Annotated in this window: 52 protein-coding genes and 2 pseudogenes (2 of these 54 running past the window's edge); 18 read left to right on the top strand and 36 right to left on the bottom strand. The window is 45.5% G+C overall.

The window, feature by feature from the left end; all coding sequences use genetic code 11:
* The 4 genes from ACJJIQ_RS16800 to ACJJIQ_RS16785 all read right to left on the bottom strand — a co-directional run.
* On the bottom strand, positions 1 to 783 hold the 5' portion of the coding sequence (locus tag ACJJIQ_RS16800) for a LysR family transcriptional regulator (RefSeq protein ID WP_445362506.1). It extends 120 nt beyond the left edge of the window; the window shows 783 of its 903 coding nt (coding positions 1–783); its start codon is at positions 781 to 783; its stop codon lies beyond the left edge, outside the window.
* 105 nt (positions 784 to 888) lie between these two features.
* On the bottom strand, positions 889 to 1,860 hold the full coding sequence (locus ACJJIQ_RS16795; RefSeq protein WP_445362505.1) for a glutathione S-transferase family protein: 972 nt from the start codon (positions 1,858 to 1,860) through the stop codon (positions 889 to 891).
* A gap of 47 nt (positions 1,861 to 1,907) precedes the next feature.
* Complete coding sequence (locus tag ACJJIQ_RS16790; protein ID WP_445362504.1) at positions 1,908 to 2,339, bottom strand: DoxX family protein; 432 nt, start codon at positions 2,337 to 2,339, stop codon at positions 1,908 to 1,910.
* A 170-nt stretch (positions 2,340 to 2,509) separates the two neighbouring features.
* On the bottom strand, positions 2,510 to 3,247 hold the full coding sequence (locus ACJJIQ_RS16785; protein ID WP_413663308.1) for an OmpW/AlkL family protein: 738 nt from the start codon (positions 3,245 to 3,247) through the stop codon (positions 2,510 to 2,512).
* A 396-nt stretch (positions 3,248 to 3,643) separates the two neighbouring features.
* Here ACJJIQ_RS16785 and ACJJIQ_RS16780 point away from each other — a divergent pair, with 396 nt between their 5' ends.
* Positions 3,644 to 4,513 carry an alpha/beta hydrolase gene (locus tag ACJJIQ_RS16780; protein WP_445362503.1) on the top strand — a complete coding sequence of 290 codons (870 nt, stop codon included), beginning with the start codon at positions 3,644 to 3,646 and terminating at the stop codon, positions 4,511 to 4,513.
* A 74-nt stretch (positions 4,514 to 4,587) separates the two neighbouring features.
* Here ACJJIQ_RS16780 and ACJJIQ_RS16775 read toward each other — a convergent pair whose 3' ends face one another.
* Positions 4,588 to 7,605: a DUF2339 domain-containing protein gene (locus ACJJIQ_RS16775; protein WP_445362502.1), complete on the bottom strand. Its 3,018-nt coding sequence runs from the start codon at positions 7,603 to 7,605 to the stop codon at positions 4,588 to 4,590.
* Between the two features lie 598 nt (positions 7,606 to 8,203).
* Between ACJJIQ_RS16775 and ACJJIQ_RS16770 the strand changes: the two genes are divergently transcribed.
* Positions 8,204 to 8,926, top strand: coding sequence for an AzlC family ABC transporter permease (locus ACJJIQ_RS16770; protein ID WP_445362501.1), 723 nt, complete (start codon positions 8,204 to 8,206; stop codon positions 8,924 to 8,926).
* Entirely contained in the window at positions 8,923 to 9,237 is a 315-nt protein-coding gene (locus ACJJIQ_RS16765; RefSeq protein WP_444934161.1) for a branched-chain amino acid transport AzlD family protein, read from the top strand. The genes ACJJIQ_RS16770 and ACJJIQ_RS16765 overlap by 4 nt, the downstream gene beginning before the upstream one ends.
* A 131-nt stretch (positions 9,238 to 9,368) precedes the next feature.
* On the opposite strand, the gene ACJJIQ_RS16760 is transcribed toward ACJJIQ_RS16765, so the two are convergent.
* Entirely contained in the window at positions 9,369 to 9,749 is a 381-nt protein-coding gene (locus ACJJIQ_RS16760) for a DUF5329 family protein (RefSeq protein ID WP_444934160.1), read from the bottom strand.
* 116 nt (positions 9,750 to 9,865) lie between these two features.
* Positions 9,866 to 10,174 (bottom strand): hypothetical protein, encoded by a 309-nt coding sequence (locus ACJJIQ_RS16755; RefSeq protein WP_445362500.1) that lies wholly within the window; start codon positions 10,172 to 10,174, stop codon positions 9,866 to 9,868.
* A gap of 523 nt (positions 10,175 to 10,697) precedes the next feature.
* On the opposite strand from ACJJIQ_RS16755, the gene ACJJIQ_RS16750 reads away from it, so the two are divergent.
* Positions 10,698 to 11,609 carry a hypothetical protein gene (locus ACJJIQ_RS16750; RefSeq protein ID WP_445362499.1) on the top strand — a complete coding sequence of 304 codons (912 nt, stop codon included), beginning with the start codon at positions 10,698 to 10,700 and terminating at the stop codon, positions 11,607 to 11,609.
* 387 nt (positions 11,610 to 11,996) lie between these two features.
* Here the strand turns inward: ACJJIQ_RS16750 and ACJJIQ_RS16745 are convergent, their stop codons facing one another.
* Positions 11,997 to 13,121 carry an alkene reductase gene (locus tag ACJJIQ_RS16745; protein WP_445362498.1) on the bottom strand — a complete coding sequence of 375 codons (1,125 nt, stop codon included), beginning with the start codon at positions 13,119 to 13,121 and terminating at the stop codon, positions 11,997 to 11,999.
* A gap of 179 nt (positions 13,122 to 13,300) precedes the next feature.
* On the opposite strand from ACJJIQ_RS16745, the gene ACJJIQ_RS16740 reads away from it, so the two are divergent.
* Positions 13,301 to 14,191, top strand: coding sequence for a LysR family transcriptional regulator (locus tag ACJJIQ_RS16740; protein ID WP_444946159.1), 891 nt, complete (start codon positions 13,301 to 13,303; stop codon positions 14,189 to 14,191).
* Positions 14,192 to 14,307: 116 nt separating this feature from the next.
* Here ACJJIQ_RS16740 and ACJJIQ_RS16735 read toward each other — a convergent pair whose 3' ends face one another.
* Complete coding sequence (locus tag ACJJIQ_RS16735; protein ID WP_445362497.1) at positions 14,308 to 16,473, bottom strand: winged helix-turn-helix domain-containing protein; 2,166 nt, start codon at positions 16,471 to 16,473, stop codon at positions 14,308 to 14,310.
* 220 nt (positions 16,474 to 16,693) lie between these two features.
* On the opposite strand from ACJJIQ_RS16735, the gene ACJJIQ_RS16730 reads away from it, so the two are divergent.
* The 3 genes from ACJJIQ_RS16730 to ACJJIQ_RS16720 all read left to right on the top strand — a co-directional run bounded on the left by ACJJIQ_RS16730 (position 16,694) and on the right by ACJJIQ_RS16720 (position 19,815).
* Entirely contained in the window at positions 16,694 to 17,545 is an 852-nt protein-coding gene (locus ACJJIQ_RS16730) for an alpha/beta hydrolase (RefSeq protein WP_445362496.1), read from the top strand.
* A 57-nt stretch (positions 17,546 to 17,602) separates the two neighbouring features.
* Positions 17,603 to 18,787 (top strand): serine hydrolase domain-containing protein, encoded by a 1,185-nt coding sequence (locus ACJJIQ_RS16725; RefSeq protein ID WP_445362495.1) that lies wholly within the window; start codon positions 17,603 to 17,605, stop codon positions 18,785 to 18,787.
* 272 nt (positions 18,788 to 19,059) lie between these two features.
* On the top strand, positions 19,060 to 19,815 hold the full coding sequence (locus tag ACJJIQ_RS16720) for a hypothetical protein (RefSeq protein ID WP_445361146.1): 756 nt from the start codon (positions 19,060 to 19,062) through the stop codon (positions 19,813 to 19,815).
* 23 nt (positions 19,816 to 19,838) lie between these two features.
* Here ACJJIQ_RS16720 and csrA read toward each other — a convergent pair whose 3' ends face one another.
* Entirely contained in the window at positions 19,839 to 20,027 is a 189-nt protein-coding gene (gene csrA / locus ACJJIQ_RS16715) for a carbon storage regulator CsrA (RefSeq protein WP_445362494.1), read from the bottom strand.
* A 651-nt stretch (positions 20,028 to 20,678) separates the two neighbouring features.
* Between csrA and ACJJIQ_RS16710 the strand changes: the two genes are divergently transcribed.
* On the top strand, positions 20,679 to 21,143 hold the full coding sequence (locus ACJJIQ_RS16710; RefSeq protein ID WP_444940775.1) for a hypothetical protein: 465 nt from the start codon (positions 20,679 to 20,681) through the stop codon (positions 21,141 to 21,143).
* A gap of 69 nt (positions 21,144 to 21,212) precedes the next feature.
* Here ACJJIQ_RS16710 and ACJJIQ_RS16705 read toward each other — a convergent pair whose 3' ends face one another.
* The 4 genes from ACJJIQ_RS16705 to ACJJIQ_RS16690 form a co-directional block, all read right to left on the bottom strand.
* Complete coding sequence (locus ACJJIQ_RS16705) at positions 21,213 to 21,533, bottom strand: hypothetical protein (protein ID WP_445362493.1); 321 nt, start codon at positions 21,531 to 21,533, stop codon at positions 21,213 to 21,215.
* Between the two features lie 180 nt (positions 21,534 to 21,713).
* Positions 21,714 to 22,007 (bottom strand): hypothetical protein, encoded by a 294-nt coding sequence (locus tag ACJJIQ_RS16700; RefSeq protein ID WP_445362492.1) that lies wholly within the window; start codon positions 22,005 to 22,007, stop codon positions 21,714 to 21,716.
* Between the two features lie 18 nt (positions 22,008 to 22,025).
* Positions 22,026 to 22,340 (bottom strand): restriction endonuclease, encoded by a 315-nt coding sequence (locus tag ACJJIQ_RS16695; protein ID WP_445362491.1) that lies wholly within the window; start codon positions 22,338 to 22,340, stop codon positions 22,026 to 22,028.
* Positions 22,337 to 23,014 (bottom strand): restriction endonuclease, encoded by a 678-nt coding sequence (locus ACJJIQ_RS16690; protein WP_445362490.1) that lies wholly within the window; start codon positions 23,012 to 23,014, stop codon positions 22,337 to 22,339. Before ACJJIQ_RS16690 ends, ACJJIQ_RS16695 begins: the two co-directional genes overlap by 4 nt.
* Before the next feature lie 488 nt (positions 23,015 to 23,502).
* Between ACJJIQ_RS16690 and ACJJIQ_RS16685 the strand changes: the two genes are divergently transcribed.
* The 6 genes from ACJJIQ_RS16685 to ACJJIQ_RS16660 all read left to right on the top strand — a co-directional run bounded on the left by ACJJIQ_RS16685 (position 23,503) and on the right by ACJJIQ_RS16660 (position 30,908).
* Positions 23,503 to 25,074 carry a class I SAM-dependent DNA methyltransferase gene (locus tag ACJJIQ_RS16685; RefSeq protein ID WP_445362489.1) on the top strand — a complete coding sequence of 524 codons (1,572 nt, stop codon included), beginning with the start codon at positions 23,503 to 23,505 and terminating at the stop codon, positions 25,072 to 25,074.
* Positions 25,064 to 26,395, top strand: a complete 1,332-nt coding sequence (locus tag ACJJIQ_RS16680) for a restriction endonuclease subunit S (protein WP_445362488.1) — start codon at positions 25,064 to 25,066, stop codon at positions 26,393 to 26,395. The genes ACJJIQ_RS16685 and ACJJIQ_RS16680 overlap by 11 nt, the downstream gene beginning before the upstream one ends.
* Before the next feature lie 24 nt (positions 26,396 to 26,419).
* On the top strand, positions 26,420 to 29,734 hold the full coding sequence (locus ACJJIQ_RS16675; protein ID WP_445362487.1) for a type I restriction endonuclease subunit R: 3,315 nt from the start codon (positions 26,420 to 26,422) through the stop codon (positions 29,732 to 29,734).
* A 136-nt stretch (positions 29,735 to 29,870) separates the two neighbouring features.
* Entirely contained in the window at positions 29,871 to 30,395 is a 525-nt protein-coding gene (locus ACJJIQ_RS16670) for a hypothetical protein (protein ID WP_445362486.1), read from the top strand.
* Positions 30,392 to 30,589: a hypothetical protein gene (locus ACJJIQ_RS16665; protein WP_445362485.1), complete on the top strand. Its 198-nt coding sequence runs from the start codon at positions 30,392 to 30,394 to the stop codon at positions 30,587 to 30,589. Before ACJJIQ_RS16670 ends, ACJJIQ_RS16665 begins: the two co-directional genes overlap by 4 nt.
* Before the next feature lies 1 nt (position 30,590).
* Positions 30,591 to 30,908 carry a hypothetical protein gene (locus ACJJIQ_RS16660; protein WP_445362484.1) on the top strand — a complete coding sequence of 106 codons (318 nt, stop codon included), beginning with the start codon at positions 30,591 to 30,593 and terminating at the stop codon, positions 30,906 to 30,908.
* A gap of 623 nt (positions 30,909 to 31,531) precedes the next feature.
* Here ACJJIQ_RS16660 and ACJJIQ_RS16655 read toward each other — a convergent pair.
* The 5 genes from ACJJIQ_RS16655 to ACJJIQ_RS16635 form a co-directional block, all read right to left on the bottom strand.
* Positions 31,532 to 31,837: a hypothetical protein gene (locus tag ACJJIQ_RS16655; RefSeq protein WP_444907298.1), complete on the bottom strand. Its 306-nt coding sequence runs from the start codon at positions 31,835 to 31,837 to the stop codon at positions 31,532 to 31,534.
* 650 nt (positions 31,838 to 32,487) lie between these two features.
* Positions 32,488 to 33,333 (bottom strand): pirin family protein, encoded by an 846-nt coding sequence (locus ACJJIQ_RS16650; protein ID WP_445362483.1) that lies wholly within the window; start codon positions 33,331 to 33,333, stop codon positions 32,488 to 32,490.
* Between the two features lie 711 nt (positions 33,334 to 34,044).
* Positions 34,045 to 35,268 carry an MFS transporter gene (locus ACJJIQ_RS16645; RefSeq protein ID WP_445362482.1) on the bottom strand — a complete coding sequence of 408 codons (1,224 nt, stop codon included), beginning with the start codon at positions 35,266 to 35,268 and terminating at the stop codon, positions 34,045 to 34,047.
* A gap of 56 nt (positions 35,269 to 35,324) precedes the next feature.
* Positions 35,325 to 37,157, bottom strand: a complete 1,833-nt coding sequence (locus ACJJIQ_RS16640) for an amidohydrolase (RefSeq protein ID WP_445362481.1) — start codon at positions 37,155 to 37,157, stop codon at positions 35,325 to 35,327.
* An 82-nt stretch (positions 37,158 to 37,239) separates the two neighbouring features.
* A complete protein-coding gene (locus tag ACJJIQ_RS16635; RefSeq protein ID WP_445362480.1) occupies positions 37,240 to 38,214 on the bottom strand; it encodes an MBL fold metallo-hydrolase in 975 nt (324 codons plus the stop codon).
* 110 nt (positions 38,215 to 38,324) lie between these two features.
* Here ACJJIQ_RS16635 and ACJJIQ_RS16630 point away from each other — a divergent pair, with 110 nt between their 5' ends.
* Positions 38,325 to 39,212: a LysR family transcriptional regulator gene (locus tag ACJJIQ_RS16630; protein ID WP_445362479.1), complete on the top strand. Its 888-nt coding sequence runs from the start codon at positions 38,325 to 38,327 to the stop codon at positions 39,210 to 39,212.
* 753 nt (positions 39,213 to 39,965) lie between these two features.
* Here the strand turns inward: ACJJIQ_RS16630 and ACJJIQ_RS16625 are convergent.
* The 7 genes and pseudogenes from ACJJIQ_RS16625 to ACJJIQ_RS16595 all read right to left on the bottom strand — a co-directional run bounded on the left by ACJJIQ_RS16625 (position 39,966) and on the right by ACJJIQ_RS16595 (position 48,738).
* On the bottom strand, positions 39,966 to 42,527 hold the full coding sequence (locus ACJJIQ_RS16625) for a hypothetical protein (protein WP_445362478.1): 2,562 nt from the start codon (positions 42,525 to 42,527) through the stop codon (positions 39,966 to 39,968).
* A 740-nt stretch (positions 42,528 to 43,267) separates the two neighbouring features.
* Positions 43,268 to 43,720, bottom strand: coding sequence for a nucleoside deaminase (locus ACJJIQ_RS16620; protein ID WP_445362477.1), 453 nt, complete (start codon positions 43,718 to 43,720; stop codon positions 43,268 to 43,270).
* A gap of 459 nt (positions 43,721 to 44,179) precedes the next feature.
* Positions 44,180 to 44,767, bottom strand: a complete 588-nt coding sequence (locus ACJJIQ_RS16615; RefSeq protein WP_445362476.1) for a hypothetical protein — start codon at positions 44,765 to 44,767, stop codon at positions 44,180 to 44,182.
* A gap of 870 nt (positions 44,768 to 45,637) precedes the next feature.
* Positions 45,638 to 46,918 (bottom strand): DEAD/DEAH box helicase family protein, encoded by a 1,281-nt coding sequence (locus ACJJIQ_RS16610; RefSeq protein WP_445362475.1) that lies wholly within the window; start codon positions 46,916 to 46,918, stop codon positions 45,638 to 45,640.
* Between the two features lie 97 nt (positions 46,919 to 47,015).
* Positions 47,016 to 48,057: pseudogene (locus ACJJIQ_RS16605) on the bottom strand (TOTE conflict system archaeo-eukaryotic primase domain-containing protein).
* Positions 48,050 to 48,418, bottom strand: a complete 369-nt coding sequence (locus ACJJIQ_RS16600; protein WP_445362474.1) for a helix-turn-helix domain-containing protein — start codon at positions 48,416 to 48,418, stop codon at positions 48,050 to 48,052. The pseudogene ACJJIQ_RS16605 and the gene ACJJIQ_RS16600 overlap by 8 nt, the downstream one beginning before the upstream one ends.
* Before the next feature lie 17 nt (positions 48,419 to 48,435).
* Positions 48,436 to 48,738, bottom strand: coding sequence for a type II toxin-antitoxin system HigB family toxin (locus ACJJIQ_RS16595; protein ID WP_445362473.1), 303 nt, complete (start codon positions 48,736 to 48,738; stop codon positions 48,436 to 48,438).
* Positions 48,739 to 49,583: 845 nt separating this feature from the next.
* On the opposite strand from ACJJIQ_RS16595, the pseudogene ACJJIQ_RS16590 reads away from it, so the two are divergent.
* Together ACJJIQ_RS16590 and ACJJIQ_RS16585 are read left to right on the top strand one after the other, a co-directional pair.
* Positions 49,584 to 49,727, top strand: a pseudogene (locus tag ACJJIQ_RS16590) (hypothetical protein); the annotation flags it as partial.
* A 9-nt stretch (positions 49,728 to 49,736) separates the two neighbouring features.
* Entirely contained in the window at positions 49,737 to 50,660 is a 924-nt protein-coding gene (locus ACJJIQ_RS16585) for a hypothetical protein (RefSeq protein ID WP_445364857.1), read from the top strand.
* 64 nt (positions 50,661 to 50,724) lie between these two features.
* Here ACJJIQ_RS16585 and ACJJIQ_RS16580 read toward each other — a convergent pair whose 3' ends face one another.
* The 10 genes from ACJJIQ_RS16580 to ACJJIQ_RS16535 all read right to left on the bottom strand — a co-directional run.
* A complete protein-coding gene (locus ACJJIQ_RS16580; RefSeq protein ID WP_445362472.1) occupies positions 50,725 to 51,267 on the bottom strand; it encodes a hypothetical protein in 543 nt (180 codons plus the stop codon).
* A 73-nt stretch (positions 51,268 to 51,340) separates the two neighbouring features.
* Positions 51,341 to 52,015 (bottom strand): hypothetical protein, encoded by a 675-nt coding sequence (locus tag ACJJIQ_RS16575; RefSeq protein ID WP_445362471.1) that lies wholly within the window; start codon positions 52,013 to 52,015, stop codon positions 51,341 to 51,343.
* Between the two features lie 21 nt (positions 52,016 to 52,036).
* Positions 52,037 to 52,171 carry a hypothetical protein gene (locus ACJJIQ_RS16570; RefSeq protein WP_445362470.1) on the bottom strand — a complete coding sequence of 45 codons (135 nt, stop codon included), beginning with the start codon at positions 52,169 to 52,171 and terminating at the stop codon, positions 52,037 to 52,039.
* A complete protein-coding gene (locus tag ACJJIQ_RS16565; RefSeq protein ID WP_445362469.1) occupies positions 52,150 to 52,305 on the bottom strand; it encodes a hypothetical protein in 156 nt (51 codons plus the stop codon). Before ACJJIQ_RS16565 ends, ACJJIQ_RS16570 begins: the two co-directional genes overlap by 22 nt.
* A gap of 35 nt (positions 52,306 to 52,340) precedes the next feature.
* Positions 52,341 to 52,880: a hypothetical protein gene (locus tag ACJJIQ_RS16560; RefSeq protein WP_445362468.1), complete on the bottom strand. Its 540-nt coding sequence runs from the start codon at positions 52,878 to 52,880 to the stop codon at positions 52,341 to 52,343.
* A 2,071-nt stretch (positions 52,881 to 54,951) separates the two neighbouring features.
* Complete coding sequence (locus ACJJIQ_RS16555; protein ID WP_445362467.1) at positions 54,952 to 55,203, bottom strand: hypothetical protein; 252 nt, start codon at positions 55,201 to 55,203, stop codon at positions 54,952 to 54,954.
* A gap of 585 nt (positions 55,204 to 55,788) precedes the next feature.
* A complete protein-coding gene (locus ACJJIQ_RS16550) occupies positions 55,789 to 56,259 on the bottom strand; it encodes a hypothetical protein (protein WP_445362466.1) in 471 nt (156 codons plus the stop codon).
* Positions 56,234 to 56,422 (bottom strand): hypothetical protein, encoded by a 189-nt coding sequence (locus ACJJIQ_RS16545; RefSeq protein WP_445362465.1) that lies wholly within the window; start codon positions 56,420 to 56,422, stop codon positions 56,234 to 56,236. Before ACJJIQ_RS16545 ends, ACJJIQ_RS16550 begins: the two co-directional genes overlap by 26 nt.
* A 454-nt stretch (positions 56,423 to 56,876) precedes the next feature.
* Positions 56,877 to 57,425: a hypothetical protein gene (locus ACJJIQ_RS16540; RefSeq protein ID WP_445362464.1), complete on the bottom strand. Its 549-nt coding sequence runs from the start codon at positions 57,423 to 57,425 to the stop codon at positions 56,877 to 56,879.
* A 39-nt stretch (positions 57,426 to 57,464) separates the two neighbouring features.
* A protein-coding gene (locus ACJJIQ_RS16535) for a tyrosine-type recombinase/integrase (protein WP_445362463.1) crosses the window boundary here: on the bottom strand, positions 57,465 to 57,671 show its 3' end. The gene runs 1,023 nt beyond the window's last position; the window shows 207 of its 1,230 coding nt (coding positions 1,024–1,230); its start codon lies off the right edge, out of view; the stop codon is at positions 57,465 to 57,467.

Here is a 57,671-nt window from a genome sequence, read left to right as displayed (position 1 = left end):
CAGGCTGCCGTTTTTTAACTTAAGCTTTTTAAGCGTCCCAGCATTGAGTAACTTAGAAATTAGGGGGATGGGTAGCCAGGCGAATCCGAGGCCCTGTTCAATAAGATCCAAGGAGGCCCGTAAACTACCTACCTTCCAGCGCTGTTCGGCTCCCAGCCAGCCTGAATCCCTGTTTGTCTGCATAGCTGAGTCCCGCACAATGATCTGTCGATATAATTTCAGATTCTCGTACGTCAGTTCGAAATTTAATTGATGTAGCGGATGATCTCTATGAGCGACAGCGACAAATTCTATACGGCAAATTTCATCGTTGAGAGCATTTTTCATACGAAAGACAGAAAGGCCTAAATCCACAAGCCCTTCTTGGATCAACTCATTGGTACCGGACAATACGGTATCGACAATATCGATATTCACCTGGGGATATCTCGCCGAAACTTTCTCCAGTGCCTGAAAAACCACACTTTGGGGGAAGGCGCCATCTACAGCGATACGCAGTTCTGATTCCACGCCTTCACCAAGGGTTTTGGCAATATCCTCGATACGGGAGACTTCATCCAGCAGGTATTGGCCACGGCGCAACATGAGGTTGCCAACTTCCGTGAGTATCACTTTGCGGCCAGATACCTCAAAAAGCTTGACTCCGAGAGCAGTTTCCAGGTTGCTAACCGCATTGTGAATACTGGATTGGCTTTTATGGACTCGCGCAGAAGCCTGATTAAAACCACCGGCATCTACTACAGCTTTAAACATGCGCCATTGTTCTAAGGTGGTTTTTTGCATTATGTAAACCCTGATTCTTATACCGGTAGTTGTGGATAAACATCAAGGGTAAAGCTGTACGGCCTAGAACCCCAAATACTTGCCCCAAGCGAGGGGCAAGGGCATTTATACCCGATCGTGGGGGCTGTTGTAATCGATCATCGGACCCACTGGTACCACCTGGCTGGGGTTGATGGATTTATGGCTAAAATAGTAGTGGCGTTTAATATGGTGGAAATTCACTGTCTCTGAGACCTGGGGCCATTGGTATAGCTCCCGGACATAATTATGCAGGTTGGAGAAGTCTTCCAGACGCTGCCGGTTACACTTGAAATGGCCGTGATAAACGGAATCAAAGCGAATTAAAGTTGTGAATAGTCGCCAATCTGCCTCAGTGATCTTATCGCCTACCAGATACCGCTGCTTACCTAATATTGCTTCTACCTTATCCATGGCATCAAATAAGTCTCGGTAGGCCTCTTCATAAGCGGATTGAGTCGTCGCGAAACCACAGCGATAAACCCCGTTATTGATATTTTCATAGACCAACTGATTGATGGATTCGATATCTTTCTGTTTGTCTTTGGGATAAAAGTCCTGTGTATCACCGGTAATTTCATTAAATGCACTATTAAACATGCGAATTATTTCGGATGACTCATTGCTGACAATGCAGTTTTGCTGTTTGTCCCAAAGTACTGGGACCGTAACGCGACCGGAGTAGTCCGATTTATTGCGAGTGTAAACTTGATGCATAAAGTCATAAGCAAATAGTGCATCACCGCTACTACCCTCATCGGTATTGAAGCTCCATCCCTGCTCAAGCATATCCGGGCTTACAACGGAAGTGCTGATATGTTCTTCCAGCTTTTTCAATTTGCGGAAAATCAAGGTGCGATGAGCCCAGGGGCAGGCCAGGGATACATATAGATGGTAGCGTCCAGACTCAGCTTTAAAACCACCTATGCCACTGGGCCCTGCACTGCCATCGACAGTAATCCAGTTGCGTAACTGTGCAGCCTCTCGCTTAAATGCGCCACCTGAATTCTTGGTGTCATACCACTGGTCGTGCCACTGGCCATTAATTAACAATCCCATGTCTTACTCCTAAATAGCGGTTGTTTTGTGACTGGTTTCAGATGGAATCAATGTGCTTTCTTTCTGTTGTCCAAGCTGAAACGCCCAGCGCCATGGGCTGCTATCACCAGAAAACCACCGGCTATAGCTAGGTTCTTAAAGAACATTAGAAACTGCATTTGATCTTCCAGGTTGTTATGGAACAGGAGCGCAGTGAGTAAGCTAAATCCGGCGAATGCCAGAGCAGTTAATCGAGTTTGAAAACCCGCAATCAGAGCTAAGGCACCGGCTATCTCAAATAGTATTACCAATGGGAGCAGAAACTCGGGTAGACCACCGTAGGTCAGGTACTGAGCGCTACCCTCATAGTTTTGGATCTTGTTAACGCCTGCCAGTAAAAAGATTGCTGCCAAGCCAATACGTCCGGAAAGGTCTGCGACGGCTGGAAACAAGGAACCACTGGGGGCATTCGATGCTGTGGATAAAGTGGAAGTATTCATTGTGTCGGTCCTTAAACTGTAAATTGAGCGCCACCGCGGAGTAGCTGCTGTGGATAAAGGGCAGTTTATAGAGGACGAGTAGAATGAAAATTGGTTAAATTCGACCATATCATTCGAATAAATCGAACATCAGATTGGCCGGGTTCATTGAGAAGTGGACAAAAGGCCGCTCAAAAGTGATAGCCGATACCTATTGAGTAGACCCAGGGGTCAATATCTACATTCACATTGATGCGGTCGTAGTCGTTATCTTCTGTGCGGAAGCGAATTTTTGCCTTGGTATCGATACTTAAGTACCAGATAGCCGCATTAAACAGCCAGTTGCTCTCTCGTCCAAAGGCAATGTCTATGCCCACTTCCCCTGCCAGGCCCCAGGAATTGCTCAGGCTCAGGGATGCTCTTGAGTCTGCACCCAGGGCCGTATCGAAGTAGTTTTGTGCCGTGCGGCTGATATCTTCATCGAAGAAATGGGTGTAGTTAATTCCCACACCAATATAGGGCTGCACCCAGGACTCGGTGCATACCGGATACCATTGTACGCTGAGGGTTGGGGGAAGGTGCTTGATGTCACCCAGGGATACCCGACCCAGTGGATCACCGGTATCCGGGTCCGGTAAACCGCGCACATCAAGATCGTGCCGGAAAGGTACAGCTGCCAGTAATTCCAGTCCCCAATGGTCTGCAAATAACCAGGTACCAGTGATGCTAGCGGAGTATCCTGTATCCACGTAGACCCGGGTGTAGTCCAAGGGGGTGCCATTTAGGCGGAGTCTGCCAGAGTCGTCGTTTGGATCGACCGCAGCAGCGCCAACGCGAACGATAAAATCTCCCTTTTTATAGTCCGCAACCGACTGACCGGTAAGCAATAGTACCGTGCAAAAAACTAGTGTCAGATTGATTCTTTTCATGCCCAACTTTCCAGAAGTACGACTGAAAATATGTAGGAGGGTTGATAGCTACAGGAATACTGTAATCTATCGCTAGATTATTAGTGTAGATGTCTTCGAGGTCTGGGTTTATAGATAGCAAGAGCTGAGGCGCAGTAATTTATTGGTATAACTTTGTAAGCTTCTGCTGGGAATAAATTCCTATTTTCTGAGAAAGATTGCCCAGAAAAGGGTTTGGTTTCCTATTGCGCGGATAATTGTAGAATCGGTTAATTTATTGAGTGAAATTGCCCTGTATTATTTTGTGTTTTTACGTTGATATGTATTTAGCGATTCCTGATCAGTGTATTTTGCTTGATGTGCAGTAAAACTCACTATCAATGATCATATAAGACACCAGGCTAGAGATTTAATAACATGCTTAAGATAATACAGGGAGCAATGCAGCTCACAGGGCGACTATCCCCAAAGTTATCGGCAAATATTGCAATGTATCTGTCTTCACGACCCAGACGCTATGCTGACTCCGAGCGTGAGAGATCGCAGCTGGCCCAAGCCAAGAAGATTACTTACCGGGGTGCTTTAGGTACAGAAAACACAGCCTGGTCCTGGGGTGAGGGCCCCGTAGTGATTCTATGCCATGGCTGGGAGGCCAAAGCCGCAAAAATGGCAACCTTGGCAATGGCAATTGCCGATCAGGGTTTCCAAGCGGTAGCCATCGATGCTACCGCTCATGGCCACTCTGAGGGCAAGGTTTGTAATTTCGATATTATGGCGAAAGATATCTGCTCTCTAGCCAGCCAGTTTTCGGAAATATTTGCCATCGTCGGTCACTCGATGGGCGGAATGATGACAATGCGTGCGCGGGAGTTTGGGCTTAAAGCCCATTGCTACGCAATTCTCGGCTCACCGAGTGCTCCCTTGCTCATCATAGAAATTATGAAAAAAATGCTGAAGGTGAGCCCTGGAACAGCAGAGCTATGCCAAGACAAGATAGCCAATCAAATAGGGTACTCTTGGCAGGAGTTGTTGCAGTGCAAAATGTATGCCCCAGAAGATACCCCGCTCTTAATGATTTACGATACTGAAGACGATGAAGTGCCGATTTTTCATGGAGAGAGAATTTATAAAACTTGGCCCGCAGCGGAGATGATTAAAATTAGCGGCGTCGGGCATAGGAAAATAGTTTGGGATGTTGAAGTGATAGAGCTTGTAAATAACTTCCTTCAGCAGCAGAAGAAGAATAAAAAAATAGTAGTCAAAGGTACTTTAAATAAAATAGCTTGAATATTGATAAAGTCTTCATCTTATAAAAATGGGCCTGAAAGGCCCATTTTTATTTGTGTGAAAGTGAGCTACGTTTAGGAGTTATTATTTTGGGCTGCCAGAAATTTTTGATATTGATAGGCTGCCCCCAGCATACATAATCCCACTAACATACAAACGACTATCTTCTGTATTAGTGAGAAGTCCTGCATGTCCCAGAGCACAATCTTCAGTGCAGCTATGCCGTAGATAATTAGTGACAACTTAAGTAACTTCTGGGTTTCGGGCTTTAATGTCTGGAACAATAGTAGGGTTGCATGGACAACGAGAGCGAAAGAAACTGCCGGTAGCCACATGGCATCAAATAGCTGTGCTAATAGAGCTACGTAAATAATAATCGCGGTAACATGCACCAGCCACATATTTGCCATTCGATGACCAGACCAAACGGCTCTTGTAGGCAGGGTTTTGTGGTAAACCAGCAGGACAGCGATGCCAAGAGAGACTAGGTTATAGGCTCCAATCCACTCTGCATTGTGCGATTTCACAATGACAGCTCCGACTTGAATCAGTGAGATTAATTCAAAAATACCCAGTGTCAGCATGTAGAAGGGCGTAAGCTGGTTGCGTACTGGTGCCAGCTTGGGTTGGCTGAAAAAGAGGCTTCCAAAATAGAGCTGGGTGAGTAGTAATGACAGGACAAAGTCATGAGTTAAAGTGTAACTGACAGCTATCAGCACTGCCGCAAAATAGTAGAAGGCCATCGGGAATACAGGCTTCAGCGCCCAGTGAATAGCTTGCTGCCACTCCCTACCTGCGGGATATCGCTTTAAGCCCTGGCCAAGCCATATGAGCCCTATGAAGCTGGCGACTCCCAGCAATAGCCCCTCCATCGCCTTGCCCTGCCAGCCGACAAACTCCTGTAGGAGACAGCCGCCGATAGTGATAAGGCTTGCAGCAGAAATCAAAATGCGAACTTCTTGTTTTAGATGTTCCATCCGCAGCCATGTGTAGAGGAATAGGGCAATACCACACGAGAACCACATAGCAACAGTGAAGTAGTCACTGGCCTTATACAGTATGGTAGGTAAGGCAATAATGGGCAGTAAAGCGTAAAAGAGTTTACGCAGTGCCAATGCCAGCTTCTGCCCTGGTGATTGTATATTCAGCTGGTGATAAAGCTCCGCAAGCAACCAAAGTCCCAGGAAAGCTTCAATACTGGCGATTTTTCCGTAGGGGATTTGATCGTAGAAATGAAGGTTGCCTACAACCGATGCACTGGCTAACAGTGGGACAAACAACAGAAGGTAATGCCAGAGACCGAGCCACTCGCTAAATGCTGAATTCATGCGCTGGCTACGCCAGATCAGGAAAGTCATTGGCAGTGGTGCCAGCAACCACATCCCTTGCGGCCAGATAATACCCACCGATAGCAGGAAGCTCGCAGATAAAAGCAGTCCGAAAGCATTATCTGCGATATAAGTGAAACGTTGTTCTGCGGGAGTGATTTTACCGGCACTACGGCGTAATAACTGGGTGATCGCAAAGGCCCCAGCACTGAGGGTTAGCCAGTTAGTCCAGCCTGCACTCACCTCTAAGGATAATAGTAGTGGAGCAGGAACCAGGCTCTCAGCCACCCATACGACAGCTTGCAAGAATAAGGTTACGCCGGCGAGGGCTAGAGCGATATAGCCCTCACTTCGCACGCTGACAAAACCAAAATGTATTCCAAGGTAAATCAGCAGGAGGCCCTCCAGGCACCACACAATGCCCAAAAATCCAGGGCTGCAAAGTGCCAGAATTGCCAGGCCTGTTAACAAGCCGCCATGGAGTAAAGCCATTGCGAGGATACTGCGGGCCGAGGCACTATTAACATCGTAGCCGAACAGGTGGCGTGAGTAGATGGCGAGCGCGGCCCAGGGTATTAGGTTGAGTAACCAAACCACACCTAGTGCATTAGCAGTGGGTGCTAGAGACCAGCTAATATGAATAAATAGCACCAGGTTTGCTACCAGCAAACCGAGGCGCCTCCTATCCATTTCCTTGCCACTAAGCCCACCCAGTATGTAATGGGCAAACCCGTAGAAGAAACCATGCAGTATCAGTAACAGACCCCAGTTTGAGCTAGACTCGCCCAAGTTTGCGACTGAAAACTCGAACATCCCTGCGCTGAGCACCATGGTGACCACTGCCAGCTGAGGCCATTGAATCAACTTGGACAAACGCAGCATTGCGAGCGCGAGTACCAACAAGTAGCTGAGATAAATAACTGCGGATGGATCAAAATGATTGGCCACCAAGGGCATCGTGGCTCCACCCAGCAGAGTCACCATGGAAACAACCCGGGTCTCGAATAGTAGGGCGAGTAAATAAGCAACTCCGGTAGTTACTACAAGCAGCCCTACGCCGATGGGAATCGGAACCAACTGATAGTAAGGCCCAGCAAAGTAACCACATAAGTAAAGCAGTATGACCCCAAGAGCGATCAGTCCTGAGCCGTAGTCCGCCATGTTGGGCATGCGCCGCCTGAACATTACCCCACCAGTAGTAGTCGCCGCTGCTACCAGGAAGCCCAAAGTCACTTTACCTACAGGCCCCAAATAGGCATTGAAGGAAAACTGCAGCAGGTAAGCAAAGCCAAACACCAGCGCCAGGATACCGGCGGCGGTCATAAAGAAGACAGGAGCCTTCCCTTGGCTTTGATAGTGCCGGTAGAAACTCATTAGGGAGCCCCATACTCGGCTAATGGGTTCCAGAGCAGGTTCCAATAGACTCGGTAGCTCCTCAGATAGCCATTTAGCCTGTCTACTAGGCTTCCTGGCTGTGTCAGGAGCAGTGGTAATAGTACTTGCTGGCTGGGTTGGAGTTTCAGGAGGAGGGGGAGTAGGTTGCTCCATCGACGGGGATCTGGAGGGATGAGTACCCATCAATTGGGATAGCTCATCTTCTGGCTCATCCACTGTCGGGAGCTGACTTGCTAACTGATCCCCAGTATCTTGCTGTATCTGCGCTTCTAGAGTCGATAACCGTTGTTCGAATATCTCAATGCGACGGCGATTGTCTCGCTCCAGCAGGGCTAGTTCCGCGCGAAGTGATTGCAGTTCACTTTCCATAACTTGCTCTAAATGCTTTTTTCCGAGGCTACCTGGGCCTGACTGAGGGAACAAGTATTTATAGGTTTGTGGCTATCTATTCAATTAGTTTTGATAAATGTATCACTGTTTTTCAGGTAAGTGTTCGCTAACTGCCTTATTGGCAACTAGTAAAATCGTAGGAAGATTAAGTACAGTGAAGATTGCTATTTTTGTTCTGTCTGTTTTACGGTGATTGGGGCAGGGGAGATCGTTTGTTGTCACTCAACCAAGAAACTTGATAGGTCTCGATAAGATAGTTCTTTCACTGTATAGCGCTTACCAAAACTACTTTTTCTATATTTTTACTTTTTTGCACTTAATATTTCAATGTGGAAAAATCATTTGACCCCCTGTAATTCAAAATATATAAGTTCCACCAGATAAAAGATTAAACATCTTTAAATATTTCACGGAAAATATGAAAGCTAGGTTTCAAAGATCTAAATATCGCATGTTGTTAATCATTTGTTGTTGTCAATTTCATATGCTCGATTGTGTATCCCTCAAGTAACTTTGTGATTTTGTATCAGGTAGAACAGTAGATATTCCCAAATTGTAAAAGTTGTCAGTAATTATTATGGATGTTCAAAGAGCCATTCCCACAGAAAGACCGCATTCACTTGTAATGGCAGCAATACTTGATACTTTGCCATTAGCAATAGCTGTAATTCCCTGGGGGATTCTTTGTGGCTCTCTAGGGATTAAAATGGGTTTGAGTCCACTAGAATCACAGCTAATGTCCTTGCTAGTATTTGCCGGGGCAGCCCAGTTATCGGCTCTTTCCATTATTGGTGTGGGCGGTGGACTTTCGTCTATTCTTGGTAGTACAGCAGTTGTAAGTTCTCGCCATTTACTCTACTCAGCAACTTTTAGAAGTGAAGCTTTAAAGCTGCCAATATACAAGCGAATTGTATTTGCCTTTCTTCTTACAGACGAAATGTTTGCAGTTGCAGAGAATAAAAATAGAGTACTTGGATATTTTTCGTTTGAATATGCGCTAATGTCCGGATTTACCTTCTACTTAATATGGAATTTATCCACCTTTGTAGGCGTTGTTGCAGGAAAGAGTATTCCAAATTTAGAAGCGCTTGGATTGGAATTTGCAATTGCTGCAACTTTTATTGCTATGGTAGTTCCAAATATTAAATCTAGGACTACTCTTATAGCTGTTTTGATTTCGGCAGTAAGTTCTGTAATGTTTCATATTTTTGCAGTACCCAATGGGTTACTCTTTTCAGGATTGATGGGTATGTGCACAGGTTATCTATTGGAAGACAAGGCCGAGGAGGAAGAGGTATGAGTATTTATACAATCTTAGCAATGTCTACCATTACTTTTTACATGCGTTATGCTTTTTTTGTAAAGAATCTTCCAATAAAGCTAAACAATAATACTCAACGTTTTTTAAGATTTACTGCACCCTGTATATTGACCTCAATGGCTGCTCCAATCGTATTTGGAGAGGTTGAGCTTTCCAATTCCGATCTGGCTAACCCCTTCCTTGTTGCAGGTCTCTTTACTATTTTAGTAAGCTGCGTGATTAAGAATACCCTTGCCGTTGTCCTTCTTAGCATATTTGCATTTTCATTGATGAAGTTCTTTTTTAGCTGAAAGAGCTTTAACTGTTTAGAGCGAAAGCTACTCGGCAGCAAGTTTAGTAGGCTGAAGTTAGGTTAAGCCAAATTTTGATGGTAAATTAAGCTGTCAGTTTAAATTAATTTGCTCTTCTTGCTATTAATGGTCTAAGTGTTATCAGGAGTTAACTTAACTGAGTCACGATAGCGTGCCAGCTCATCTAAAAGCCACTGCTGGGATGCTTCTTTAGGCTTATCGGTACACTGAATATGATATGGCTTGCCACTAAAGGTGCTCTTGGTTGCACTTAGCTTAATAAAATCTTCCGCGCTATCAATTTTGTTGGAGAAATACTTATATTTTTTCTCCATATGCTCCACTGCTTCCTGGCTGGTGTGCTCACTATCATTGCGGATAAAGGTACACTCTGAGGTAGAGACAAACTCTATTAGGTGATTTATTTCCTTGATAGGTGTATCTGCTTGAGCCAGGGTGGAGGGCATACTTAGTGAGATAGTTGTTAGTAAAGTTGAGAAACTTTTAACCATTTTTCCATTCCTTGGCTATGGAGTATCAGGGGAGTTCATTAGCGGGCCAAGAACTGGCATAGGGTCAAGAGGGGCTCTATGCCAGAACTATATATCAAGGCCAGCAGCTCGGCGCTTTAAGCGTTCTTAGTGACTACCACTTTTGCAGCGCACTGTACGCTCTTGCTATCTTCCTCTCCAACAACTTCAGAAGATTCAGTCAAAATTTGTGAGACGGTAAGTTCAGAGGCAGAAATCACCTCCATCATTTCCTTCTTACAGTTGGTGATGTTGAAGGCATTAGAAACAGCTGGGTCATAGCTGATTTTGTGAGAGAAGTCTCTCTCTTCTTCACCATTACGGCTTCTTTTGATGCTTTGGAACGCCTCTTTACCCGCATCTACAGTGTCCCCGATAACGTTGCCGGGTTGTACCTCGAGTTTCATACAAGAAGCAGTAGCAAGGGCTAGTGTAATAATGCTCAAGAGGTTCTTCATTTCTTTTTGGGCTCTGGAAATTGTAGTTTTCTTTAAAACAGTACAGTGTACTGGGTTAAGGTATTTTACATGAAGAATAACAACGAGTCCTACAAGTGGCCTTTATAATAATAAGAGTAAGCGATTGCTTGGCTATTTAGCGGACTTTTTGGCTAAAAACTAGCCTGCCAATTAAAGTATTACTTGTGAAAGTATCCCTCTGGCTGAGATAGATAGTTTTGAAAAGTGTTAACTGCAGGATATAAGCTATTTTTTATAAGCTGCTTTTGAGTATCCACACAGGTTAAGTTAGCGTGTTTATAAATGGGCTAATATTTTGAACTATGTGTTTTTATTAGTATCTGATGATCTTTGAAATATAAATATACTAAAAATAAATGGTACCATTGTTATGTTTCGACTTTTATTCTTAGCTCTAGTAATTTCCGCTCTGTCTTGTTCTGTTCTTGCTTAGAGCCCAGTTGTCAATGGAGTGAAAAATTGGCATTCGGTTAAATTTAAAAATGAGCTTTTGCTAAATTTACACCTCTATTTATATGAATTAGCGAGAGATAAAGATTTACATAATGATTTAAAAGAGGGGGGTACGCTTTCTGTTGAGGAGCAAGAGATTTTTGATCTTGTAATTAGCGAGTATAGGAAATATGGTGCTGACAAAAACATACATATCATCAGGTCTAATTCTGAGATTTCAGATTTAACTGCACTCTTAATATCACATCACGCCCTTAAGCAAGGTTCTGTGGAAAATGTTCTATATGCACATATAAATAACCTATCAACCATTTATAAAGCTAAGTTGTGGCCGGTTCATGAAGCGAGAAATCTTAATTGGTACCAGAATTTGAAAAGTAAACTTGATGTTTATGGAGATAGGGTTTCTAGCAGCTTGGAAAAGTTATTTGATGAAAAGCTGGTTCTTGATGAGCATACGGTAAATATTGTTTACAAACCTGGAATGCGCCAGGGCGCTACCACTTCTGGGAGAAGCTTTCAAACGATTATTAATAGTACCTATTCAGATTATACTGACTGGTATGCGTTTGAGATGTTTTTCCATGAAATCTCTCATGCTAATGGAGTAGGTCGAAATAGTAAGTTGCAGCGGGTCATTAATACAGAATTTAGTCGGTTGGGGCTGGACAATCATAAAGGAATTTGGCATCCGATACAGTTCTATACCGTTGGAGAAATGGTTAAGAAAGTGATATTCGAGGATGACTCAGAGTATGTACCTTATGCCGAAATACGTGGCCTGTATAGCGGGCATTGGGACTACAAAGTACTTCTTGATAAGTATTGGAAGCCTTACTTGGATGGAAAAGTTTCTATGGAGGTTGCGATAAGTAATATTGCGGTAGCTTTATCAAAGAAGGCTCCTTGATCTTATACTAATATAAATAAGTAGTAATATTGATGGTTTCACGGTACCTCAAGATACTTGTAAACTTGAGGCTTATTAAATTCTCGGGTTTTACATTTTACCTAAGTCTAGTTCGGTCTACTCATCGACCTGATGATATAAATCTATTTTTTTCCAGGGTAATGAGTGTTTGCATAAGATAAAGGTATAGCTTTAAGGCTTAAAAATATTATCTCTTATGAGTAGTCTGGAAAAAGAAGCCCCGGAAAATAGAATTCTCTGAGGCTATCTATTTCTAATCAATAAGCTCTTATGCCTTTTGGCTAGCGCTGATAGACTTTAGAAGTATTTATAGAAATGCAACTTACAGTTAACAATTCATAATGAACGAGCCCAACCTACACCAGATCATGGCTGGTAGAGGGGGTAGTCCGTATATCCTACTTCTGTGCCACCATACATAGTTTCTGGATCAACCTGATTGAGTGGCCATTCATTGCGAATACGCGTGGGAAGATCCGGGTTGGCAATAAAAGGTCGGCCAAAGCCAAAGATATCTCCATGACCTGCGTCAAGCACCCGCAAAGCTTTTTCGGGGGAATACTTTCCTGCATACATGATGCTTCCGCCAAAGATTTCACGTACTTCTCGATAGAAATTCTCAGGTAAATCCGGTGCGTTATCCCAATCCGCCTCGGCCAGTGACAGATAGGCAATTCCAGCTTCATTTAGCAGCTTAATAGCTTCGATATAGGTCTTGTGGGGGTCACTCTCTACCAGCCCAAGGTAGACTCTGTCCTCATCGGTACTTTCAAATAGCGGAGCAAAACGAACACCCAGTCGATCGCTACCGACTTCCCTTGATACCGCTGCGACAATTTCTTTAAGAAAACGCAGACGGTTTTCCAGGCTACCACCATACTCATCGTCGCGATGATTGGTATGTTCTGAAATAAACTGGTTCACCAGATAGCCGTTAGCACAGTGCAACTCAACGCCGTCGAAGCCTGCTTCCATAGCATTGCGTGCAGCTTGAGCATACATCTGGACCAGTTCTTTAACTTCTTCTGTTGTCAGCGCGCGGGGTTCACTGGGGTCCGCCAATGCGCCGGCCCCAGGCCCCGTTTCGATAAATACCTTAACTGCATCTGCGCGGATAGCTGATGGCGCAACGGGCGCTGCATTGCCAGGCTGTAGTGAAGTGTGAGATACACGTCCAACATGCCATAGCTGGGCAAAGATGATACCGCCTTGATCGTGCACGGCTTTGGTCACTTTTTTCCAGCCTTCGATCTGTTCCTTTGAATAGATTCCAGGTGTCCAAGCGTAGCCTTGGCCCCTGGGTTCGATTTGTGTGCCCTCTGTAACCATAAACCCAGCACCAGCACGCTGTGAGTAATAGTTAGCCATCAAGTCATTGGCAATATTGCCAGGCTGGCTACTGCGTGATCGGGTCAGTGGCGGTAGAACAATACGGTTTTTTAGGGTGTAAGGGCCGAGGTTGATCTCACTGAATAGTGACTCGTTTTTCATAATGACCTTCCTGTTAAAAACTGACTGCAGTGAGTGTTTGAAAAGACACAAGTAAAAAGCAGCGGTGATAAGGGCAACTGAATAGCCCCAGCGAGTTTTGGCTGTGCCTTGTGATGGTGGGAATACTAGAGGTGCAAGGATACAATTTGAAACAACTACTCTTTGTCTTGGTTACAAATATGAATGGTATAAGCCGCTTGGACCTAAAACAGCTACGTATACTGGAAGCACTGCTTCAAGAGAGAAACCTATCCCGGGTAGCTGAAAAGGTGGGGTTAACCCAGCAAGCGATAAGCGAACAGTTGCGTAAGCTGAGAGAAGTGTTTGATGACCGGCTGTTTATCCGGCAAGGCAACGGTATGGTGCCTACCCCTGTTGCTGAGCAGCTGGGAGGCAGGATCAGTAGTATTTTGAAGGATGTAGAGTCACTGCTAACCCCAATAGCGTTTGATCCGGCAACTTATAGAGGGATTTTTAGTATTAGTGCCACGGATTACGCGATTCAATCGGTACTGCCCCAGCTATTAGAGGTTGTCCGTAAATCTGCCCCGGAACTTAAAGTTATCGTCAGGGACTTTGAAACAGATAATCTCAATCAGTTAATGGTTGCTGGTGAGATCGACTTAGCGCTTACCTTTCCTGATTTCATCCCGGATGACCTGCCATACAAATTGCTATTTGAGGAGCAACATGTCTGTATCGCGGGAAAAAAGTCTCCACTGAAGAGTAAGTCATTAACATTGGCAGATGTAGCAGAGCTTCCGCAACTGATCATTTCACCGTCACGGGCAAACCTCAAAGGATCACACGATGAGTGGTTTGCGATGCAGGGGCTAAAACGCAATATTGTTATGTCGATACCCAGCTTTTCCGCCGCTCCAGATATTATTGCTGCGACAGACACAATTGCGTTTTACCCCTCAAGACTTCTACCCAATAAAAAAGTTATTCCCCTTAAGTTGGACACGCAAACACCAAAATTTGAGGTTATAGCAGCATGGCATAGTCGATCTAACCATAGCCAGCTTCATATGTGGATGGTTGAACAGCTTATGAAACTTTTTAAGTAACCATGCAATTTAGTTGATAGAAAATAAGAGTAATATCTTGAATTAAATCGCGGTTGGGAAATAAGATGGTTTATAGCTAGCCATCTTATTTTTGAAAACTAAAATAGGCTATATTTCTATTCCCGTAAGAATAACTCTGCCACTTCCTTTTTAGCGGCAACAACATAGGTAATCATTAGGTTTTCCTGATTAATATCAGTTAGATAATCGATATCTCTATGCACTGCTCTCAAGATAGAAAAGTCACCAGTGCTGAGATCGTATGACCACAGTTGATCATCTCGATTGATTGAGTAAATCACATTCTCTTTGATCACAAACCTTTTTTCACTGCCCTGATAAATCAGCTCTTCAATAAGCTGGTCTTCCGCAGGGCCGGGCTGCCAGAAGCGGTTCATATGATCCATATAGATTAGCCGGCCATCCTCGGTTCGCTGGGCCCAGTTAACTTGTGCATCGTTGATACTACTCACTTCAAGATTATCCAGGTTTACTTCTGCAAACTTTGTAACACCTTTCACCGTTAGAGTTAACAGTGCGAGGTTACTCACACTATCCCACTGGAATAGTCGGTCAACTGGATGGGCTAGTGAGAAGGCTTCTCTGCTACCGTCCAAGGAGATTTTAGTCAGTATCTGATTGGCACTCGCCAGTATGCTTTGGCCGTCGGCAGACCAGCTAATACCGTAGATATTGGTATCCATAGGAAACTGGCTGACTTGCCGTAAATCGCTGCCATCAGTTATCCACACCTGGTCTTCACCAGAGCGCCTGGAAGTAAACGCAATCAAGTTGCCACTGGGTTGGAAAATGCCATCATCCTCTCCCAAAATCGACCGTGTTGTGCTTGGGTAGAGTTCGCTGACATCTTCGTCCGAAGGTGTATCGATTGACTCAGGTTGGTTAAGCGGTATTGATGCAATGTCACTATCGTATCGGCCCTTAATCAGAAGTGCCCTCTGCCCATTTGGGTGGAATTCCGGCGAGCTGGCAGACTGATCCAGGGGTAAATCAAGCTTACTGACCTTTCCATCATAAGTGAGAGAGAAGAGTCGCCGCCCTGTGCTAAAGATTAACTCATCTGTAAGCGGCGAAAAGTTAGGGGATATGGTCCTGCGCTGGGGGATTTCATCCGGATAGTCTATCTGGTGGCTGGATAAAAGCGCCCCCTTGGAATCCAGCATATCTATATAAAGCTGGCCATCTTGATGATGGCTGGTTACGGCTATTAACCCTTCACTTATTGAGTAATCAAAATAGGCCAGGTTTCCATTCTCCAGGTCATAAAGGACTCGACTGGCATTATCCCTGACTGAATAGTTGATCAACCGCCAACGGTCAGTCTCTTTGTGCAAAATAGCGAGATCATTATTATTTAGCCATACCGGGTTCTTAATCGCGGAATTTCTACAGCGCATTAATACATTTGGCTGCTGTGGGCTGGCTAATGCCTTTTGAAAATCCAGGCTTACCAGGTTGTAACAGGTATTCTGGGTTAGCGGTATGGTGCAGTCTTCTTCAGAAATAAATACCAGCTTTTTGCCATCCGGTGATAATGTATGGCGGCCATAAGTACCCCATTCTGGGGTTAACTCCGTTTCCTTCTGGGTATGTATATTCCTGGCCCAGATTTTATTAACGCAGAGCTTATCTAAGTAACGATTAAATATAATATATTCACCGTCAGGCGAATAAGAGGGGCTAAACTCTTTACGGTCAGTTGCAGTTACCGCCTGTAATCGATCAAATACAAGCTGAGAGCTTTGCTCGGGCGGAGAGTGTTTAAATATAACAAATACTAATAATACCAACCCGACAAGTGCAAAGATTGGAAATCGATTTGGTTTGATCGTCTGGGTTTGGTGGTTTGGATTAACCGGTGTTATATCTATTTCATGCTCAGGGGGAGTAGGGGAGGGAGCTTCCTCTTCCGGTGCTGTCTTACCCTGTGGAATAGAATCACCATCTTGCCAAACAATATCGCATTCGAGGCTATAACCCTGTTTCGCATGGGTCCTAATATAAGACTGCTGCTTCCGATCTTCCCCAAAGGCTTTTCTAAGTTGCGCAATACTTCTTTGCAGCGTATTGGGTGTGACTATCGTATCCGGCCAGACCTCAGACAGTAGCTCATCCTGGCTCACGACTTTTCGCTGATGTCTTGCTAAGTGGGTTAAGACAGCAAGGGCTTTAGGGGGGACAGTTTGCGAGTGCTCATGTCGGGTGATCTGGTTTCTGGATAAATCAACAAAGAAGTCACCCACCCAATATTGTGAAGTCATTGATGTATCTACCTGAACAAAATATGAGCTAAATTTTGGCAATGGATACTAGCATAAACCCTGATTACAGCTAAAGTAGACTTTGTAACTTGTTGATAAATAAGCACTTTATAGTAACAGAACAAAGTCATTCAAAAGTCAGGGGCACTTCAGGTGTTTCATAGGCTCCTTGTTTAGATTGAACGCTTCTCCGATCACATATAACGGTATAAATACTGATATGAAAAAGCGTTTACTAGTCGCCTTTCTCCTGTTGCTACCTATCGCTGCCCTTGAAGCAGGTGAGCATAAAGCCCTTGAGTTATCCACAATCCAAGTGATACCTATTCAGGACTCCGGCAATAACAGGGAATACGAGCTGTATATCAAGCTGCCTGAGAAATATGAGGAGAGTGACACCAAAAAGCATCCGGTCATTTATTATACAGATGCTTTGTGGGCAGTTGAAATACTGTCGGCCACCACAGAGTATGCACTGGAAGATGCAATTTTGGTGGGCATTGGCTGGCGGAAAGGTATGCCAGCTGATGAAAATGAATGGTCGAGTCGATATCGGGACTTTAAACCAGCACTACCCTCAGATGATAAAGCTAACGATAAAGAATCCTTTAAAGGAGAGGCCCATCAGCATCTCGCCTTTATCAGAAATGACGTTATAAAGTATATCGAAAGCAATTACCGCGCGAATCCAGATAATCGGACATATTTCGGTTACTCATTTGGTGGTCTCTTTGGAGTCTATGCCTTAATAAGCCAACCGGATACTTTTCAGAACTACATTATCGGTAGTCCATCAAGATTGATAGGCACTTATATGGATTCTCGTCTTGAATTAGAGCCTAACAAACCATTGATGGAACTACCAAAACAAACCAATGTATTTATTGCCTACGGCGCTTTAGAAAAGGAGCTGGGTGCAACGGTAGAAAGGTTTGTTAGTGAGTTAAAGAGCCAAAAGTTGGCTAACTTATCCATAGAACCGGTGGTTATTGAATCGGCTAATCACACAACGGCGTTTCCAAAGACTTCAGTACGCAGTATTTATTGGCTTGCGGATAAAGTGAAACACTAATCAATAGTATATCGAGCCATATTAATAAACCGTTAAAAATTAAATGCAGGATATAAAATGCTTATCAAGAAGCTAATCACAATCGGGCTAACGTACGGGATATTTACTACTGTAAGCGCAGGAGACCTACAGGCACCAGAAGTCAATATGGCCGACTATAGTAGCGACCTCACAGGCCTGGAGAGATCAATACCAAAGCTTAAAAAAGCATTTATAGATACAGCCCCAGCGGATAGAAAAGACGGTATTCCTGTTGGTGAAATCGATACCATCAAGGAGAGCTTGGAAAAACTGGCACGGGAAATAGCAGACAACCAACATACACCTTACGATAGCCTACTAATTGCTCAAAATAACAAACTGGTATTTGAATCCTACTACTCCCTTGGTCGTGTTAATTTTCCTCACCCACAAGCCTCTGCCAGCAAGGCCTATACAGCCCTGGCGATTGGGCGGGCGATACAGTTGGGCTATTTAACCATGGAAGACTTAGACAAGCCTGTCACTTCCCTCCTGAAAGGGCTGGATAGGACGAAGCTTGTTAAAGGCGCAGATCTTGTGACATTGAACCATGCCATGAGTATGCAATCTGGAATTCGTATTGATGAAAAAAAACGGGATGCCTTACTGGAAAATCCAGAGCATTTGACAGGAAAAAAGCTGGCCCAAATCTATTTAAGCCATAGCAAACCGATAACCTCAGAATCACAAACCTACTTATACCAAGGCTCAGACCCAATGATTGCAATGTTGGTGCTGGATGCAGTGGTTCCCGGTTCCGCGAGTGACTTTATTAAAGAAGAGCTGCTAGAGAAGATGGGGATCGACAACTATCACTGGAAGGAGGCCGTCAGCGGCGTGCCCCAGGCAGGGTCAAGGGCCATGATGACATCTCGCAGTATGGTTAAGTGGGGTACTTTAGTGCTCAATAAAGGTAAATGGAATGGTCAGCAATTAATTCCGGAAGCGTATATTGCCAAGGCCACTGGAAAGGTAGCTGTTCCTACAGATGATGAGTTCGATTATACCAACTTCTCATACGGCTATTTCTTCTGGCGAACCCCCCTGAAGGTTGGTGACAAGAAATATATCGCGAAGTTTGGCTGGGGCGGTGGTGGCCAGTATGTCATGGCTATTGAAGATCTTGATTTAGTAATTGCCGTCACCGGCCACAGAGATGATGACAAAACCCTGGGCTTGATAGAGCAACGTATTTTGCCGGCTTTTGCTTTATCAATTTAACCTCAAGCGGCTTAAGAAAATGACTTACCGAGGATAGTCGAAAAGCAGTTGTGGGCTCACTGCCTGGTTTTTATAGCCACTTCCTTGAGGTGGCTTTATTTCAGATCGATGATCCTGCCCACCAACAACGGACACACCACTAAGCGACTGCTTGTTGGTATATAGGTACTTCTTAGATTGCCAAGATAAGTTTCTAGAATCCTCAATTACGGCCTTGTAATATTGCTAACCACTGCCTTTAAAGCCACATTCTAGTTTTACTAGGTTAACTTATGAAGTCACTGTCTCCAGAGTTACAGGCCGCTATTGAGAATGCCTACGATACCTTCGCTCGGTACCCGCGTTCCGTACATGTCAGTGGTTGTCCATGCTGTATCTCAGAGGAAGACCATAAAGCGCTAAATAGTGCACCTCTGGGTGAACTTACCAGCAGTGATCTTGAGAGATATACCAATAAAGCTATGACCACCTGGGGTGGGGTCGAAGATTTTAAGCATTTCCTACCCAGGATTCTCGAGCTTATTGCCACTGATACGCGATTAACGAGTAATAGCGAGATAATTGCTGGCAAACTTGTATATGCAGACTGGAATATGTGGCTAGAGCCTGAGCGAAGGGCTGTGACTCTATTTTTAAACGCATGGTGGCAGTCGGAACGCTGGGATGCCCGTAATGTAGAAACCTGCTTGGCCACACTTGCCTGTGCAGGATGTGATATTTCCAAGCAGCTTAGGGAGTGGTGGGAAGATGATTCCCCTGATTCCCGGCAATGCATCATCGAATTTTTAGCAAGCCAGGTAGATGTACTGACCCAGGGGAAGCCACCCTCACCCTTTTGGAGCGAAGAGGGCACCAAGACTTTGAAAACTTGGTTTCACAAAGTTGTACAGGTGCCCGTATTACTTTCGCTCGCCTTGGAGCATCCCACCGACTCTGAGTATGAATTATATGCAATAGCATCCATGCGTCTCGGGAGCAGCGTTGCTGATACTTGGTTTGAGGAGTACCAAGCCCGCTATCTTATTTAGAAATGATGAAAAGTATCCGTTGCTCAACCATTTCCATCGTCCACTTTCTGTTCCTTTCGGATACGCCTATAAACTTCCTCACGGTGAACCGGTAAGGTCTTGGGAGCGATTATACCTACCCGCACCTGATTACCTTTAACTTCTAATATTGTGATTGAGACGTTTTCCCCAATCCTGAGGTTCTCGCCAGTACGGCGGTTTAAAATCAACATATTGGTTTCCTAATGAGACGCAAAACATTGGCAAACCTCCCGCAACGGGAGGGCCAGGAAAGTAAGAACGGTTGCAGGTATTAGGAGGGGCGCGAGAACGGTAGGCGTAAAAGAAGAAAAGGCGGGCGCTAGACTCCCAGTGCTTGGGGAATCGCCTCAGGTTACTGAAAGTGCAACCTTTTATTGAAGACGAGCGGGTTTCTAGCGTACCATTCATGGAGCCACTTTGATAACTGTTCTATCAATTTGGTTAGCTGGCCCCGGGTGTTGCCGCACCTTGGGTCAGCGCCTTTTACTGTCTCTTACGTCACGCTACCGTTCTCCTTTGGGAATGGGTCTTTTATACAACTCTTGATGTTCTTGTTTTATCTTGGGCTGTTGGCTTGTCGAAGCCGATTTGATCACGGCCCAAAATATTGATAAATATCTTTGGATTCTACGCAGCTTTGACGCTGAAGAAAACTTAATAAAATCCAATAAGATTATTTGGGCGCCTATATTTTATTGGTTGTCTGGTTCTATATCTCACAGGTGATTGGTATATTGGTCTGTAGATTTTTTCTAGTTGATGTGATTTGTATTTTTAACTTGCTAGAATTTCTTGCGTCTTTGATGAGGTGGGGCGGTTTTATCAAAAGAGCTGAAAGGTGGATGATGAAAAGTGGAATTTTAATATTGCTGCTAGCCTCTTTTTCTATGATTGCGCAGGCAGGAGTTCCTGACGTATTAAAAGCGGATAAAGCAGATTTTATGTATTCTCTACCGGAAACATTTGGTGATACGAAACTGTCTTTCCATGTGTCCAGCAACCAGCTTGCAGGTTTGACTGTTGCTTACAAGGACCATAATGTGCGTGCCCAAAAAGAATTACTTAAGGGTATATCTTCGCCTTCATGGGACTCTCTTACTGTGGCTTATGAAGATGTAGACGGTGATGAGGTTATTCAACACTTTTCCTTCTGTTTTTATGAAGAGTCAAAGTTAGGCACTGGTAAGCAGCCGAGATTTATTGTCTATTATGTCTATGAAGAAAAAATAGATAGAAGAATTATTGATGATTTTAGTTCACTGATGGCGGGAAACTGTTGGCCAGTTTTATTGAGCCGCCGAGAATAATAGCGCTAGAGAAACGGATAGATGAAAGGCCGGTAATAGCTGGCATTGGACTCGATGGTGAAAACAACTTTAAGTGCTGTTAGTCTTATTGGATTCTTCAACCCATTGTTGGTTAAAGCCTGCTCTTTTGGTATAGCCGATGAAAATATTCATTAGCTTTTCCATGCAATCCTCAAGGTCGACATCAATATCTGGTTGTCCATCGTTTTGATAATCTTTAGCTGCCTGATCTGCCATTTGCCAGAAAAACTGAGTCAGTAGTTTAGTTTCTTCAGCTGAAGTGATATCTCTCTTGCCAAGTAGAATGTCTTCGGCCAGTTGGTTTTTTAGCTTGTGGGAGTAGTGAATTGCTATATCTTTGATGGTGAGTTCATGTTCGTTAAATTTCATCACTATGTGTAAGCCTGAATATAAATTCTACTTTTAAAGAGTTTTCGAGGTGTAGAGGAATTTGAGAATTTTCGCTAGGCATTATGCCAGGAGGCTTAGGTAGGGTGATGCTAGTATTTTCAGAGACCATAAAAGTTTTAAAAGCAGCTTTTCATTATTATATGGCTCTGAAGTTGAAGTTTAGGCATTATCAATTTCATCATCCCACTGCTGCTCATAACCCTTTTCGAAAAGGTATCCGCCAAAGCTGTTGTACAGCTTTTCTAGCCAGTATTCAGAGCTGGCCTCGTAAGGTAGCTCTGGCTCTTGAGCGGATTTATCAACCACGGCCCAGAAGAACTTGCTGAGATGAGTGGCTTCTTCTGAAGAGGTTACATATCCACGCTGTAAAATATCCATTGCCACTGTATCTTGCAGTATTTCAGCAAAAAACAGGGCAACGATTTTCTCTTCTGGATAGCGATATTCGATCACGGTACTAGCCCGCCCGTCTTAATCCACCGGCCAGTAAATCCGCACCAGCGGCATCAATGCTCGGCCTTCCAAATCGAAGCTTTCATAGTGGCTGACGATAAGATCGGCCAGGTCATCAAGGTCCACCAGGGTGAGGGGGAAGGTGGAGCGGTCGGCTTCGTAGCGGGCTTCGCGGGTGAAGCCGCCGGTGCTGACGAACAGGCCGGAGTCCCCTTCCCGCAGGGCGCCGATAAAGCCGCGTATGGCGGGGGCACCCATGGAGCCATCGCGATGTTTTACTTCGGCTTTAATGCGCGGCTGGGTAAGGCCCAGGCCGTCCGGTGAGGCGATCACATCGACACCGCGATCCGGGCCCTTGGGGATACCTTGGCCTTAAAGCCCATTGCGCGCAGTATCGCCGCAACCAGTTCTTCCATTTCCTCGGGCAGCAGTGCGGCGATCTTGTCTTTGATGAGTTCATGGCTCTGGGCTACGGTTTCGTCTTTGAGCTGTGCGCTATCAGTTTCTACGGCCTCGTCTTCCTGCGGCGTTACCGCACGGCCCTCGAATATGGTTAAGAAGGCCTCAATGGTTTCCTGGCTGAGGGAGAAGAGGGTCAGGGTAGAGCCGAGGGAGTTCTTTGCTTTCTGAGGCAACTGGTCGCGGCTGACTTTTCCGAGCCATTCAACCTTACGCAGGTTGGCGTAGTCACCGATAAAATCCGGCTGGTAGAGGTACTCCCCTTTATCGACGCCCAATAGATAGTTCCGGGTCTCCGGGTTGTAGCTCACAATATAATCGCCGGCGGCAATCTGATCGCGAAATTTCAGGATCATGGCTAGGGCATTGGCAGTGGCCGAGGGTTTGTCATTGCCGTAAATCTTGATGTATTCGTCCCGCAAGTGCTCGGTGCTTGAATACTGGCTTAGGTCTCCCAGCTGTGACCAACCCACTGCGGCAAAGCCTTTCTCGAAGTCTTCACTGTAAATACCACCGCGCCCGGCGCGGATCATCCATGCGTTGGTCATACTTCGATTTCCTTATTGTCTAATTCTTTTAACCCGTTGGCCGTTGCGCGGTGCCCTTTGCCTGGCTTGCGCAAGGGGTGCTGCTGAAGTGGCTGCTAGAAGCATTCAATGAAACTCGCTGTAGGTGTGTCAAGGCCGAAGCCTGGGCCGAAATGATGGTGGGATAAAAGTGAGTGGCTACCAATCAGGCAAACCCCAAGGGTAAAAGCCCAAATGATCCTGTCGAAAATTTGCACAATCGGCGTATGGCTAGCGGTATTGGTTAGAAGCGGCAAACCTGAAAGACAACGATCGCGTGATGGAATATTACTGGGTACCAGTGTGCCAATACTGCGCGGCGATAAGTAGGGCCTTAATGACTGGAGAGACTGACTTTTGTACAAGGCGACAGTTCCCCCGTAATCGGGCAAAATTAGGCGTAATAAGATCTGTCGCCTTGCCCAATAATGATGCCGGGGAGGGCGAAAACACCAAGGAATACGCTGTACATGGCCAAGAAGTCCGCAAAACCCAAGCAAACCGTCTCTTTTGAAGAGTCCCTCTGGGACAGCGCCAACAAGCTGCGCGGCTCGGTAGAGTCCTCAGAATACAAACATATCGTCCTGAGCCTGATCTTCCTCAAGTTTATCAGTGATAAGTTTGAGGCCCACCGCCAGGCGCTGATTGACGATGGCAAAGAGGCGTTTGTCGATACAGTGCCGTTTTACACCCAGAGCAATGTCTTCTACCTGGAGGAAGAAGCGCGCTGGGATTACATTATCAAGCACAGCAAGCAGGACGATATCGCCCTTAAAATCGATACCGCCTTGCACACCATTGAAAAGGCCAATAAATCCCTGGCCGGCGCACTGCCGGATAACTACTTCTCTCGCCTGGGCCTGGAAGCCAGCAAGCTGGCGGCACTGCTGGATACCATCAACAATATTGAGACCCTCGCCAACGAGTGCTATATCAGTGAAGAGGATCTGGTGGGTCGGGTTTACGAATACTTTTTGGGTAAGTTTGCCGCATCTGAAGGCAAGGGCGGTGGTGAGTTCTATACACCCAAATCGGTAGTGGCACTGCTGGCGGAAATGCTCGAACCCTACAAGGGCAAGATCTATGACCCTTGTTGCGGCTCTGGCGGCATGTTTGTGCAGTCCATTAAGTTTGTGAATAGCCACAACGGCAACCAGAAAGATATTTCGATCTACGGGCAGGAATACACCAGCACCACTTATAAGCTGGCAAAAATGAACCTGGCCATTCGCGGTATTAGCGGCAACCTGGGGGAAGTGGCTGGGGATACTTTCTTTAAAGACCAGCACCCGGAGCTGAAGGCCGATTATATTATGGCCAACCCGCCGTTTAACCAGAAACAGTGGCGCGCAGATAATGAGCTGACCGATGATCCCCGCTGGGGCGGCTATACCGTGCCGCCCACCGGCAATGCCAACTACGCCTGGATCTTGCATATGCTAAGCAAGCTGAGCGAGAGCGGCACCGCCGGCTTTGTGTTGGCCAATGGCTCTATGAGTTCCAATACCAGCGGTGAAGGCACCATTCGCCAGGAGATTATCGACAACGACCATGTGGACTGCATGATCGCCCTGCCGGGCCAGCTTTTTTACACCACACAAATTCCCGTGTGCCTGTGGTTCCTCACCAAAAATAAAGGGGAAGACAAGGTACATGGCTACCGGGCGCGCAAAGGCGAAACCCTATTTATCGATGCCCGCCAGATGGGCACCATGGCCAGCCGTATCCACAAAGAGCTGACCACTGACGATATCGCTAAAATTGCGCAAACCTACCACGCCTGGCGCGGAGAGGAAAAAGACGGTGACTATAAGGATATTGCCGGTTACTGCAAAGCCGCCAGCCTCGAAGAGATTAAAGCCAACGACTATGTCTTGACCCCAGGACGCTATGTAGGGGCCGCCGAGCTGGAAGACGATGGTATTCCCTTTGAAGAGAAAATGCGTGAATTAAGCCAGACGCTGTATCAACAGATGAGCGAAGCCGAAGCGCTGGATAAGGCTATTCGTCAGAATCTGGAGGTACTGGGTTATGGTGAATGAACTATATCCAACTTTACCCCTTGAGCAGCTGGTTACGATTCATGATAAGGATAGAAAACCAGTTACGAAAAGTAATCGTAAACCCGGTCCTTTTCCATATTATGGGGCGTCAGGCATTACAGATTACGTTGATGGCTATCTATTTGATGGCGATTATGTGTTGTTAGCTGAGGATGGGGATAATCTCCGCACAAGAAATACGCCTATTGCATTTATGGCAAAAGGTAAATTTTGGGTAAATAATCATGCACACATAATAAAAGCTAAAGGTGGTGAAAGTTCAGATTATATTTGTTACGCCCTCCAGGTTGCGGATATAGCAAGTTATATTTCAGGATCTACTCGTCCCAAAATTACACAAGCTGATATGAAAAAAATTCCTATCAGCGCCCCTCCAAAGAATGTGCGTGACTCAATTTCTCATGTTTTGGGGGTGCTCGATGACAAAATAGAGCTTAATAGAGAGACCAACCAAACCCTAGAAAAAATGGCCCAGGCCCTGTTTAAAAGTTGGTTTGTGGATTTTGACCCGGTTATCGATAACGCCCTCGCCGCAGGCAACCCCATTCCCGATGCCCTGCAAGCCCGCGCCCAACGCCGCCAGCAACAACTGGCCAAGCCGGATCATAAACCCTTGCCGGAAGCTATTCGCCAGCACTTTCCCTGTGAGTTCGAGCATACTGAGGCTTTGGGGTGGGTGCCGAAGGGGTGGAATCCCGTAACAATTTCTCAATTGTGTATTAAAGTGCAAAATGGGGGTACTCCCAAAAGATCTGAATCAGTTTTTTGGGAAAAGGGCACTATCCCATGGTTGGCCTCAGGAGAAGTGAGACAGTCAATCATCTACAGTACAAAAAATCATATTACAGAAAATGGCTTAAAAAATAGCTCAGCAAAATTAGTACCAAAAGAAACAACTGTTATTGCAATGTATGGGGCAACAGCAGGGCAGGTTGCATTTTCAACTATTGAGATGACTACGAATCAGGCTGTTTGTAGCTTAATTCCAATGAAAAATAGCAGTTATTTTATCTATCTTTTTATGGAAAGGTTATCTTCAACTCTTGCAAATCAAGCTAGAGGGTCAGCTCAACAAAATATCAGCAAAGGCATAATAGAAGCAACGATGGTAGCTTCTCCATCTCCCCTGGTAATGAAACATTTCCATGATCTTTTACAGCCTGTTTTCAATGGGTGGGAGAAAAATTTACTACTAAATGGAAGTTTGGAGAAGCTTCGTGACACTCTCCTACCAAAACTAATCTCAGGTGAGTTACGTATTCCCGATGTACAAAAAGAAGTGAGTGATGCAGTAGCCTAAAGGCAGAATGAAAAAGGATTTTCAATGAAGTTTACCGAAGCCCAACTAGAAAACGCCATAATCCAGCTACTGGGACAGCAGGGTTATCCCCATAGTACCGGCGAGGCGCTCTCTCAGAGCGCTGATGGCCCCCGAGGGGCGACGGAAGTCTTGATCAAGGAAGATCTGCGCAGTTTTTTGAGCCGGCAGTATGCGGCGGAGGGGATTACTGCAAGCGAGGTGGAGAGCATTATTCGCCAGCTGGAGCTGCTCTCCCCCAGCGATTTGTATGACAGCAATAAAAAGTTCTGCAAATGGCTCAGTGATGGCTTCTTGTTTAAGCGGGAAGATCACACGCAAAAAGATCTCTATATCCAGCTGATTGATTACAGCGACCTGACCGAGATGCGTATCCCCTCTGAGGGTGAGGTGGATACACTGCCAACCACACCTGTCAAAGAGGGGGAGGCGGGCTATAGAACGGGTGCAACCAATATCTATAAGGTCGTTAACCAGCTGGAAATTGAGGGTGTTGCCTCGGCCAGCGGTGGCGAGCGGCGTATCCCCGATGGTATTTTGTATATCAATGGCCTGCCTCTGGTGCTGTTTGAATTTAAGAGTGCCATCCGGCCTGAGGCCACCATCCACCACGCCTATACCCAAATCTGCACCCGCTACCGCCGGGATATTCCGCAGCTGTTTGTGTATAACGCCCTGTGTGTGATTAGTGATGGCGTCAATAATAAAATGGGCACCCTGTTTGCGCCCTATGAGTTCTACTACGGTTGGCGAAAAATCACCGGTGAGGAAACCCTCAGCAAAGATGGCTTGGATTCCCTCACCACTTTATTGCAGGGGTTGTTCGACCAGCGCCGCCTGCGCGAGGTACTGCGCCACTTTATCTTTTTCCCCGATAAAACCCATCAGGAAATCAAAATCGTCTGCCGCTATCCCCAGTACTACGCGGCCACCAAGCTCTACCAGAATATTTACGCACACCTAAAAAGGCCCGATGGCAAAGGAGGCTACAGCGGCGATGGTAAAGGCGGTACCTACTTTGGTGCCACCGGCTGCGGTAAGAGCTTTACCATGCAGTTCCTAACCCGCCTGCTGATGAAAAGCGCCGCCTTCGAAAGCCCCACCATTGTGCTGATTACCGATCGTACAGACCTGGACGATCAGCTGTCACAGCAGTTTACCAATGCCAAAATTTATATTGGTGACCAGATCGTAGAGAGCGTGACTTCCCGCGCGGATCTGCGTGAAAAATTGCAGGGCCGCCAGAGCGGCGGTGTCTTCTTGACCACTATCCATAAATTTACCGAAGATATTGAACTGCTGACTGAGCGCTGCAACGTGATTTGCATTAGTGATGAAGCCCATCGCAGCCAAATTAACCTGGATCAAAAAATCACGGTGGTAGAGACCGGGATTAATAAAGGGGTCAAGAAAACTTACGGTTTTGCCAAGTACCTGCACGATTCACTGCCCAACGCCACCTATGTCGGTTTTACCGGAACCCCCATCGACGCCACCCTGGATGTGTTCGGCCCCACGGTAGATCGCTACACCATGAATGAATCGGTGAAAGATGAAATCACCGTGCGCATTGTGTATGAGGGCCGCGCGGCGAAGGTGATTCTGGATAACGACAAGCTCAAGGAAATTGAGGAGTATTACGCAGAGTGTGAGAAAGACGGCGCCAACGAGTATCAAATAGACGAAAGCAAAAAAGCCATGGCCAGTATGAACGCCATACTGGGGGACGAGAACCGTATCCGCGCCCTGGCCAAGGACTTTGTCGCCCACTACGAAAACCGCCTGGCAGAGGGCTCCACCGTCGCCGGTAAAGCGATGTTTGTGAGTAGCTCCCGCCCAATTGCCTATCAGTTCTATCAAGAGCTGGAAGCCTTGCGCCCCGAGTGGTTTGAGGTACTGGCCTGTGCCGAGGGTGAGCAGTTAACCGAGAAAGAGCGCAAGGAGCTAAAACCCTCCGAGCGGGTCCGTATGGTGATGACCCGCAATAAAGATGATGACAAGGCGCTGTGGGACAAGCTCGGCACCAAGGAAGACCGCAAAGAACTGGACCGCCAATTCAAGCAGGCTAAATCCAACTTCAAAATCGCCATTGTTGTGGATATGTGGCTCACCGGCTTTGATGTGCCGTTTCTCGATACCTTGTATCTCGATAAGCCGGTATCAAAGCACAACCTGATCCAGACAATTTCACGGGTAAACCGCAAATTTGAGGGTAAGAGCAAAGGGCTGGTGGTGGATTATATTGGTATCAAAACCAATATGAATAAAGCGCTAAAAACTTTCGGCGGCAGCAGTGATGACAACTTTGAAGATATTGCGGCTTCGATTGTAGAGGTGCGCAACCATCTGGATTTGCTCAATATGGCTTTCCACCACTTCGACAGCAGCGGTTACTTTAGCGGTGACCCGGTCAGCCAGCTCAACTGCCTCAATGAAGCGGCCGAGTATGCCTTGCAAACCGAGAAGACCCAAAAGCGCTTTATGGATATCGCCAAGCGCTTAAAGGCGGCCTATGACATTTGCTGTGGCAATGAGGAAATAACGCAAAAAGAGCGGGACCAGATCCACTTTTATTTGGCCATCCGCTCCATTATTTTCAAACTCACCCGGGGTGACGCCCCAGATACCGCACAGATGAACGTCAAAGTGCGCGAGATGATCGCCGAAGCCATTCGCAGTGATGGGGTGGAAGAGATTTTTAAGCTGGGAGAGGAGAAGGGCGGTGGCCCCATCGATATTTTCGATGAGGACTATTTGGCCAAGATCGAAAAAATCAAACTGCCGAATACCAAGATCAAGCTGTTACAGAAGTTGCTGGAAAAAGCCATCGGCGAAGTGGCCAAAACCAATAAGATGCAAAGTGTCGACTTTAGTAAGAAGTTCAAGGCCCTGGTAGAAAAGTACAACGAGCGCAAGGAAGAGGATGTTCTGGTCAGCAGTGTGCTGGAGGACTTCTCCAACGAGATTATCGACCTCTATCAAGACCTAAAAACGGAAATGACCTCATTCGCGGATATGGGGATCAATTACGAGGAAAAAGCCTTCTACGATATCCTCAAATCCCTCTCGGTAAAGTACGATTTTTCTTACCCGGAAGACAAGCTGGTCGAATTGGCTAAACGAGCCAAACAAGAAGTCGACAGTGTCGCCAGCTTCCCCGCCTGGAACCAGCGGGAAGATATTAAGGCTGAGCTGCAAGTGAAGCTGATTCTGCTGTTAGCGGAGTTCGGCTATCCACCGATTGCCAATGATGATGTGTTTAAAGAGATTCTGGAGCAGGCGGAGAACTTTAAGAAGCATCAGGTGGAGTTGACTGATTAAAGTGTGGTGAAGAAAGTATCGATATTTGCTTAGAAAGCGCTGTTGATAAGTGAGAGAAGTTATTAAAACGCAATATTAAAATGTTAGTAGTACAAGGTTGAATAGTTTTTTCTTTCAAGCTGGGAATGGAGATCCAATGAAAGCGACACACAGATCTGCGGAGGAAAGGTATGAGCACTATAGGGAGCTTGCCAGGCGCTCAGCGACCGATGCCTTGCCTATTGAGCTAAAGAACCAAATCAGATTCGATAAAATTAACTTTCAGGCATTGGTGCAGGCCAAGTCCTGGGATGAAAGCCCTCTTAGAAAACTGGATTGGGACTGGTCTAGGGAATATGACTTGTATTCATTTACCAACCCAAAGCGTTTTGAGCTGAGTATTTGGCATCGCCATCAGTTGTGCGCACTGTCATTGGGGCGTCCCACATGGAGTGGGGCACGGCTTCGGCTAGACTCCCTCGAAGCGGCACCACATAACCACCCCCTGCGTGCGAAGATTTTACCTCTAACGCTATTGGCATTGGAGGAATATGCAGAACAGATAGGCGCTCATGAGATTCGTATTATGAAGCCTGTTAATGAGAAGGTACGCGACTATTACTCCAGCAAGGGCTTTACTTATAACTCTCATGGTGATTACTGTTGGAGGAGCATTGTATGACCAATGAAAAACGCCCCCTAAAGGGCACTCCTGAATATGAAAAGTGGAGAAAGGAGCGCGCCAAAAAGCGTGCTGAAGAGCTATTATCAGGTTCTGAAGATGTGGATCAGACGGGGCTTCTGAGTGGGGGTAAAGATGCAATGCGGGATGATAATCCCGATGGGAAGCCGGATTTCAAAGACGTTAACAAGTAGCTTGAAAACTATATGGCGAGAAAAAAGTAAGCCAATAACACCCGGTGAATATGTTGTTGCAGTTCGCTATCCTCATGGTTTCGGTGCTTACGATGTGACTTCATGGGCGGATGGTGAATGGCAGCTTGGATACAGTGCTGAAATAGTAGGTTGGATTCCTCTAGCAGAGCTGCTTGGTGGAATAGACGTGGGTTGGCCAGCACAAGATGAAGAGAGTTTTGGCAAGCCATTCCGTAAACAGTTTGAAGAACATCGTAAGAAGAAACCTCTCTCTGACACTGATGACGATGACCTCGTAGAATTTAAAGATAGAGAGTAAATATTATTTTTTACCTAAAGGCGCTGTAGCGCCTTTTTCATTCCCATAATAATAAAATCAACTTTCGGGCGTTGGTGCAAGCCAAGTCCTATAATGACAGCCCACTTAGAAAACTGGATTGGGATTGGTCCAGGGAATATGACTTGTATTCATTTACCAACCCAAAGCGTTTTGAGCTGAGTATTTGGCATCGCCATCAGTTGTGCGCACTGTCATTGGGGCGCCCCACATGGAGTGGGGCACGGCTTCGGCTAGACTTCCTCTAAGCGGCACCATATAACCACCCGCTGCGTACGAAGATTTTACCTCTAACGCTATTGGCATTGGAGGAATATGCAGAACTGATCCTACCCACCAACGACGGACACTCTCACAGGTGCAGTGGCCTCTAATGATATTTGAGCACTGCGAGGAAGAGGCATTGGCTATCTTTCAGCGGACCGGCTACTTATATAGCATTTGATTCGGTATCAATATGGGTGGCGCTTTAATCTAATACTTTTGTGAGTGTTCAGAATTTTTGGGGTGAAAGCTAATGATGGTAGCAATAGTAGTCAGCTCAACACTAAGCCGATTTGTAAAGCTACCACTTTAAATTCTTGAGTAATTAGTATGGGCACTACTTAAGCCTGTTCACTCACTCTACGCCATACGTCATAGAAGCCTACTGATCGCATATAACCTGATATTTCATATTCGAGATCAGGTAACATTTCAAGGTTGCTTGTGCTGCCCATTACTTCTATTTCGTTTTCCTGATCATCATGAATAGAATCAACCACCTGCCAAATAAAGAGAGAAAACTCTTCTGCTTTACCAGCGCTACTTACCCCTTCTTCTAGAATTTTAATTATTGAATCATCTTTGTATGATTTTGCATAGTGAAGCAGCAAGTCTTCAATATGAGGATATCTTTTAAATTCAATCATAAATAAGCGCCCCCTTCTTTAATAACTGATAGGCGGTCTGAAATCCATTTAAGGTTGAAGACTAAATCTTCAATCCTAATTCTCTTAGTAACTGTTAGGAAATAATGCCTAGATTTCCAAATCATCTACGACACCTTCTTTCAGGTTGTCTGGTTCATCAGCGCTGTTTTAGGTTGCTTCCGTGTGACGCTTTTCTATATCAGGCAATAGCTCATCCAGTCGTTTTTCAGCATCCTTAAGCGCTTTTGTTATCCGGTCGTTCATAAATTTACCTTAATTTAAAAGCACAGTAATCCTGCAAGGAAGGTTTGTGCGTAGTACTGATATATTGGTACCTCTGTACTTCGTAGTGGGTGCGATTTTTCTTGAGGTGGGCCTTATGTTCTGATTTCGTCAGCTCCTAATATAGTGGCATGTACTTGTGCTATTTTACGGCCTATAAAAATATTGCATGAAATTCTCGAATGCTGGGTTCCGAACTCTATCGATAGCTTTAAATGTTGTACTCAAATCTAACAGAACACCTCTAGTGATATCTTGGTCAGCTTTGGAGAATCAACTTCAGATTTTTCAGACCTCTAAAAAGTACCCTTTTTATTGTTATATATCTAGGATATTACCCCCTTTACCAGCAAAATCAATTGATAATTCTAAAATTTGTTATTATTAAAATCATAAAATGCTTGAAAAAGCTCTTCCTTTGTATTCATTACGAAAGGGCCACCCCTAACTACCGGTTCATTTAAAGGTTTCCCCGCAACCAGTATGAAGCGGCTACCTTTACCACCGGCTTCGATTAAAACTTGGCTTCCTTTTGTTAAAATGCCTAGTTGACGCTCAGCCAACTTTGACTTCTTTGATCCCGTATTTAGAGAACCTTCAATTACATAAATAAATGCATTATGTGTTTCTTCTAGATTCTGTACAAATTTATGGTCTTGCGCCAAGGTTACATCAATATAGGTGGGGTAAACGTATCTATTTTCCACAACACCTTTTGTGCCTAAATTAGTTGTCCCTGCAATGACTTTGATGTTTTGGCCTTTTGTAGTTACTTCAGACGAAATTTGACTTTCTTCAAACTCCTGGTAGTCAGGATCTATCATTTTCTTATCTTTAGGCAAATTAACCCATAGTTGAAGGCCCCTTAACAATCCATCTTTTTGCTCAGGCATTTCCGAATGTATGACACCTTTACCTGCAGTCATCCATTGCACGCCATTTGGCTCTATAATGCCCTCATTTCCCATATTGTCTTTATGTCTAATTTTTCCATTTATCATGTAAGTTACAGTTTCAAAACCTCTATGCGGATGGTTGGGAAAGCCTCCAATATATTCATTGGGGTTGTCGCTTTCAAATGAATCCAATAGAAGAAAGGGGTCCAGCATTTCCAGGTTTTGTGTCCCAATCAAGCGAGTTAGCTTTACTCCGGCTCCATCAGAACCCTGTTCACCAGATGTTGAGAACTTTAATTCTCTAATACCGTTTGACATAGTAAATTCCTTGAATTAATCGGTTTCGTTGTTGATGGGTAGGATCAAAGGCTTCATCAGATTGATTGTGTCTATTCATGCTCCACTTTTAAATTTCAAAGGAAGACAATTGACGAACATAGTTCAGATAAAGACCCATGTGGGGAAGTTTAAAGTCATATCGACAGTGGTAAAATATGAATATATAGATGTATTCGTTCGATTTATTAGAATTGTCAGAGGAAGCTGGCTGAGTTAAGTGGATTCCAGTCATTGTTAGATATGTTGATACAAAAATAATAGAGTGGAATATTATATTTTCAGGTGGTGTTAAAATGAGGTGCCGGGTTACAGCGTCGTATCTGTTTTATTGTTCCAATAAGTGGGCTTATATTGGTTTTTAGTTGTCTTGCCGGGAAGGCTAAATAAAATAACAGTTAGAAAACGAATATGTATTGGACTCAACTATTCTTGTGATAAATACTATAGTGATTTGCTTGTCTTTAGGTTTTTTTGCAGTTATGGATTAGAGTTTAATGGTGTTTATGAGTGTTTTGTCTCAATCGGGATTAAAAGCTTATATCCCTTCCATGGGTGCTTTTTGTGCCTTTGAGAATAGCTATTATGGGTTTACTTTTTTCAAGCTTAATGACAGTTGACTTTTCAAGGCTATAGTGGGAGCTCCTTATTGGTATCATAAGTTATTAAAATAAGAGTTTTAGGTCTACTCTGCTAGGGGATATTCAAGGCCTCCTGGTCTGCAGGGCCTACAAGTTGATTTCTTACAAATACTGTTGCGACAAGCAAAAAACATGAAGCAATTAGCAGCGTATTTGATATTCCTGCGTAGGAAGCTATTTTTCCCCAGAGCATACCTCCTATAGCCATAGCGCCCATATATGTTGCCATAAAAAATGACATTCCTCTTGCCCTTATCCAATTTGGTAGCATTTCCTGAGTAGCCAGAATAAGCGGAGATAAAAAGAGTAACCAGCAAAATCCCGCAGTGAACATTGCTACTGATACATGGATATAGCTGGTTAGAAATGACAGTAATAACATGGATGTAGCATAGCCAATAGATGCGATACACAGTAAATTATCTACTTTAAAGATTGTGCGGAGCTTATTGGTGAAAAACACAGCACTTACCGCACCGAGCCCTAAAAATGACATTAATAAACTGTATGCTTTTGGATCGTCTGTATATAATTGAGATGAAAAAGTGGGGAGTAACACCCATAGAGCACTAGCAAAAATAAAAAACGACAACGCTCGAACCAGTGCGTGTTGAAGTTTTGATTCTCGCTTTATGTATTTCAGACTATTTTTTATTGCTGATACGAAATTCTCACTATGTTGATTTGTTGCGCCGTTTCTATTCGGTGTCCAATAGCTAAGAGCCATTATGACACATAAGAAAGAAATAGCGTTTAAAGCGAAAAGTACCTCCAGGTTAAAATAGATCAAAAGTACTCCGCCGAGTATTGGGCCAATCACTCTTGCCAAATTAATACCCATGCTATTTAGGGCTATGGATTGGGGTAAGTCTGCTTTGGTTACTATTAGTGGTGTTATAGAAGACCAGACTGGAACCATTAATGCGGTTCCGATACCAATTAAAAAAGTTAATATGAGTAACGATAAAATAGATGTCGATCCGGTTGCAGTAAGAAGGCTTAGTATGGAGGTAAGCAGGAACATCCATATTTGTAATGTTATTAAATATCTTTTCTTGTCGACAATATCTGCGAAGGCACCAGCTGGAATCGCAAGAAATAGTGTAGGTAAGGATGCTGCAGATTGAACCATAGCGATCCAAAATGGTGATGAGGTTAGTGAAATCATTAGCCAGTTTGCACCAATCTCATGAATCCATGTTCCTGTATTTGAGATTAATGTTGCAGTCCAAATTATCAAAAACAGTTTATTTTTGAATGGGGCAAGGGAAGTCAAGGCTTAACTCTCTTTATAAAGGCCACTATTTAAAGTGGCCTTTCTGTGGAAGCTATTTATGGCCAGTAGCTGCCATAGAATTTTACAGGTGACCAACTAGGCAGAAGGGGCTCTAGTTTTGGTGATAAAGACTGATAATCCCCATCTCCATATACAACCTCTCCATCTACAACAGTTAGTACAGATCTGATTGACTTGATTTCTTTCAGGGGGACTTCCATGTAATCTTTCGACAAAATTGCAAAATCTGCTAGTTGACCTTTAGACAACCTTCCTTTGATATGCTCTTCTCCTGAGAACCAGGCACTGCCAATTGTATAAAGTCTGAGCGCCTCTTCTCGCGTTAAAAGATTTGATGAGTCATAGAGCTTGCGGCCACTGACGGTTTCACCAGTGACTAAATAATGTAGGCCTACCCAAGGGTTAAAGGTTGAGCCCCGTGTGGCATCAGTACCCATACCAATAGGGATACCTTTATCGACAAGCATTCTCAATGGAGGTGTAGCTTTTGCCTTTTCAGCTCCATACCGCTCAGAAAAGTCATCACCAAGGAATACCATACGACTTTGAATGGCAACGCCGCCACCAAGTGACTTTATACGCTCGATATTATTCGTGCCTATCGTTTCGGCATGTTCAATTGACCATCGAAGTCCGCGAAGCGGTTTATAGCTATTTACGTCTTCAATAACGTCTAGAATCCTGGTAATTGACTCATCATAGGTTGCATGAATCCTAAATGGCCATCTACGCTCTACCAGTAACTCAATAATTGGTGTTAGATCTATTTCCATATCGGCATCCAACACTGGTCTGTCGGATCTAAAATTTTCAAAGTCTCCAGCTTTCCATAGTAGATACTCACCTCCTCCATCAATTTCAAAGCCGTGCTCTTTAGTACTGTCGGTGTTTGTCCCCGCTTTATTTCCCCTTGTCCAATTGTGGTAGTCTTCCAGCTCTTTCCCTGGATTCTGTGCAAATAAATAGAAGGATGTTCTCAGTGGTAGTTTTCCTTCTGTGGCCAGTTTTTCTGCGACACTATATCCATCGGGATAACCGAACCCGCCACCTCCAGCGTCAATAACAGACGTTAAACCAAATTTTGCCAGTTCGTGAAATAAGTGAATTGTTGAATTTACTTTTACTTCTTCTGAAGTGTCTGGCAGAGCTGCGATCTTGCCGTAAAAAATTCCAGGATGTGGCTGTGCTAGCATTAACCCTGTGGGTGTTCCATGTGAGTCACGTACGAATTTTCCGCCCTTTGGATCTTCCGTATTTCTGTTGATTCCAAGTTTATCCATGCCCACTTGGTTAAGCATTCCAACACTATAGAAATATTGAATATATACTGGGGTGTCGGGAGCTGCCTTATTAATTTCAACAATAGTTGGCAACCGTTTTTCCTTGAATTGCCATGGAGACCAGCCACCTATAATTCTTACCCATTCACCTTTTGGTGTTCTACTTGCTTGCTCAGACAACATGTTTAAAGCTGTCTTTAGATCGGGCACACCGTCCCAACGTAACTCCCTCGTATAAGCTAATCCGCTACGCAAGAAGTGTGAATGAGAGTCGATCAAGCCCGGTATAACTCGTCTATTCTTCGCATCAATAACTTCAGTCGTTTCACCTCTGTACTGATGTATTATTTCATCGGTGTCTACATCCAGAATCTTTCCGTCTCTAACCGCTATGGCCTGGGCAACTGGCATGTTCTTATCTTGGGTCGTTACCTTTGCATTAATAATGATCATATCCGCATAAACGGTACTGTCGAAATTTTCTATCACCCCCTCATTTGCGATGGTTGCGTTTTTACATGCAGCCAAAACCGTGGCGGCACCCATTAAGATTAGGCGTTTTCGCCATACATATTTTGAATATGACATACTAGATTTCTTAGATTTGAAAGCGCTTACCTACCTACTCAGGAGGTATAGTAAGCACTTATGGAGGAATGAGATCAGAGGGTTATTTAACTTTAGAAGAGGAAAGCTCTTTATATGCTGCGGGGACATTCAATCCAGAGTGAACCCACCCGTGAAGGGCATACCCTTGGTATTTTGGCAGTTGAACTTTCTCAACCGTCTCCTCAAGGGATAGTCCTCTTGCAATTGCCTTTTCCACTTTATTTTTAAGTGCAGTCAAGTAATCAATATGCCATTTTATTGCTGAACGGTTTGTAATTGGGCCATGACCAGGGATAACTAATGTAGATTCATTTATTGCGCCATATACATATTTCATGGTTGCTAATGTTTCTAATAGATGGCCATCAAGCAGCCAAGGCAAGGCAGGTTTGGTAGAGACTACGGGGTTACCTGTCCAAAGTATGTTCTCTCCTTTAACGGAGACGAATAGATCGCCGCCAGTTTGAGCAAAACCAAAGTCATCTATGTCTACAGTTTTGCCTCCTAAATCAATAGAAATACTTCCGTTTTTGGGGACTAAGATATCGCCGGTTTTGGGTATTACATCCTCAATTCCCCTGCCTTCACCGAAGTTACTAATCATGAACGCAGTATCTTGCTCGAAGTAGTTATCTACATAATCCTTTGCACTTTCATGCTGGATAATAGATACACTGCTTGGAAAAACATAGTTTCCATATGAGTGATCACCGTGATAACTTGTATTAACTAAATACTTGATGGGTTTATCTGTTTCAGCCTTGACCAACGATATCATTTGTTCGGCAAGGCGCTCATTTATCATTGACTCTATCACCAGAACAGAGTTTTCGCCGATAACAAATCCGCCACTTGTTGCAATAGGATAGCCACTGCCAGCTTTTTCAGAGGCATCTGAAGGTATTACAGCATATATGCCATCTGAAACCTTTTGAGATTCAAGGATGACTGTATTGCCATCCCACACGGGCTCTTGGGCAATCGCGTTCACAGTAAAAGCTACACCAGCCAGCAGTGTAGTAATGGATTTAAGCATTGTAGACATTTCCGGTAATTATTAAAACGCGAGAAATCCTACATCATGTTTGATTAGTAGTTACGGCAAAGATAATATGGATCGAATCTATCGATATATGGTGTACTTCCGTGAAAACCACGCTCGAACAGTTAGAAGCTTTGGATGCTTTAAGGAAGGAAGGTTCAGTATCAAAAGCTGCTGATCAACTTGGCAAGAGTCAATCCACAATTAGTTATACGCTACAAGAACTTCAAGATACCCTAGGTTTAACTCTGGTTGAAAAAGATGGAAGGAAAACCAAATTAAATCATGCCGGTTTGCTTTTGAGTGAGCAAGTTGAGGTGTTACTGAGACAACATTATGACATTGAGAATCTAGCTGGCCAGCTAAAACAGGGGGCGGCAGCTACGTTGAGTATTGCAGTAGATACTTCATTTCCAAAGAGTATTCTCGATGCTACTTTAAAATTATTTCACAGCCAGCAAAAAAATGTCCGCTTGTCTATAAAGGAGCAAGCGATGTCTGGAACTAATGCGTTACTTCTTAATAATGCGGTGGATTTATGTATCGGTATGACCCCACCCCCCGGTTTCTTAAGCGATAAATTGCTAGATGTTGAATTTATCTTAGTGTGTAGCCCAGAACATAGCTTATCTAACCAAAAAAATGTTTCTTATTATGAACTGAAGAGAGAGACTCAAGTTCTAGTAGCAGACTCCGGGTCGATGGATGTTTCTTTCGGTTGGCTTTCACCAAATGTGAAATGCTCCGTTTCCAACTTGAACGAGGCCTATCGCCTTGTAAAGGGGGGGCTTGGTTATGGCAGGTTGCCGGTGCACATGGTTGCCGAGGATGTTCAGTCAAATAAGCTATGTAAAATTGATATGATTCATGGATTTTCCTATACAGTGTCTCTTTATTTAACTGTAGGTAATAAAGCACAGAATAATTCAGTCAAGCTATTTTCAAAAATTTTGTTCGACATCGTAAAAAAGTATCAAATTAAAAGTTGCTGATTTTAATTCGATCTTATAGTCGACCAGAAGACCTTTAGTTGTTCGCATTTAAATGTAAAAGCATTATCAATTATTTACCATCCTTAAATTTAGAATGATTAATAAAGAAGCTATAGACATATGTGGATTGCTTCCGCAATGTCACTGAGGATAGCGATGATCAAAAACTTTATTATGCGGGAGCCTAATCAGTTATCCGGTAGAAAGTGGTAAATTGGTGCGTAAATTTAGGCGGATACTCCAACCTGAATAGAAAGCTGCTACTGATACGAGTAAACCTTCCTCTTGAGAATGTCTAGGGAGCCTCTGAATAACTCCGTGATACCTCTGGCTTTCAGAGCGGTTCACAATCAAGGCGCGGCTTTGCAGGAATGTCTAGACCTTTCAAGAAGTCGCAACGCGGAGAGTGAATCGCTCTGCAAGCCCCGAGGGGCGGGCCTTGAAGGCCGCATCTGCTGCGTTGCAGCTCTTGCAAAGGGCTACGGCCATTCGCGGCGAGCTGCGCCTAACATCTGCAGCCTTCAAGACTCGCAGAGGCATTACGGAGTTATTCAGAGGCTCCCTAGCAGTCGAATGCCACCAAATACCAGCCTAGCGGTGTGGTAATCGGTTATGTCCGGACGGTAAGTTTACTTTCACTTTCACTGGCGGCCTCCGTCATTGTGTTGGTAGGAAGATTCCCAGTTATAGTTAGTCGCCAGGTATCGCATGGGTTGCCCGGGCGTGCAATGGCCACCCGAGCAACCGCGCGATTTACTCCGGTACTGCGATAATTAGGAACGACACGTGCGATTCGCTGTTTTCTTGAGTGTGCTTGCTGTTTCCCGAGTCGCCGTCGCCGATCAGTGCATGTGGATTGTGCAGTATGACCTGCGAGCCTGATGTGGAATAGGTTTCCGAACCTCCGCCGACTTGCCGGATGTCGTGGTCACTGCTGTCGTAGTGGACGCGATAGCCAGACAGGAACACTGCCGCGTCGCTTATGGGCTGGCCCATCTCGACATACGCGTCATCACTCGTTTTTTGGAGGTTTGTCACGTACTTTGCGATCAGAGGGGGGCTCTTGCTCAGCTCAATGAGATTGCCATCAATCGATGCAATGGCATTGTTGCCCGAGTCATCGTGCATCTGTGCAGTCGATTGGATGCCCACTTCGTAGTTGTTCGGAACCGCGGTGGTTGCATCGAGCTCAATGGTGCGAACGTGGTGTGACTTTGGGGGTTCGCTCGGGTCGTTGTCCTTGTGGTACTCGCACGCCCAGCCTCCAAGGGCAGCATAAGCTTCTGGCTCATCGAGGGGGATGTATGGGCTGGTTGATTCATCGGGTATGCCGGTGATGGTTCTCGGTAAGATCACACCGTCTTTGGGGCCGTCGACCACTGCGATGCACGACAATGTCAATTGGGAGGCTGAGGGGCTTAAGCCTTTCTTCTGGCCGTACAAAGTAGCGTCAGGAGTGACGGTGAGGACGGCATTCTTGTTGTGAACCTGGGTGAGTGACAGGCCCAGCGTTTGCGTCTGGTGGTCCGTGCTTCCTTCGTACTTGAAGAACCAGTAGGTGGCGGCAACGATAAAGCTCGTCACTTCTGAGCCGTATCTGCTGAAGTCAAACCGGAACCTTCCGCCGTTTTCATCCAGCTGCTGATTGATCTGCATCATCTGAATATTCGGAGGCGCGGTTGGGGTGGAATGAAGCTTGATTGGCATATAGGCCCAATCACCACCAACCTGGAGATAAGCGGGCGAATTCGTCTTCTTGACCTGGAAGCCGGGAATCGCGATGTCGACACTCCCTTTCTTCGAACTCAGAATCGAGATGATCAATTGAAGGACCCAGCCAAGCGGTACGAACGCCCACCAGAAGGGGAGCTTCGCTTTTGTTTTCACCTGAATGTTGAGCACATCGTCGTAGGCGTTGAAGCTTATCGTCGCAGAGAGCTTTAGGGTCTGGTAGACCCACAGGGTCATGGCCCCACGCTTCACTCTGATGTCGGCACTGATAACAAGATCGCCGTCGTTGTTGAACGCCGCTTGGAGGTTATTTTCTTTGATTTTGATATGCGCACCCTCAATCACATCCTCGACGTCTGTGTTGAGGTACATTTTTTCGGGGTAGGTATCGGTCACCGTCAGCTGCGATGAGGTCAGTGGCGTTGCTTCAGCAATCGCCGCAGCCACCGAAGTCAAAATGATGTCGTTGGATACGATGAGTGCGGATGTACAGTTGCTAGGGATAGTCTGTGGTAGAAGCGCGTCTATTGGCTGGCGATTCCCACGGCATATCCCAAGTCCGAACAGGTTTGAGTCGGAGTCGCCATCAAAGGCTGTATACATCATCCCGATATCCAGGTTCCCGGCGGGCAGGGGGGTGTGTTGAGCAACCGTGTACTTGATGGGCCAATCAAAACTTGAGACGAGTTGGTCGACTGCTCCTTTCATCGCGTCGGTAATGTCGAGGCCCTTGATCGACTTTGAGAGTTGAATATCGCTGAGGTCAAGTTCCATCATGTCCCAGTTGGGCTTCTGGATGGTCACGGTGACTTGCCCATAGTGGTTGATGCTGGCGCTGGCTTGCATTTTGTCGAGGTCAAGAACGAGCCGGGCGTGACCGGGGCTTTGGCCCTGCGCATCTTCGATATTGCTTGTGATACCTGGGAACTTGATGAACCCTGTGATGGGCAGGTCGAGCGTCGCCTTTTGGTCTTCGGGAGCGATGAAGGCGGGACAATCAAATGCGAACTCGTAGCGAACCTTGGCGGGGCCCTTGCCGACACTTCCACTGAAGGACCATTGGCCGGAGTCGCCTTCGAAGAGCTCGCTAATCCAATTGTTGACCGCTCCTTGAGTCGAGGCGCTGATCAAGTCCCAACCCTGTGAAAGGTCCGGATCTGGCGAGGATTCAACTTCTTGAAGACCTTGCTGCTCTTCAATTTCTTCTTCAATTAAGTCGCTTGGCTCTTCTCGATCAAACAGGCCGCGCAGCTCCTCGACCAGCTCGGGGCTCGGGTCGCATACCCGCTGAAAGGTAGAAATTGGGTCGAGCGCAAACTGACGTGCATTGCCTTCAGATTCACTGAGCCACTCAAGCATGCGAGCTTCATGTTGCAAGAGGTTGCTCAGGGTGGGATCGCGTCGCAGTGGGTCTGTTTGAGATGTTGGCGTGAATTCGAAAGAGAGAGAGGTCGAACTATCTAATTGTGTGGCTTGCTTGCCTAGCAGGCGCTGCAGGTCGTCAGGAGAGAGTGTGAGGGACGCGGTTTGCTTTTTGAGGCGGCGCTGCAGGCTGTCGGGAGAGAGTGTGAGAGTCTCTTCCATGATGATGCTCCGTAATCTTCATTAGTTTCATTTTTTTGAAAAGGCGAGTGGCCGGATAACACCACAAGCCCTCTTTGATGCGGCAATCGAACATCAGGCCTACTAGAAAATTGCCACCCGCCCTAAGTTACTCTTCAAAAGGGCACCAGCCAATAAGGTCGAAGGCATTATCAGGGAAAATGTTGATATCTTTTTTTTGATAACATTTTTTGCGCCGTTATTGGGATGTTCTAAATGAAGCCTTTCGGTGAAAAATTACGGGAATATTGCAGCAGCAAAGGCTTTATCTATAGCTCTTGAGGTTTTTGCTACTGGATGAGTATTGTGTGACAGATCAAAAACGTTCCCTTTGATATGAAAAGCGGAGGAAGGAGAGGGCTAAATAACGTGCCAAAAAGCTGTTATCAGATTTTGAAGAGACGGATAAGACTGGGCTTTTTAGTGGCGGTGAAAATGCGATGCGGCACGATATTCATGGTGGGAAACCTGCATGACTCTGGTCTAAATGATAAAAGAAAAAATCTCAACTCTATCTGATAGGAGTTCGCCGATAAACTGAGCTAGCGAATTCCGGCTCTGTGTTAGCCGGGGTATCTTTTCACTAAGTATTTCTAGCTTACTCTGTAGTGAGGCTTTAACGGCAGGGCATCCATAAAACCGAGGTATTGAATGCTCATTCTCTAGGTACAGTAATAATTCTTTTATTGTTTTTTAGTTAACCCCACTTTAATTCGATGTTTTTACTCGCCAATATCTTCATGCCAGATCTCAGGGTGCTGCTGGATAAATTCATTCATAAGACTAATGCAATCAGAATTATTTAGGATGGTTAGGCTTATGCCTTCAGATCTGAGTAACAGTTCATCTCCCTGAAAGGTTTTGTTTTCACCGATAACAATATTCCTAATACCGTATAAACGTATGGCTCCGCTGCACATTGGACAGGGCGAAAGAGTCGTATAAAGCGTGCACTTTTGATATTCGACTGCTCGTAACCTTCCAGTCTTTTCCAATGCGTCCATTTCAGCGTGCTTGATAACACTATCCTGTTGGATACGCTGATTGTGGCCTCTTCCAATAATTTCTCCATCACGAACTACTACACAGCCGGTGGGAACACCTCCTGCGGCCAAGCCCTTGCGCGCTTCCTCAATGGCTGCTTGCATAAACGCTTCGTGCTCAGATTTTCTCATGGCAGTCCTTTATTTAATTTTTTAAGGGCGCTTGAAGTATAGAGTGTAGAGCTTTATTGATACATTAATGACAGCAAAGGTGACGGCGAAGACTATTGCCAATAGGTTTGTATTTTTCGACTAGTGATGGCTCTTACTGATGTGAAAAAACCTTTATCGACGTCTACAAGTGAGCGGCCTTCTTAATTGTGGGAAGGCTTTTCTCTCGCGTATAAGTGCATCTCCTGAATATTGTAAGGAGTGCATCACATGATCGATGGATGAGGCTTTGTTCTTTTTGAATTGAGTGGCGAAGTGGGTTCTTTAAAGTATTGTTTTAAGCAGGTTAATGGGTAGAAATATGGGCATTCCTAACACAATATTGATCTGCTCCGCTTATTTAGAAGGTTCCGACAGGCATTGAGCCTGTCAGATGAAAAACGTCCAGCGCCTAGCGAGCTGCCAAAAGGGAAGCTGAGACTATGTATTACTAGTTACTTGTTTAGAGCACATGTACATCGCAAATAACCGAATGCTAATGGTAATTAAGAAGATCATACTTGGCGCTGTATGAGCGGATATATTTTTTAATTTGGTGACTTCATTTTGAATAGTCGCCACTTGATCTAGGTTGGGCAGGTGCTGTGAAATCTGGTTTAAATTTTTCTTAAGTAATTTGTCGAACGACTCAATATTTCCCGTAAGCATATCCGTAAGCTCCGCTACATTCTTGCCTTCCCATGGTTGCTTTTTTCCATGCGGGTAAACCGCATCACTAAGCCTTTTCCATTCATCAGCGAGGAAGGCTTCAAGTGATGAGAGATTGGCAATCCGCGAGTTCATGGATTGCCGAGCCCTAAAGGCGTTTGATCCACGAGCGCCGGCCGCCATCAGGTTACTAAAACGCTCTTCTCTTCGTATGGCGTTAAACAGTTCCAGGCTGATACGTTTGAGTTCATTTGAGGTGCTAATCAGAATCCGATTAAAGTTCGGGTCTTTATCCGTAATCGCTGCCAGAGCGGCGTTAACCAGTCGGCTTACATTTCTCTTGACTGAAGCTTCGTTCATAGAAATATCCTTTTATCCTCGTAAGTCCATTTAAAAATGTGTTCTACCCCCTTATTTGAGGTACATGTGCCACATTTAATTTTTTCCTTGCTGAAAGCGCGAATTCTAAATTAAATCTGCCGAGTGTCGTGATCTAATAGAGTACAGGCTATTGCACGGAAGTCGTTGGGGGGGCATGGTCTTATTGTCATAGCCCAGTGACTTGAGCGCAGTTCTCACACTGTTATCAGACAGTGGACGGCTTTGTCCCTTAGTTGATGAAAAAATATTTGTCTCGGCCTGTTAGCCGCTCCAGTCCTTGCAGTAGGGCTAGAGCCTGTTCAGCAAGAGGAATAATCTGCGGATGGCCTAATTGACCCATTTTCATTTTGTCGCTGGGCAGTTTTATGTGTTTGGTATCCCAATTGATTTCTGCCCACTCAAGTTTTCGTAATTCTCCAGGGCGGCAGAATAGGATAGGGGAAAGTTTTAGGGCTGATCTTACTACTGGGGTGTCCTGGTATTCGTCTATGGCAGTTAGTAGGCGCCCAACTTCAGCTGGGTCTGTAATTGCTATCAGGTGCTTTTTCTTGGTGAGGGTAAGTGCGCCGGATCAACCCTGCGTACTTCCTTGCCCTCCGACAATATGGTGGGGTCAGTGGCGCAAATCTGCTCGACTCCACAATTAACCCCACCAAAAATTACTGGATTTGGGTTAGATTAATTGGGATGGTCCAGATAAACGAAAGCCCCGGAAACACTAGGTTTGCGGGGCTTTCGTGGGCTGTCTGAGGCAGCAATTTGGTGGTGGGACGGGACGCCGGTTTGGTTCCCGCAATAGGAAATGCATTAGTTCCTCAATTGCTTTAGTAAGCCAATGTGGGTCTATGCTTACACAGGAGCTTCGGAACCCTGTTTGTCAGAAGCTAGCAGTAACTCGGTTGACAATTGGCCTTGTTCGGGCGCTTCACCATTGAACGAAATTTGATATCCCATTGCCTTATAGCTTTTCTCCCGCTTGTTGAACATGCGTTGCAGCATAGGGAGCGAGCAATCGACATAATCGTATATGGTGACACGGTCTTTGCCATCCGACTCTCGATGAATACGCCCTGCATACTGAGCCAGAGAGCCTTTCCATGCAATGGGCATGGCTAAGAACAGCGTGTCTAGTCTTGGCAAATCAAAACCTTCGCCCACATACTTACCAGTGGCAACGACGACTTGCGCGGTGGGTAGCTGTTCCTCAACGGCCTTACGCTCAGACGCGCGCATTGCACCTTTTAAAACGACCGAGTCGACCTCTTTGTCGAGCAACAAAGCATTGATCGTCTCTGCATGCTCCCTGCGTTCCGTTAGAACTATAGGGTGTTTTGATTGCTGAATACCGGCGAGCACATCATTGATGATTCGCTGTGTTCTTTCATCATTCTCCATGATCCACCGATAAGCGTGAGATATTTTCGGTCGTTCTTCTGACTGGACTAACTGCCTTGGCGGGGTGTCATAAAGCTGATGAACAACGACTTGTTGCTCAAATTTCTCTTCGATGGTGCTTTTAACCTTGTGACGTATAGGCCCTGCGGCCATAAAGATGATTTTCTGGTGACCATCCTGCCTTTCAGGTGTGGCGGTCAAGCCGAGTACATATTTAGCTCGAACTTCGTTTAACACCATTTCAAAGCGCGGCGCAGAAACGTGATGGCACTCATCAACGATCACATGCCCGTAATCTTGGATGATCTCCGATACAGTGTTGTCTTTTTTATTGATGAGGCTTTGGTAGGTTGCGATGTTGATGACCCCCGTTGGCTTTTTCTTGCCACCACCGATGATGCCAATATCCATATCAGGCAAAAACGATTTTAACCGTTCTCTCCACTGGTCGAGCAATTGTCTACTGTGAACCAAAATTAGCGTGTTGGCTTTGCGCTTAGTAATCATGCCAATAGCGGTAACTGTTTTACCAAAGGCTGTAGGAGCATGAAGAATACCAGCATCGTGCTTGCTCATGGCTCGCACTGCAGCCTGTTGATTCTTTCTGAGTTTGACGAGCGACTTAGTGGCTTTAAGTTTAGTACCATTTTCACGTTGGTCGTCTACTTGGGCTTCGACCTTGTTCTCTGCTAGCAACGCTAGCGCTTCGTCTAAGCAGCCGCGAGGTATTGCCAAGTAGCTGTGCTGAATTCGAGCGCAAGAGATAAATCTCGGAATGCCATGAGTTGAAAATCGTAATGCCTGTGTTTTAAAGAAAACAGGGTTGGAAAAGCTAGCGAGTCGCCTCAACCATTGCTGCTAATGGGCTCGGTACCTCACTTAAATCAAAATAAACATGATTTGCGAGAGTGACGGTTATCTTTTCTGGTGGGTTTTCTAATAAGAGAGGCTTTGCCTTGGCGGTCATCTCCCAGGGTGGACGATTCTCTATAACCTCTTGTTCTTTAAATAACGCTGAGTTTGGTGAAATCTGTGTCAATAGCTTTGTCAGCGTACTGCTTGAAACAGACTGTATATTAGCAAGGTACTGCCATTGGTCTTGGATAACATTAAGTTCGTTATCGACAAAGGAGCTATTACCAGACAATCGCGCTTCCTTCTGAAGTGGTAGAGCGATTAAATTTCCAAATCCGCCTTCGGGTAAAATATCCTGATTGGGGAAAAGTCGATCGTAGGAGTCAAACGATAGATTTGGATATAATCCCATTGTCGAGCAGGCCAAATCCCAATAATCTCGCTTTCTTGGCAGGGACTTTCTCGTTGAAGAAAATCCAAAGGTGCGCGCCATTGCCTGAGCGTGAAACCTCAATGGCATGTGGTATTCCAAAGTTCTGGCAAGCCTTCGACATTGCTTTCACTTCGTCTTGCCATTGGCCTTTATCAAAATCGGCTGCAAGAAAGTAGCAGGTGTTATCGTGCAGTAAAGGATAAAGGCCAACGATTTGTTGCCCAGCTAAGTGGCGATAAATGATCTGGTCATTTAACTCTGTGAACTGACGGTGATTGCAGTCCTGACATTTGATGCGAGGCTTATGACAGATTCCTTGTACCCACTCGTTATTGCAGGCAACAGAGTAACCACTGCGACCTTGTTTATTTTGCCAGCGGTTAGCAAAAATATCGGTTCTGCCTCTAAACAATCCTCTGAAAACGGCAATCTTTTGTTCTGGTGAATATAGGGGCACGTCAGATGTATTTGATTGGGGTTGTTGAAGTTGTTCTCTGAGAGCTAGATGTTGCTTTTTCTCCTGTTCAAGCGCAACAAGCTGAGAGTCAATCTCGGCAATGCTCTGGAAACCCTCATGTTTAAGCATGTGCTTGTGGTGGTTTGATCAGAGACTCAGCTGGAATACCCAAGCCCTCATGCAGCTTCCAGATCATTTTTAGTGTAAGCGAACGTTTATGGTTGAGGATCTCATAGACTCGATTGCTTTTACCAATCATGGGCTCGAGGTCTTTCACTGTTAAACCTTTGCGCTCCATCTCAAACTTGATGGCTTCAACAGGGTCAGGTAGTTCCATAGGGAAATGCTTGGCCTCATAAGCTTCGATAAGCGTGACCATTACATCCAGCTTTTCACCTTCAGGTGTGTCAGGGCCAGCCATCATCAGGCTTTCAATTTCTTTTAATGCCGCATGGTAGTCGGCATCAGTTTTAATCGGTTTGATGTCCATGGTAATTCCTCCGGCAATTAAATAGTTTGTACATCAATTTTGTCGTACTGCGCATGGGTGCCTATGAATCGGATGTACACCACACGATAGGCGTAGTTGATCCAAACGACCAAACGGTACTTGTTGCCTGCAATATTGAAAACCGCACGCCCATCTTTGAGGATGCTGGCATTTCTGAAGTCCTGCTTTACATCAGCTGGTGCGCTCCAGTCAGCTGCCAAGGCATGTCGATACCAAGCAAGCGTGGGCTCTTTAGCATTCATGTACTCTGGATGCTCTTCCCAGAAAGCTTTCAGTGTTGATAAGGCAATGATTCTCATAGGGTTAATGTTAGTCCCAAAATGGGACTGCATCAACTAAAATCTACTGGAGAATCAATATGAATGAATATCAAGCACTTATGACGCAAAGAGAGCTATGTAATCGTTGGCAGGTAAGCGAGGCGACACTGGAGCAGATGGCGATCTGAGGGTATCGGCTCAATTTACGTAAAACTGGGCGGCCAAGTCAGGTACAGGCGAGAGGATGTGCTGGAGTATGAGGCCAGTTGCTTAAGAAGGAGTACTTTCGAAGCCGTTTGAGGTTGAGCTAGTATGCAAATATCCGCATCAGCCCTAACTTCCTGATAGTCAAGTTGCGGGTTAATAAATAGCCCTAATGGCTGGTGAGGGCTCAATAGGGCTATTTACAAGATGGTGGAGATGGCGGGAGTCGAAAAATAGCTATAACCCATTGATAAATAAAGATTAAATATTTTCTGCTTTTCAAAACCCGTCAATAAACCCGTCCACTGGAGCAAAGTAACCCCCAGTTTGGCGCGTTAGTTACCTAGCTATGCTGCGCCTCTGGTTGGACCAATGTGGCATGCGCCGGCAGGCCTCCCGGAGCCCCGTATTGACGCGAACAAAACCTTTGCTGATGTCAACATTTGTCAACAGGAGAGCGCTGCTCCTCTTTGTGCTGGTGTTCTGTTCCGGTCTGACCCCGCATAAACCTTCCCGGCAGTGAGATAGCCCTCAGATAAGGCGAGGCAACTGATTGTGGAAAAATCTTCCCCTTCATGGTGCCTAGTTTTTTTAGTCCATAAAAAGAGCCGAGATTCTGGTTTCCCGGCTGTAGTTTCAAGATGAGCTTATTTGTAATAATTGGCGACAGATAAGGGATTATGAGTCATAGGGTTATGAGTACACTAATACCATTTGCGATAAATAGGGAAAGTGGCGAACTTTGTGGTGTTGAAGATGTGCCACGTGGGCGCAGCTGTAATTGTGTCTGTCCCTCTTGTGGGCAGAGCGTTGTTGCTAGGCGTGGCGAGAAGGTGGAATGGCACTTTGCTCATGACAGTCGTGCTGAGGTAGTAGCTGAAAAAGAATGTGACCTATCTTTTGAGTCGGTTTGTGCTCAAATGCTTAGGCAAATGCTACTTAGTTTAAAAAATGAGCCCTTAGCCCTTCCTGACTACATTGGAGCTGTGGAACTAGTTAGATATGGGAAGCCATTTGAAAAATCGACGCGGATAACTAGGGCTTCGAATCCTGTTGTCAGTGAGTACAAAGAGTTTTCTATTCCTTATACGCTCGTGGCAGCCATACAAAACCATGAACTACTCATCGATGTTGTTTATAGAGAGCGTACAGGGATAACTTTGGAAGACTACCCCGAGAAAATAGCGGGTCACCTTGAGTTGGATGTGTCGCAATATGCAACTCTAATCGAGCGTAAGGGCGCAAGCGGAACCACTTACAAGGCTGCTCTGAGGGGATGGATAAGAGAAGAGCTTATAGCAAAAAAATGGCTCTATCATGCCAATGAAGAGAAGAAACTTGAGAGCCTTACCGCAACGCTCAAATCAGAAATCGAGAATCGACTCTCTGATTCGAAACAGTGGTTTGATTCAGGGGGTGGGGTAAATGAATCCATGAATGCTAATGACGAAATTTTTAAGCGTCAGAAAAGTGGTTATTCAACAGGCCCTACTTCTAAGAATACCCATGAAACAATGAGAAGAGGAGCTAAAGAAAAGGGTAGTAGATTCAGGCTAAACCCAGAAGATAAAGAATTGAATATCAAAAAGTGTTGCCTATTTTGCAGGCGACAGTTTGTCACAAAGGAATGTCCTTTATGCTTTCCTGATGAGAATACACGGATATTTTGTTTGCGCTGTAGAAATCATTATGCTGGAAATTCTTGCCCGAGATGCGAAGCCTTAGAGAAGAGTGAGCCTCAGGTATTCTCAGGCTAAGGCCCATATCTGGTAGCTGTTGCAGCTTTCACTGATTGGGCCTGCTAGATGGTCGTCAGGCTGACTAGTAGTGTGTCAGGTTGGTGCTGAACAGTAGGCCGTCAAGCTTTTCAGACTCAACAGTGTTCTTAAACGTCTCGGTGCAATAGATACAGATATATGACTCTTTGGTCCTAAATACCGGAACGTCTTTTAACTTTTCCTCATCAAAAGCAATGCTTGCGAGCAAGCCGTCATCTTTCGTGACAGAGCCTGGCACTACAGCGTCGAGGTCTTCAGCGATTGTAAGTGGGTTAAACAGATAGAACTTGGCTCCCTGATAGGTGCAAGGCAGAAACTCCCCGAATGGGCCCAGAATACCTTCAAGGGTCTTGTACGCTGACTCGTGTAGCACGAGATAGTTTAGCCATGTAGAAATCGTGGGAATCAAGGGCGGAGAGTCACAAGCCTTGACGCTCAGCTCCAGTGGCACCCAGTCACTTGCGTAAATTTGAGGGGTTGTGAAGATGGTAAAGTCATCATCCCCGCGCTTATCCTCAACCTCATCGGGGTCGAAGTAGACGGTCATGTAGTTATTATCATCTTCAAGTACTCGGTGGAATTTCACAGTATTAATCTGGCTTGTTCTTCCTTTCTAGTGCACCTACAAAATGGCCAGAGTCCATCCAGACGCTATTAAGCTAGAGGTGAGTTAAGTTGCTCGTGAAACTTAAGCCGTCAAGCTTCTCAGATTCAACGAGGTCTTTAAAAGTTTCAGTACAGTAAATACTGATATAAGCCTCTTTGGTCCTGAATACCGGAACATCCTTAAGCTTGTTTTCATCAAACTCAATACCCGAGAGTAAGTTTTCCTTCCTTGTGACAGAGCCTGGTATTACTGCGTCGAGTTCATCAGCGATTGTCAGGGGGTTAAAGAGGTAGAACTTAGACTCCTGGTGTGTGCAAGGTAGAAATTCACCAAAAGGACCAAGTATGCCCTCAAGGGCCTGATATGCAGACTCATGCAACACTAAATAATTCTGCCATTTGGAAAGAGTTGGAATTATAGGAGGGGAGTCGCACGATTTGAGGCTTAACTCCATTGGTTTCCAGTTGCTGGCATAAGACTTGGGCGTTGTGTCGAAGGAAAAGCGAATACTCCCCTGTTTACCTATGATTTCTTTAGGCTCGAAGTAGGGGGTCATGTAGTCAAAGTCGTTGTGAAATACCTGGTAGACCTCTGCGGTTAGCATGCTTGGCGAACCTATAACAGAGGGCTCATTCTCTATGTAGATTGGGTTCTCTCGGATAATTTGCTTTGCCTTTTTCCTGATTTCTCCTGGGGTTAAAGGCTGCCTTTGCTTCTTGTTGCTCATGGCCGAGGCTGCTTATCTCAATCACGCATCCTGCGGTCTTTGTTTGGTGGCGGAGTCAACTGGCTTGGGGCGTATCGCCAGCTTCTCAGGGGTGACCAAAGCTCTCAGCCTTTCTTTAGCCTCTTGCAATGATTTTACTTCTTGTTTTTCTGACATGTTTTGTCCTCCTCGGCATCCTGGTCATCCAAAATTTTCGGGTCTTTAATGAAGTCTGGATTTCCAATGATGGTGACATCATCTAGGGTGTCACCATCAAGGATATGCTTGTTTTCCTTGATGGAAGACTTCATCTTCTTCATTCTTTCATTGAAATCTTTGGACTTCTTCATATCTTTTTCACGCAGTAGTCAGGGAAATGGCGTGCGCCTGTTGATGGTACATAGCTATAGCCCTTCTGTACGTAAAACTCTCTTACGGCCGCATTTATGGGCTGCATTATACGAATCTCGTCAGCACCTAGTAGGTTGGCGTATGCAATCAAGGCTAACTCGGTAATAGCGAAGCTTCTGCCCTTGAGCATACTATATCCGGCAACCCGCTCGATTAGTTCTAGGCGTAGTCTTGTTCCTTTGAAGGATGGTCTTCCAAGAGAAAGGGATTCGAGACGGTTTTGATACCAAATAGCTAACTCAAAGCGCTTAGGGTACATCTTCCTGTAAATTCTTGTATCGGTCTCCCAGTCGAAGTTGGTTCTACGCTCTGGAATGGTGTCCCACAGCTTCGCTTGGTTGATTGCCCTGGAATCTAATCCTGAAAGATGTATTTGGCTTGCATCTCCATAGGGGATGGCTTCTTTAACGTGTTCCCGGACCATTTGACGGTATGATTCGTATCGTAATTCTGCGTCACTATGAGTCGCTAGCATTTATCCTCCTTACTGCTAACCGGTAAACCCCATGCATGTGGGCTATCAGAATTTAATTCTTGTCTTGGCGCTGGATTGTAGGGCCTGTAGAGGATAAATTCGGTAGAATATTGCGCCATTAAGCTGACTGGAGCGGGCGTACAAAGTTGCTGGGGTGTCGAGTGTTCAAGCAGTAATTACCGGGATATCGGTATTTAGACCAGCTCCTCGGCTCTTTGGAGGCCTCTTGAAAACTGGACATATTTGTACAGTTTCTCTCCAATCGAGGCCCTTGGTTTGAAGTGCATCCCCATCAATTACTGTATAAACAGCCAGTGCTTTTAATCCCGAAGATTCACCCACTTTACCTGCTGAGCTAATGACCGACAGTTGTGGATAAGCCTTCGCTCCAGGGCTAAGCCAGAATTCTAGCTTAGGTCAAAAAGTATTCGTTTTAGCTGGGTGTGGCAGCCCATTTGGCTAAGTTGTCTCGGGGCATTCGGAATATCGAATAGGTATTCGGAAAACACGAAGAACCCTATTCGGAATCCCGAAGGGGGGTATTCGGAAAACACGAAGGAGAGTAATACATTACTGAGTAATACATTAGAGAATAATAATACTGGAACAAATCCGGAAGTTGACTCTGTTGAATCTGGGCTGAGGATGTTGTGAATAATCCAGCATGCGCTTGCGCACTCTCAGACTGGTTACTTAGTCCAGTATTTACTTTGTTATATTCTTTACTTTGTTGCGTCCCAAAATCCGTATATGGATTATCCGTATCTTGGTTTTCCATATCTGGATAATCCGTATCTGGATTTTCAGGATGTGGATTGGGGAAAGTGGGTCAGCGGTTGGAAAGCATTCGGGTTGCCTAGTTTCAGCTCCGCTTGAATTGTTTCTGAGATTATATATTCCTCGACCATCACCAAGGCCATTTTAAGCGCTCCTGCCGGGATTTATTTCTTTCTTGGCGTGATGGGGTGGCTTGTAGTTTAAGGCCGCGAAAGAGCCTCTCAAGTGGCTTCAGCGCGATTTTGCTAAATTCATTTTTTTGTGCTGGTTTGTATGGCTGGGGGTGATTTTTAAATCTCCCTGCGAGAGCAAGCCCAAGCCGGTTTCTTGTTCGGTGTTTGGTTGCCATTGCGCCTTAGGTGAATTGGCAGATTTATTTTGAATTTATTTTAACCTGCAAGGTAGGTTCATTGACTGGTTCAGAAGAGTGACTGGTTCTGGGTGACTCTGTGTCACTACCTAGTGAATCTCTGTCACCACCTAGTGAATCTCTGTCACCACCTAGTGAATCTCTGTCACCACCTAGTGACTCTGTGTCACCACCCTGGTCCAATCGCGTTAACGAAGTATTAGATTAACTGACTGGTTCAAAGAGTGACTGGTTCTGGTGCTATCTCTTACCCCACCCCCTATGCCAGGAGCTGCTATAGGGGTGCTATCTCCTGCTACACCCCCAGAGCGGGAGATTGTTTATCAGGGGCTCGCATGGGTGATGAGAAAATATGCAAATCTGCACATTTTCCAATTCCGAAGAACTTCAGATTAACCCTGTCCAAAGCCAAACCCCCAAAGTGGGAATTTACACTTTGGCCAAGATGTCGCATGTAAAGAGACCGGCTTGAAACCAAGCCTATTAGGTCTTGCTCTTGATTAGCGCTGCTAGCGCGCGTACTGGTCGCAAAACTCTGAGAAGGTGGCAATGGGGCGCACCCTCTGCTGAAAGGGCCTCTGTGGCTCTCTGGGCCGCTTTGCTGGCCTTGGGGGGTGCGTTTTAGTGCTGCTTAGGGAGCACCTCAGTATTTCTCAGTAATTTTACCCGGGCCGCATTCGCTGATAACTCGCATTTCAAATATGAGTTGACCAAAAGCTTCTCAACTCACGCTCAGAGCACCAGACCCCGAATTAGGGGTTTGGGCTGTCAGCTCTCAATATCACCTTAATGTTTTGGGCCTGAGTGGTCCCGCGCTCGTTTTTGTATTCTGACTCCTTGAAATCAAGGAGTGAGATTGTCCCGTCCACAGTAAGGGCGCCCTGTTTCAAGGCCCCCTTGCACTATGAGCCAGCTAAAAACCTCTTAGTGTTCACCCTCCAGGCGCTCCAGGTCTTCCCGTTCACAGTCGATGGTGTTTGCCCACTCATCGGCAAGGTGAGAGCCGATAACTGCGAGCTCGCAGGCGGTGGTGTTGTCTTTGGATAATTGACTGATGCTGTGGAAGAGGGTGCGCAGCTTGCTCAGTGATTCCAGGCTAAGGTTTGCGAGGTCGATTGAACGGCTAAGGAAGTCATCGGCTTGAGGTATAGATACAGCTGAGGCTTGGTTTGCCATGGTCTGGGCTCCTTGTATAAGTGAGCCGCTACCCGTGAGGTGTCAATCTCATTAGGGCGGCGGGCTGACTGGGTTGACACTACCGCTACAAGGGAACGGCGGGCACAAAGGCCCCCCAGAAAGCCCACCATAACAAGGTGGGACCATTAAGGTCTGGGCACAAAAAAACCGCATACAGGGATAGGCGGCTTCGGGTCGCCTTGTAGTTTCGGGGTTCCAATCCCGGTTACGGATTTTGCCGCAACGCCTCCAGTATGCTTGCCCAGTGTAAAGCCTTTCAATGCTGGGCGTCGAATGGTCTGCCAATATTTTGGAGAAGCTTGGCTGACCTTTGGAGTGCTAGTTATCAGAAGGCTAAATCCAATTACCTAACCGCTATTCGAAGTTGAATCTGTGATGTGAGGCCCGCGCACTGTAAGGAGTATTAGAATTGGTTAACTATGGGTATGGCTAAGTATAAGACTCTCCAATATGGGACTAGTGAGGCCCAAAAAAGGGCTGTTAGTCCTCCATATTGGTACTGCTGGCACTCGTATCAACTGTTTTCCTCTTTAACTTGTCTCATATTGGAGTAGGTAGAGGTAGTTAGTCCTCCAATATGAGACTGGTAAAATCGAAATTTGCAGGAGCCTTGAGCGTCGGTTTTAGCTTCCAAGTTGAGGGGTGGGTGCACCAATACCCCAGTGACTGGCGCCCTGGCATAATCCCTTCTCGAAATTCAGTTCCATTTTTTGGTTCATCAATCCCAAACCAAGTCGCAGCTAACAGGGTTGGGCAGCCTCGCTTCTTAACTCCTTTTCGAGTGACAACGAATATTCCTGAGTGCTCCAGCTCCCCAAGTGCCCGGTAAAGTGTTCCCTTGGCCCATCCGTAGTCCTTCATAATCGAAAAGCAGGCCGATAGGTGGCCATTGTTATTCCCTTTGTACTGAACCATGACGTTATTCAGCAGCTTATGGGCTTGGGCGCCTAGCCCCCGGAAGCGGGGGCTATCGTACACACGGTGTGGGCATTGGATGTAGCTGCCGTTTTCAGGCTTCTGTCTCCGTTTTGCCATTAGTCCCCCAGTAAGTGGAGGGAGTTGATGCGCTGACGTTCACTATCAGGTAGCCAATAAACGCCGTGACTTCCTGGTATGCCATCGCGGTCGGTGTGGGCCACTCTCCGACATTGAACTTGAATTCCTCGCTTCCTGAGTTGAGAAATAATTTCGGGGCCATTACTAGCTCCTGCAACTCGGTCAAGCCTTTCCCGGCTGCAAGGACCAATAAGTAAGGTTTTCAGTGCTCTTTCCTGACGAGCAGTAAAGGGGCGTTGTTTAATACTAATAGTGCGACTTGATTGACTAGGGTTATTTTTATTCATGGCTGCTCTCCTTAACCCTGTGAATCTGCAATTAGTTGATTTTTGAGCTGGATTAGGGAGTCTCCTGGCCATGCTGTTGTCCTTGGCCCGAGCTTCACTCCTCTCTGCACTTTGCCGGTGTTGCTCCAGTTCCACCATGTACTTAAACCGATACCAAAAAGTCGAGCGCATTCGCGCGCTCTATACATAGCATCAGGGTTAATGGTTTGTGGATGAATACGCATTTAGAAAGTCCTCGTTGGTTAACGGGGACGAACTATGGGTTAATCTAGATTAACTGTATGTGGAAGGAACTCGGGGGTATTTTCCCTATTCAGGAACCTTAGAAAGTACGCGCTCTAATTCAGCGTCTATTACTTGAGCAAAACGAATCTCGTCATGCTTTTTAGGGTAGAGAATTTTTAAAAGGTTATCTCTAGTTGGCGGGTTACCTTCCCAATATTCGGGTGGGTTTTCAATTATTTTATTGATGAATGCTTCTTTGCTGTTCCCTTTCTCTTTGGGTTTATTTAGATGTGCGGCATATTCTTGGTTTAGCAAGCGGTCACGTCGCTCGCGGCCTGGATTGCCTTCTTGACGGCAAGTGTTCATACATTCAGGCCAGTATTCATTGTCGCCATTGAGATTCAGGTACTCTGAGAAGCAACCCGCGAAATATTGTAAGAGAATAGGTTCTACTTCCTGCCCATCATGTACCGCTTCGATAAATCGCTTCATCAGTCCAAAAGCGGCTTCTCTGTTGTCGGCCTCAATAAGCTTCGCTCGTTCCTCTGGCCTCCAGCTTCGAGCATTTTCAATTTCATGTTTAATCGCGCGGAGGTCGCTTTCTCGCCACATTTTTTCTCGTGCTTTATCCATGCTTTTGGTTTCCCTCCTTGGGTGAATGTTGAGGCTTATTTAGCGCGTGGTGAATTTTGCTGTTATGACGTTGGTCGAGCTTGTTTGAACCTTGAGGTTATCTAGATAATCCGCCCACTTCTGCATCATTGCTGCCCGCTGCTCTAGGTGCTTTGTACGGTTGTAAGCGCGTCCCAGCGTGTCTTTCACTTCATGGGCCAGCTGGTGTTCTATGTAATCCACACGGAAGCCCAGAACTTCATCCAG

The organism is Microbulbifer maximicatervae (SeqCode), from assembly GCF_052468295.1.
This window is presented reverse-complemented; position numbering and strand designations above follow the sequence as displayed.

Bases quoted from the DNA above. Each gene is read 5' to 3' on its own strand.
- ACJJIQ_RS16795 (WP_445362505.1), bottom strand. From the start codon at position 1,860: ATGGGATTGTTAATTAATGGCCAGTGGCACGACCAGTGGTATGACACC.
- ACJJIQ_RS16790 (WP_445362504.1), bottom strand. From the start codon at position 2,339: ATGAATACTTCCACTTTATCCACAGCATCGAATGCCCCCAGTGGTTCC.
- ACJJIQ_RS16785 (WP_413663308.1), bottom strand. From the start codon at position 3,247: ATGAAAAGAATCAATCTGACACTAGTTTTTTGCACGGTACTATTGCTT.
- ACJJIQ_RS16780 (WP_445362503.1), top strand. From the start codon at position 3,644: ATGCTTAAGATAATACAGGGAGCAATGCAGCTCACAGGGCGACTATCC.
- ACJJIQ_RS16775 (WP_445362502.1), bottom strand. From the start codon at position 7,605: ATGGAAAGTGAACTGCAATCACTTCGCGCGGAACTAGCCCTGCTGGAG.
- ACJJIQ_RS16770 (WP_445362501.1), top strand. From the start codon at position 8,204: ATGGATGTTCAAAGAGCCATTCCCACAGAAAGACCGCATTCACTTGTA.
- ACJJIQ_RS16765 (WP_444934161.1), top strand. From the start codon at position 8,923: ATGAGTATTTATACAATCTTAGCAATGTCTACCATTACTTTTTACATG.
- ACJJIQ_RS16760 (WP_444934160.1), bottom strand. From the start codon at position 9,749: ATGGTTAAAAGTTTCTCAACTTTACTAACAACTATCTCACTAAGTATG.
- ACJJIQ_RS16755 (WP_445362500.1), bottom strand. From the start codon at position 10,174: ATGAAACTCGAGGTACAACCCGGCAACGTTATCGGGGACACTGTAGAT.
- ACJJIQ_RS16745 (WP_445362498.1), bottom strand. From the start codon at position 13,121: ATGAAAAACGAGTCACTATTCAGTGAGATCAACCTCGGCCCTTACACC.
- ACJJIQ_RS16740 (WP_444946159.1), top strand. From the start codon at position 13,301: ATGAATGGTATAAGCCGCTTGGACCTAAAACAGCTACGTATACTGGAA.
- ACJJIQ_RS16735 (WP_445362497.1), bottom strand. From the start codon at position 16,473: ATGACTTCACAATATTGGGTGGGTGACTTCTTTGTTGATTTATCCAGA.
- ACJJIQ_RS16730 (WP_445362496.1), top strand. From the start codon at position 16,694: ATGAAAAAGCGTTTACTAGTCGCCTTTCTCCTGTTGCTACCTATCGCT.
- ACJJIQ_RS16725 (WP_445362495.1), top strand. From the start codon at position 17,603: ATGCTTATCAAGAAGCTAATCACAATCGGGCTAACGTACGGGATATTT.
- ACJJIQ_RS16720 (WP_445361146.1), top strand. From the start codon at position 19,060: ATGAAGTCACTGTCTCCAGAGTTACAGGCCGCTATTGAGAATGCCTAC.
- csrA (WP_445362494.1), bottom strand. From the start codon at position 20,027: ATGTTGATTTTAAACCGCCGTACTGGCGAGAACCTCAGGATTGGGGAA.
- ACJJIQ_RS16710 (WP_444940775.1), top strand. From the start codon at position 20,679: ATGATGAAAAGTGGAATTTTAATATTGCTGCTAGCCTCTTTTTCTATG.
- ACJJIQ_RS16705 (WP_445362493.1), bottom strand. From the start codon at position 21,533: ATGAAATTTAACGAACATGAACTCACCATCAAAGATATAGCAATTCAC.
- ACJJIQ_RS16690 (WP_445362490.1), bottom strand. From the start codon at position 23,014: ATGACCAACGCATGGATGATCCGCGCCGGGCGCGGTGGTATTTACAGT.
- ACJJIQ_RS16685 (WP_445362489.1), top strand. From the start codon at position 23,503: ATGGCCAAGAAGTCCGCAAAACCCAAGCAAACCGTCTCTTTTGAAGAG.
- ACJJIQ_RS16680 (WP_445362488.1), top strand. From the start codon at position 25,064: ATGGTGAATGAACTATATCCAACTTTACCCCTTGAGCAGCTGGTTACG.
- ACJJIQ_RS16675 (WP_445362487.1), top strand. From the start codon at position 26,420: ATGAAGTTTACCGAAGCCCAACTAGAAAACGCCATAATCCAGCTACTG.
- ACJJIQ_RS16670 (WP_445362486.1), top strand. From the start codon at position 29,871: ATGAAAGCGACACACAGATCTGCGGAGGAAAGGTATGAGCACTATAGG.
- ACJJIQ_RS16665 (WP_445362485.1), top strand. From the start codon at position 30,392: ATGACCAATGAAAAACGCCCCCTAAAGGGCACTCCTGAATATGAAAAG.
- ACJJIQ_RS16655 (WP_444907298.1), bottom strand. From the start codon at position 31,837: ATGATTGAATTTAAAAGATATCCTCATATTGAAGACTTGCTGCTTCAC.
- ACJJIQ_RS16650 (WP_445362483.1), bottom strand. From the start codon at position 33,333: ATGTCAAACGGTATTAGAGAATTAAAGTTCTCAACATCTGGTGAACAG.
- ACJJIQ_RS16640 (WP_445362481.1), bottom strand. From the start codon at position 37,157: ATGTCATATTCAAAATATGTATGGCGAAAACGCCTAATCTTAATGGGT.
- ACJJIQ_RS16635 (WP_445362480.1), bottom strand. From the start codon at position 38,214: ATGCTTAAATCCATTACTACACTGCTGGCTGGTGTAGCTTTTACTGTG.
- ACJJIQ_RS16625 (WP_445362478.1), bottom strand. From the start codon at position 42,527: ATGGAAGAGACTCTCACACTCTCTCCCGACAGCCTGCAGCGCCGCCTC.
- ACJJIQ_RS16620 (WP_445362477.1), bottom strand. From the start codon at position 43,720: ATGAGAAAATCTGAGCACGAAGCGTTTATGCAAGCAGCCATTGAGGAA.
- ACJJIQ_RS16615 (WP_445362476.1), bottom strand. From the start codon at position 44,767: ATGAACGAAGCTTCAGTCAAGAGAAATGTAAGCCGACTGGTTAACGCC.
- ACJJIQ_RS16600 (WP_445362474.1), bottom strand. From the start codon at position 48,418: ATGGACATCAAACCGATTAAAACTGATGCCGACTACCATGCGGCATTA.
- ACJJIQ_RS16595 (WP_445362473.1), bottom strand. From the start codon at position 48,738: ATGAGAATCATTGCCTTATCAACACTGAAAGCTTTCTGGGAAGAGCAT.
- ACJJIQ_RS16575 (WP_445362471.1), bottom strand. From the start codon at position 52,015: ATGAGCAACAAGAAGCAAAGGCAGCCTTTAACCCCAGGAGAAATCAGG.
- ACJJIQ_RS16570 (WP_445362470.1), bottom strand. From the start codon at position 52,171: ATGTCAGAAAAACAAGAAGTAAAATCATTGCAAGAGGCTAAAGAAAGG.
- ACJJIQ_RS16565 (WP_445362469.1), bottom strand. From the start codon at position 52,305: ATGAAGTCTTCCATCAAGGAAAACAAGCATATCCTTGATGGTGACACC.
- ACJJIQ_RS16560 (WP_445362468.1), bottom strand. From the start codon at position 52,880: ATGCTAGCGACTCATAGTGACGCAGAATTACGATACGAATCATACCGT.
- ACJJIQ_RS16555 (WP_445362467.1), bottom strand. From the start codon at position 55,203: ATGGCAAACCAAGCCTCAGCTGTATCTATACCTCAAGCCGATGACTTC.
- ACJJIQ_RS16550 (WP_445362466.1), bottom strand. From the start codon at position 56,259: ATGGCAAAACGGAGACAGAAGCCTGAAAACGGCAGCTACATCCAATGC.
- ACJJIQ_RS16545 (WP_445362465.1), bottom strand. From the start codon at position 56,422: ATGGCCCCGAAATTATTTCTCAACTCAGGAAGCGAGGAATTCAAGTTC.
- ACJJIQ_RS16540 (WP_445362464.1), bottom strand. From the start codon at position 57,425: ATGGATAAAGCACGAGAAAAAATGTGGCGAGAAAGCGACCTCCGCGCG.